Below are 55,112 nucleotides of genomic sequence, written 5' to 3' on the forward strand. Positions count from 1 at the left end.
AGGCGGTGTCGTCGGTGCACAGCAGATCGCCATGCATCAGCAAGGTCGGGTGTCCGTACAAATCGACCACGGTGGGGTCGGGCAGGATGCGGAAGCCCGCACGTTGTGCGTACGCCTCGCCAACCAGGAAATCGCGGTTGCCCGGCATGAAGAACACCGGCACGCCGCTATCGGCCACCGCATGTAGCGCCACGGCCACCGCATCGGCAGCGGTCGATGGCGTGTCATCGCCGATCCAGGCTTCGAACAGATCGCCAAGGATGTAGAGCGCGTCGCTACCGGGCACCTGCGTGCGCAGGAAGTCCAGAAACAGCTCGGTGATTGCCGGCCGGGCCGGATCCAGATGCAGGTCGGAAATGAACAAGGTCGTCATCGCGCCATTGTACGGCGGGAGCGCGGGACGGGAATCGGGAATCGGTCGGTGGAGCGTTGCATCGCGGAGCGAGTGCCGGGTGAACGGCCGGCTGCGACAACGAGAGGATCGCTGGCCTGGTCGGGCCAACGCGGCGATGACAGGGCTTGCTCCTTACCCCAACAACACCGGCAATCCCCACAGCGACAGGCTGGCCAGCAGCACGCCGATCGCGGTGGCAGCGAGTACATCGCTGGGATAGTGCAGGCCCAGCACCACGCGCGACAGCGCCACGCCGGCCGAGAACGGCACCAGCAGGGGCGCCAGCCACGGGTAGTAGGCCAGTGCCACGATGCTGAAGGACACCGCATGCAAGGTATGGCCGGACGGAAAACTGAACTCGTCCAGCGGCGCCACCCAGGCGCGGATGCGCACGTCGGCCGCGTACGGGCGTGGCCGACGCGTCCAGCGCTTGAGTGATTTGTACAAGGTCAGCGCGAGCACGCCGGTGGCGGCCATGTGCGCAGATGCGCGCACACCGTCCATGCCGTCGAGCAGCACCAGCAAGCCCATCAGGCTGTACCAGAACACCCCATCGCCGAGCCGGCTGATGGTGGCGAACGCGCGCCGCACCGGGTGGCGCCGACACCAGTGGTTGGCACGCCGGCACCAGCGCGCTTCGTGACCGCGCAGAAGTTCAAGCCGCGTTGCCGACATAACGCCCCCGTGCCGCAGTGATGCCCATCAGCAAGGCCTCGAAGTCGGAGACCACGTTGTCCGGATGCAGTTTCTTCATCGCCTGTGCGGCCGCCGCACCCAGGCGCTGGCGCAGCGCATCGTCGTCGGTGAGTGCGACGGCCGCCTGGATGAACGCCTCGTCGTTCTCCACTGCCGCACCGCTGTGCCCGCTGCGCAGATACTCGCGTGCGGCGCCGTAGTCGAAGGCCACGGTGGCCACGCCGCTGGCCATCGCCTCCAGGGTCACGTTGCCGAAGGTCTCGCTGCGGCTGGGGAACAGGAACAGATCGCCGCTGGCGAAGTGGCGCGCCAGCGCCTCGCCGCGCTGGATGCCGCAGAAGATGAAGTCCGGATTTTCGTGCGCGATCCTTTCGCGTGCCGGGCCATCGCCCACCCAGACGAAGCGCGCCTTCGGGCGGATCTGCTGCAGCTTGCGGAACGCGCGAATCGCCAACGGCAGGTTCTTTTCGTTGGCGATGCGTCCGACATAGATCGCGGCGAAGCCTTCGCCCTCGATGCCCCATTCGGCACGCAATGCCGGATCGCGCCGGGCCGGATCGAACTGCTGGCTGTCCACCGCGCGTGCCAGCAACTGCACGCGCTGGAAGCCGCCGTCGCGCAGGAACTGCTGCAGCTCGCGCGTGGGCACCAGGGTGGCCTCGGCCTGATTGTGGAAGCGGCGCATCCAGCGCAGCGCAGTGCCCTGCAGCCAGGCGGCACCGTAGTCGGGCAGGTACTCGTCAAAGCGGGTATGGAAGCCGGTGGCGACCGGAATGCCGAGCCGACGTGCCGCACGCATTGCCGACCAGCCCAGGGGGCCTTCCGTGGCCACATAGACCGCATCCGGTTGCGTGATTTGCCAATGACGAATGAGGCGTTGGGTTGCCGGCAACCCGAATTTCAGTCCCGGGTAGCGCGGCAGCGACGCGCCGCGCACCAGCAGGGCAGTGGCCGCATCGGTATCGCCGCTCTGCCGTGGACGCACCACGTCCACCTGGTGTCCGCGTGCGCGCAGGCCGGTTTCCAGCCCGTGCACGGTCAGTGCAACACCGTTGATTTCGGGGGGATAGGTTTCGGTAACGATCGCGTAGCGCATGCCCGTTCTCCGGTTTTCGCTAGCTTCCGGGAGGGCGATGGCATGGATGTTGCGCGCATAAGTCGCGGTGGTGACAGTGGAGCCGGGAATGGGGAATGGGGAATCGCAAAGGCAGCGTCCTGCACTTGTTCAGCGCAATCGCCACCAGTCAGAACTTCTCAGAGCTCCGTGGTTGACTATTCTCGAATCTCCATTCCCGATTCCCGCCTGAGGCCGCAGGCCTCAGGTCACAAACGGTTTGAACGCGATCCCCAGCCCGGCCATGCTCTCGACTTCGCCGATCAGGTCGGCGCGCAGCAGCGGGCGCGAGTCGATCCAGCTTTGCGACAGGATCAATGACAGGCGGGTGTCATCGGCGGTGAGTTCCAGGGTCGGAATCGGGTCCGATTCGTGTGCGCGATGCAGCAGTACCGCCAGCCGCAGCAGCGCGGCCTTGCGCCGGGTCGGCAGCAGCAGGCGGTCCGGCAGCGCATCAAACGCGGTCTTGGGCACGTTGCGGCGGTGCGTGCGCACCAGCGATGCCAGCACCTGCTGCTCCTGGCGCGAGAAACCGGCGATGTCCGAGTGCTCCAGGATATAGCTGCCGTGCACGTGATACTGGCTGTGCGCGATGATCAGGCCCAGCTCGTGCAGGCGCGCAGCGCGGCGCAACACCTGTGCGTCGTCGCCATCCAGCTGCCAGGATTCGCAGACCTGGTCGAACAGGCGGCAGGCAGTGGCTTCCACGCGCTGCGCCTGCACTTCGTCGATGCCGTAGCGCTGCACCAGCGAGGCCACCGAGCTGTCGCGCGGGTCGTTCTCGCCGCCGCGGCCGAGCATGTCGTAGAGGATGCCTTCGCGCATCGCCGCCTTGCTGACCATCAGCTTCTCCAGCCCCAGGGCCTGGAACGCCGCTTCCAGCACCAGGATGCCGCCAGCGATGATCGGCCGGCGTTCGGCGGCCAGGCCGGGCAGCTGGATGTCCTCGATGCGCTTGGCCTTGAGCAGTTCATCGCGCAGCGCCGGCAGCGCCTCGGCGGTGATTGCGCCCTTGGTGAGCTTCATCGCCGCACAGATCTCGCCGATGGCCTTGTGCGTGCCGGACGAGCCGATCGCCTCGTGCCAGCCCAGCGCCTTGTACTGATTGGCGAACTGCTGGAACTCGGCGCCGATCTCGGTCAGCGCATCCTTCCATTTCTTCTTCGACAGCTTGCCGCCGGGAAAGAAGCGGCGCGTGCTGGCGATGCAGCCAGCCTGCAGCGATTCGCGTTCCAGGGTCTGGAACCCGCGGCCGATGATGAACTCGGTCGAGCCGCCGCCGATGTCGATCACCAGCCGGCGTTGATCGGGCTTGGGCGGTTGCGCATGCGCAACCCCGAGATAGATCAGGCGCGCTTCCTCGCGTCCGCTGACCACTTCGATCGCATGCCCGAGCGCGGTTTCGGCCGGCATCAGGAACGCTTGCGGCGAGCGCAGCTGACGCACCGTGTTGGTGGCCAGCGCGCGTACGCGCAACGACGGCACTTCCCGGATGCGCTGGCCAAAGCGCGCCAGGCATTCGAGCGCACGCTGGCGCGCTTCGTTGGAGATGCCACCCTTGCCATCCAGGCCGTCGGCCATGCGCACGGTTTCGCGCAGGCGATCGACCACGCGCAGCTGACCCATCAGGTAGCGCGCAATGACCATGTGGAAGCTGTTGGATCCTAAGTCGATGGCGGCGAGGAAATCGCCATCGCGCAGGGGCGGGATCGTGGGGGAGGGCATTGGCATGGGCGCATGGTAGCCGATGGGCTGTTGGCCCCGTGAGGGGCCGCGCCCGCGCCGCCTTCAGATCCGCTCGAGCAAGGTCATCTGCGCCGAATGGGCAGGCTCGCCAGGGCCGGGTATGCGCTTGTGATAGACGCCGTCGGCATCCAGTTCCCAGGCGTTGACGTTGTCGTCCAGGTAGTTCTGCAGCACTTCGCGGTAGACGCGCTTGGCCAGATCCGGGTCCAGGATCGGGAAGCAGGTCTCCACGCGCCGCAGCAGGTTGCGCTCCAGCCAATCGGCGCTGGCGCAGTACAACTCTGCCGCGCCATCGTTGCCGAACCAGTACACGCGGCTATGTTCCAGAAAACGCCCCACGATCGAGCGCACGCGGATATTGTCCGACACGCCGGGCACGCCCGGGCGCAGCGTGCAGGCGCCGCGCACGATCAGGTCGATCTGCACGCCGGCTTGCGAGGCGGTATACAGCGCACGCACGACCTGCGGCTCGTTGAGGGCATTCATCTTGGCGATGATGCGGCCCGGGCGGCCATTGCGGGCCAGCCGCGTTTCGCGCTCGATCCGCTTCAACACGCCGGCGTGCAGGGTGAAGGGCGACTGCAGCAACTGCTCCAGCTTCATGCGCGGGGCCAGCCCGGACAACTGCTGGAACAGCATGTGCACGTCGTTGCCGATTTCCACATCCGCGGTGATCAGGCTGATGTCGGTATACAGGCGTGCGGTGCCGCTGTGGTAATTGCCGGTGCCCAGATGCACATAGCGTTTGAGCTTGCGTCCCTCGCGGCGCACGATCAGCAGCATCTTGGCGTGCGTCTTGAAGCCGACCACGCCGTACACCACCTGCACGCCGGCTTCCTGCAGCTTGTCGGCCAGGCCCAGGTTGGCCTCTTCGTCGAAGCGCGCGCGCAGCTCCACCACCACGGTGACGTCCTTGCCGTTGCGCGCGGCCAGGATCAACGCATCGACGATCAGCGAGTCCTTGCCGGTGCGGTACAGCGTCTGCTTGATCGCCAGTACGTTCGGGTCGACCGCAGCCTGACGGATCACGTCCAGCACCGCGGTGAACGCATCGAAGGGGTGATGCAGCAGCACATCGCCCTTGCTGACGATCTCGAAGATGCCGTCGTTGTCGCGCAGGGTGCGCGGATTGAACAACGGATACTTCAGTTCGGGGCGCTGCACCAGATCGTAGACCTGGGTGACGCGGCTCAGGTTGACCGGCCCGACGATGCGGTACACCGCGTTTTCGTTCAGGCCGAAGTTCTGCAGCAGGGTGCGCATGATCGGCGCCGGGCAGTCGTGTGCGATCTCCAGGCGCACCGCCGGGCGATAGCCGCGGGTGACCAGCTCGTCGCGCAAGGCCAGCGCCAGGTTCTCGACTTCTTCCTCGTCCACCACCAGCTCGGAGTTGCGGGTGACGCGGAACTGATACGAGCCCTTGACCTGCATGCCGGGGAACAGCTCGTCGACGAACTCGGACAGCACCGAGGACAGGAATACGAAGCTCTGCGTGCCCTCCGGCGACAGGCTCGCCGGCAGCTGGATGATGCGCGGCAACGAGCGCGGCGCACGCACGATGGCCAGATGACCGGCGCGCCCGAACGCGTCTTGGCCCTCCAGCACCACCACGATGTTCAAGGTCTTGTTGAGGATCTTCGGAAACGGATGCGCCGGGTCCAGCCCCAGCGGCGACAGCACCGGCATGATCTCGTTGCGGAAGTACGCACGCAGCCAGCGCTTCTGACGCGAGGTCCAGGCCGTGCGGCTGAGCACGGCCACGCCGGCATCTTCCATCGCCGGGCGCAGCACTTCATTCCACGCGTGGTACTGCTGTTCGACCAGCTTGGCGGCCCGGTCGTGCACTGCGTTGAGGATGGCGGTCGGGCTCAGGCCATCCGGCGCCGGCGGCAGGCCGAACTCCTGCGCATGCCGCACGGTGGCGGCGCGGATCTCGAAGAATTCATCCAGATTGGTGCAGGAAATGCACAGGAACCGCAGCCGTTCCAGCAACGGCACCTGCTCGTCCAACGCCTGTGCCAGCACCCGGAAATTGAAGTCCAGTTGCGACAGTTCCCGGTTGATGTACAGCGCCGGATCGCGCAACGGATCGGTGGCGATGTCCTCGGAAGGTGTGACGTCGTGCAGTTCTTTGGCGTGGCCCATTGGAATCGGTCATCAAGACGGAGATGGTGTGCGGCGTGACAGCGCGGCAGGTGCAGCGCAGGCAATGCAGCGCGTCGTGCGCGCGTGCATCGCACCGCGTTGCGGCGCGCACCCCTTACATATCACGCCGAACGTGACAGTGGCAGGGACTGATCGCGCTGCACGACGCGTGCAGCGACAAAATGGCATGAGAATTCGCTCCCGCGTCCGACTTCGCTTTCGATTTCCAGACGCGCCTGGTGCAGTCCCAGGATGTGCTTGACGATCGACAGCCCCAGCCCGGTGCCGCCGCTCTCGCGCGAGCGGCTGCTGGAGACGCGGTAGAAGCGCTCGGTGATGCGCGGCAGATGCGAGGCGGGAATGCCGTAGCCGGTGTCGCGCACCGCCAGGGCCGCGCCATCGCCTTCGCGCACGAAGCGGATCGTCACCGTGCCGCCGCCTGGCGTGTAGCGCACCGCATTGGTGACCAGGTTGGAGAAGGCGCTATGCAGTTCCTTGTTGGAGCCGAGCAGGTCCACGCCGGCCTCGTCGAACACTTCCACGGTGTGGCGGCCCTGGCTGTGCGCTTCGGCCTCGCGCCGCAGCGTCGACAGCATCGGCGCCATCGCCACGTGTTCCTCGCCGAGTTCTTCCTGCGATTCCAGCCGCGACAGCGTCAGCAGGTCTTCGACCAGTTGCGCCATGCGCTGCGACTGCTTGCGCATCTCGGCCAGCATCGGGCCCGAATCGGGAAAGTCTTCCGGGTCGAGCATGTCCAGATAGCCATGCACCACCGTCAATGGCGTACGCAGCTCGTGCGAGACGTTGGCCACGAAGTCGCGGCGCACCTGCTCCAGCCGCAGCAGTTTGCTGACATCGCGTGCCACCAGCAGCCAGTAATCGTCGGAGTAGGGGATCAGGCGCAGGTTCAGACGCAAATCCGGATCCACCGGCGAGGCGGCGTCGAGCATGGGCTCGGCGTTGCGGCCGGCGGCCAGCCAGTGCGCCAACGGCAACGGCTGCAACCGCTCCACCACCGACACGCCCATGTCGCCCGGATGATGCAGCCCCAGCAGTCCGCCCGCGGCGCGGTTGAACCACTGCACGCGCTGGCTGTTGCGATCCACCACCACCACCGCATCCGGCAGCGCCTGCGCGGCGGCGCGGTAGGTGCGCAGCATCTCGATGAGGCGGCGCTTGCGCCCGCGCATTTCGGCCTGGCTGCGATAGAGCAGGCGATCCAGCTCGTTCCAGGCGCCGATCCCGGCGGCGGGCTCGGCGCGCTGGCGCGCGGTCAGGCGCTGCAGCACCTGGCGCAACCGCCAGTAATGCCAGGCCAGCACCCCCAGCGCGGTCAGCGTCAACGCCATCCACACATGCTCGATCAGCACGCCGACCAGCACGGCAGCGCCCAGCAACAGCGCGAGAGTGCCGAGCGTCTTGAGCCAGGCGGAACGGATATGTTGAGGCATGGAAGGCGTTACCACGGAGCGTCAGGTGGGCGTGCGAGCCAGCCCAGCGGCAGGGCCGACCGGCTGTGCGGCAAGCACTAGGTTGCCGAAGAGAAACGGTAGCCCGAGCCACGCACGGTCTGCACCATGTTTTCCAGGCCGAACGGTTCCAGCGTCTTGCGCAGGCGGCGGATGTGCACGTCGATGGTGCGCTCTTCCACATACACGCTGCCGCCCCAGACATGATCCAGCAGCTGGGTACGGGTATACACGCGCTCGGGATGTGTCATGAAAAAGTGCAGCAGGCGGTATTCGGTCGGGCCGATCGGCACCGGCGCATCGCCGGCGAACACCCGGTGCGCGGCGCCGTCGATGCGCAGGCGGCCCACCGCCACGCTGCCGTCCTCGTCGTCCTCGCGGGTGCGGCGCATCACCGCGCGGATGCGCGCCAGCAACTCGCGCGCCGAGAACGGCTTGACCACGTAATCGTCGACCCCGGCTTCCAGGCCACCGACGCGGTCGTTCTCTTCGCCGCGTGCGGTCAGCATGATGATCGGAATCTCGCGGGTCAGCTGTTCCTTGCGCCAGCGCCGTGCCAGATCCAGCCCGCTGGTGCCTGGCAGCATCCAGTCCAGCAGGATCAGGTCCGGCACGCGGTCGGCGATGGCGGTCTGCGCCTCGCGGGCATCGCCGGCATGGATGGGTTCGAACTCGCCTTTGCGCAGCGCGAACGCCACCATGTCGCGAATCGCGGGTTCGTCATCGACGATCAGAATGCGTTTTTGCACGCGGGGCTTACCGTCTGGCTTTAGGTTGATCGCCAGTAGACTACGGTTTTGTGACTCTAATGTGACATGCCTGAGGGCTGCCGCCGTGGTCAAAGCGGCCTGTGCCACTGGCAGGCGCGGTGCTGAACCCGTCGACACACGCCCGAATGACCGCTGCGCCAACCGTCACATGCGCTAGCGCGTCGACAGATCCGGGTCGCGGATGCCTTGCCGGCGCAGCTCCAGCACGGTCGGCGTGATCGCCGCGATGCGTGCATCCACCCGCGCCCGTGTCACATAGTCGAGATCTTTCTTCTTCAGCGCTTCCAGCTGGATCAGCGCCTGCTCCGGGCGTCCGTTCAAGTACGCAGCTTCGGCATAGGCCTCGCTGGCGCGCAGATGGTCGCCGGACAGCTCGCAGGCGCGCGCGTAGGTCTGCTGCAACAGGGGATCTTCGCTGCTGCGATGCAGGAGCGGCTCCAGCACCTGGCGCGCGCGCTGGCCGGACTCCTTGCTGGCCTGCTCGTTGAGCGCGCCGGCATAGGTCAGCGCCACCGCGCGGTTGTTCGGCAGCTGTTTGAGCAGCGCGTCGAAACGCGCATTGGCCACCTCGCGCTGGCCCACCCGCGCCTGCGCCTCGCTCAGCCCGAGCGACAGCCACAGGTTGTCCGGGTGCGCTTCCAGCAGGCTGGTCAGTTCGGCCACCGGCTCACTGGGCCGGCCGCCGCTGTTGCGCAGGCGTGCCAGCGCCAGCCCATAGCGCTGCGCGTCGGTCAGGCCGTGCTTGGCACTGCGGCGCAGGGTCTCGTATTCGCGGATGGCCGCATCCGGCGTGGTGGCGCTGAGCACGCGCAGGCGTTCCTTGGCCCAGTCGAAGTTCTGCTGATCGCCGCTGCGGCTCAGCGCATCCACCGGCAGCCGCAGCGCATATGGCAGCAGCGCGTTGCCGTTGCGGCTCAACGGTTCGGACAGCGACGGGTCGGCCGGGTCTACCCGTTCCTGGCGCGTGCCGCCCGGCACCGAGGTGGTCAGCACCACGGTGTTCTTCTTCATCTGCTCGGCGCGCGCCTTGGCCTCGCTGATGCGGGTGACCGTGACCGGGTGGGTCTGCAGAAAGTCCGGTGCGCTGTAGCCACCCTCGTTGGCGCGCATCGCCACCGACATGCGCTCGAAGAAGCCGGCCATCGCATCCACGTCGTAGCCGCTGCGCACCAGCGTGCGGATGCCCAGCCGGTCGGCCTCGGATTCGTTGGAGCGGGTGTAGTCGATCTGGCGCTGCTGCATCAGCCCCATCGCACTGGTGATGCCGGCCATGGTGGCATCGCCTTTGGAATTGCCGCCGGCCTGTTGCGCGGCGACCACCGCCGCCAGCATGCCGAGCAGGATCGGGATCTGGTCGCGCTGCGCCCGTTCCACCCCGCGCAGCACATGCTGCTGGGTGACGTGGGCGATTTCGTGCGACAGCACCGCGGCCACCTCGTCCTCGCGCTCGGCGGTCAACACCAGCCCGGCATTGACCGCGATATAGCCGCCCAGCGTGGCGAAGGCGTTGATCTGGCGATCGCGCAGCATGAAAAACGTGAATGGCTGCTGCGGCTGGTCGCTGTTGGCGCCGAGCCGGGTGCCCATGGTCTGCAGCCAGTCGGTGATCAGCGGGTCGTCCAGCACGTAGTCGTAATTGCGCAACTCGGCCAGCATCATCTTGCCGTACTCGGCCTGGCGCGCCGGGGTCAGCAGCTCGCCGGCAGACGAGCCGATGTCGGGCAGGCGGTTTTCCTGCGCGGGTGCCACCCCCATGGCAACGGCCAGCGTGAGGGCGGTGGCGAGCGGTAGCAGGCGCAAGTGGAACTCCCAGGTGGTGCGCGGAGCATGCGGGCAGCACGGCGCGATGGCGTGAATCATCGGTTAATCCACAGTGTTGCGGTGACGACATGGAAATTCCAGTCGCCCGGTACCATTGTCAGACCTCAGACCAACCACGGAGTTTCCCGTGAGCCAAGATACCAACGTGCAGGATGCGGCCAGCGGCCCGCAGATCACCCTGTATTCCTCCGCGATCTGCCCGTACTGCGTGGCGGCCAAGAACTTCCTCAAGAGCAAGGGCCGGACCTGGACCGAGGTACGCATCGACCTGGACCCGGCCGAGCGCAACAAGATGGTTGCGCTGGCCAAGCGCACCAGCGTGCCGCAGATCTTTGTCGGCGACGTCCATGTGGGCGGCTACGACGACATGATGGCGATGCACCGGGCCGGCAAGCTCGAGCCCTTGCTGGCCGGCAACACAGGCGGCCAGGCATGAGCGAGACCGGCGGCGGCAGCGACGACCGGCTGCGCGAGTTCACCGAATTCCGCCAGCGCATGAACCAGCGCATCCTGGCCGAGCCGAACCAGGTGGTGCGCCGGTTCTTCGCGCTGGACACCCAGACCTACCAGGCGGGCGCGCTGGACGTGAAGACCAAGGAACTGCTCGGCCTGGTCGCCTCGATGGTGTTGCGCTGCGACGACTGCATCAGCTACCACGTCGCCCAGTGCAAGGAGGCTGGTGTGACCCGCGAGGAATTCTTCGAAACCTTCTCGGTCGGCCTGGTGGTCGGCGGCTCCATCGTCATCCCGCATCTGCGGCGCGCGGTGGACTTCCTGGACCAGCTCGAAGGCGGCGCCCCGGCACCGGAGCAGCACGCGCACGGGTGATTGAGGCGGGAGTGGGGGAGTGGTGATTCGGGATTCGTAACGGTGGGCGAGGGCGCGTGCCGCCTGTTCTCGGCGGCGTGGCCTTGGCGCGGTCCGATTTCGGCACCGGCCGCTGGCCAGGGGCGGGCGCTTTCTGGGCATTTGCACTGAAGTTGTGCATGCATGCGCTGGTACACGCGGCCGTTTCTGTCGCCGTTCGCTGTACCGAATGGCCGCCGCGCGCATCCGGGGGCTCTTAGACCAAGGTCGGTTTGGGCGCCTTCACCGGCATCGGGCATAATTGCCTGTGAAACCTCCTTGCGCCGCTCTGCCGGGTATTGCGGCTGGCGCTCCCCCCTTCAAGTTCGGAAACCCAACGTTATGACGCAGACAATCACGGTCATCCGCGGCGACGGTATCGGCCCGGAGATCATGGATGCCACGCTGTTCGTGCTCGACGCGCTGCAGGCTGGCCTGACCTACGAGTACGCCGACGCTGGCCTGGTCGCGCTGGAAAAGCACGGCGATCTGCTGCCCGAGTCCACCCTGGCCTCGATCACCAAGAACAAGGTGGCCCTGAAAAGCCCGCTGACCACCCCGGTCGGCGAGGGCTTCAGCTCGATCAACGTCGCCATGCGTCGCAAGTTCGACCTGTACGCCAACGTGCGTCCGGCCAAGTCGTTCCCCAACACCAAGTCGCGTTTCGCCGATGGCGTGGACCTGATCACGGTGCGTGAGAACACCGAAGGCGCCTACCTGAGCGAAGGCCAGACCGTGTCCGAGGACGGCGAGACCGCGTTCTCCGGCGCCCGCGTCACCCGCAAGGGCTCCGAGCGCATCGTGCGCTACGCCTTCGACCTGGCGCGCGCCACCGGCCGCAAGAAGGTCACCGCGGTGCACAAGGCCAACATCATCAAGTCGACCTCGGGCCTGTTCCTGAAGGTGGCGCGCGATGTGGCCACGCAGTACCCGGAAATCGAATTCCAGGAAATGATCGTCGACAACACCTGCATGCAGCTGGTGATGCGTCCTGAGCAGTTCGACATCATCGTGACCACCAACTTGTTCGGCGACATCATCTCCGACCTGTGCGCCGGTCTGGTCGGCGGCCTGGGCCTGGCCCCGGGCGCCAACATCGGTGTGGACGCGGCGATCTTCGAGGCCGTGCACGGCTCGGCGCCGGACATCGCAGGGCAGGGCAAGGCCAACCCGTGCGCGCTGCTGCTGGGTGCCGCGCAGATGCTGGACCACATCGGTCAGCCGCAGAACGCCGAGCGCCTGCGCGAAGCGATCGTGGCCACCCTGGAAGCCAAGGATTCGCTGACCCCCGACCTGGGCGGCACCGGCAACACCATGGGCTTCGCCAAGGCCATCGCCAGCCGCCTCTGAGCGACACGGCGACAGTAAAAAAAGAAAGGGCGCCTAGGCGCCCTTTCTTCTGCTCGAAATCCGGATGTTCGAGGGAGCCGCTCTTACGAATCCCCAATCCCGACGCTCGATTCCCCGCTCAATTCCGCGACTGCAACTTCGACAGCAAGCGCAGGAACTCGATGTACAGCCACACCAGCGTCACCATCAGGCCGAACGCGCCATACCACTCCATGTGCTTTGGGGCGCCCTGTTCGACACCGCTTTCGATGAAGTCGAAGTCCAGCACCAGGTTCAGTGCAGCCACCACCACCACGAACAGGCTGAAGCCGATGCCGATCAGGCCGGAGTCGTGGATGAAGGGGATGCGCACGCCGAACAGGCCCAGCACGATGGTCGCCAGATACACCAGCGCAATGCCGCCGGTGGCTGCCACCACGCCCAGCTTGAAGTTCTCGGTGGCCTTGATCATGCCGCTGCGATAGGCAAACAGCAGCGCGAACATGGTGCCGAAGGTCAGCAGGACCGCCTGGAACACGATGCCGTTGAAACGCGCCTCGTAAACTGCCGAGATCGAGCCCAGGAAGAAGCCTTCCACCAGTGCGTACAGCGGCGCAGTGACCGGGGCCCAGGTCGGCTTGAAGCTGGTCGCCAGCGCGAACACCAGCCCGCCGATCGCGCCGGCGATCATGTACAGCCGCGCGGCAGGCAACGGAGCGCCATCGGCCCCGATCGACTGCGACCAGGCGAAAGCGGCGGTGACCACCGCCATCAGCAACAGCAGGCCGGTCTTGTTGACGGTGCCGTTGAGCGTCATCGCCTGACCATCGCGGGTGACTACCGAGCCGGAACCGAGGTCGAGGAAGGTGGATTCCCGAAGGGCGGGATTGCCGCTACGCATGCGTGTTCTCCATGAAATGTAGATGCCTGCCGACTTGGCGAGCGATGCCGCGAGGATACCGGATCGTCCGATTTACACAGAGTGATTGACAGCAAGGCCAATCATTCCCAAAATAGCCGACCTTTCCAGCCTTCGGGATTGAAAGGTCCCGCCGGGGTATAGCGCAGTCTGGTAGCGCGCCTGCTTTGGGAGCAGGATGTCGGGGGTTCGAATCCCTCTACCCCGACCATTCCGAGCTCTTGACGGCGTGGGAATGCGAAGTTCGGTCCGGGCGCCCGTAGCTCAACCGGATAGAGCACCGGCCTTCTAAGCCGGCGGTTACAGGTTCGAGTCCTGTCGGGCGCGCCATCGGCGGTGCGGTAGGAAGTAGGTTTCAGTGGTGGCTGTAGCTCAGCTGGTTAGAGTACTGGATTGTGATTCCAGATGTCGGGGGTTCGAGTCCCCTCAGCCACCCCACTGATTGCAGGAAAAGTTGGACCCGATGCATCGCGGGGTGTTGCAACGAAGCAAAAACGCGCATACAATGTGCGACCAGTTTCAGGGCCGTTAGCTCAGTTGGTAGAGCAGTTGACTCTTAATCAATAGGTCCAAGGTTCGAATCCTTGACGGCCCACCAAACAAAAGCACTTAGGCATCCGCCTAGGTGCTTTTCTTTTTGTGCTGAGGAAAAGATGACGCAAGGAATCGGCTGCAGCTTTGCTGTTTTCTCGGTCGGCGGCCGCGGCGACGTAGTGTCGATCTCGGCCCGGCGCGATGTCTGGCCGGCGTCAGGTGCGCAATCGCCGTCGCCCGGATGAGCAGATGCCAATGAGGTCTGAGGTCTCCGGAGCATTGCGGCATTCGATCCTGGGCCAGGTTGGCGTCTTCGCGCTCGTCGGTCCTCCGCTCGGCGGGCTGCTGGGCCTGGCGCGATTGACCCGTTTCGACCTACAGACCGCGTTGTTGATCGTTGCCTGGTCGTACGGCCTGGTGTTGCCGGTGATTGCCTGCGCCGCGGCGGGATGGCTGTGCGCGCGCATCTGCGCCTGGTGGTATCGCGGGCGCCGGCCCAACCTGCTGGTCCACGTTGGCATCGGTGCGTTGAGCGGTCTGCTCTCGGCCGGGGTGATCGTGCTGCTGCTGGCGATCATCGGCGGCTGGTCGATGATGTCTGATCGCGCAGTGATGCTGACGCTGCTGCAATGTGGGCTGGCGGCAGGTGGCGCCTGCGCCGTGTTTGTCTGGCTGATGTGGTCGCGCCTGACAGTGTCGCCTCGCGCGAGGTGACGGGCCGCCAGGCAACGTCCATCAGCATGCGCAGCAAGAGGTGCTTTGCTGCACTGGATGGCGCTGACGACCTTGATGCGGTGCGCTACGCCTGATCGGCGACGGGCAACTGCAGCCGTGGTCGCTTACGGCGATGCGGCTGGCGCCGGCGCCGCGCTCTGCTGCATGCGTGGGAACGCCAGCGTAAAGCGCGCGCCCTGGCCGGGCGCCGATGTCACTTCCACAAAGCCACCTGCCTGACGGACTGCGCTGTACACCTGCGCCAGTCCCAGGCCCGCGCCTTTGTCGGCATCCTTGGTGGTGAAATACGCTTCGAACAGGTGCGCCTGCACGTGCGCATCCATGCCATGCCCGTTGTCGGCCACGGCGATGGTGACGTAGTGCCCGGCCGGCCTGGCCAGGTTGGCCTGTTCTTCAGCGACCACGGCGTCGCCGGTCTCCACGCGAATGACGCCGCCACCCTGGCAGGCATCGCGGGAGTTGATCACCAGGTTCAAGATGGCGCGTTCCACCGTGTGGCGGTCGACCATTGCGCAGCATCCACCTTCGGCGGTGCGCAGCTGCAATTGCAGATCCGCGCCGATCACCTGTTCGAGCAAGGGGCCGAGCTGTTCGGTCAAGGCAGCCAGGTCCACCGATTCCGGGCTGTACGGATACTGCCGCGAAAACCCGACCAGGCGCTGTGCCATGACCGAGCCATGTTGAAGCGCCGCATCGGCCACGCTCAACAGCTTGGTGTCGTGCGCATCGATCCTGGCGCGCTGTACCACCAGCTCGATGGCCGAGGTTGCCGCCTGCAGCACGTTGTTCAAATCGTGCACCACGCCGGCCAGCAGTTGTCCCACCGCCTCGCCCTTTTGCGCCTGCTCGGAAATCTTTTCGGCGGCGCTCTGCGCGGCGCGCGCAATGTCCAGATCGCCTTCGATGCGCTCTTGCAGGTCGCGCAGGCTGTGCAGTTCGCTCGACAGCGAATGTTCGCGCGCTTGCGCCAGTCGCAGCACACCACTGGAAAATGCGCGCTCTGCGGTCAGGGTTGAATCCAGTGTGCGAAAGGCGGTCTCCAGCGCCCGGCGGTCGGAGATGTTCCTGCTCACCGCCAGGATCGCTTCGACCTTGCCAAGTGCATCGAACAGCGGGCTGGTGACGACCTGCCAGATCTGGCGCACGCCGGCGAAGTTCACGCTGGCGGCCTCGAATTCCTGGATCGAACCGGCGCGAGAGCCGGCGATTGCCGCATCCACCAGCTCGGCCGCCTCCGGCGGCCACAGGTCGCGCCAGGGCCGCGCGATCAGCTGATCCTGGTGGCTGGCGCGCAGTTCGGTCAGGCCATTGATGTTGATGGCCGTAATCCGCCCGTCGAGGTCGATCTCCTTGATGCAGTCGCGGGACAGGGCCACGATCTGCCGATAGCGATCTCTCATCGCGATGACTGCCTCTCACTGGTGTTAACGGAATTTTAGCGAATGCCAGCTTTACCCAGCGCTAGCGGGCGGAAGCAAGGTACGCCAGTGCGCGCCGAGTTGCATGATGAATGTGTTTATCGTCAGCTCTTTGGACTCAGGGTCGGCCGCGCTCGCGCTGTCCGTCCAGGCGCGCAGGATGCAAGCCGTGGGCGACATTCAGCGGCGTCGTTGCTCCCGCGATGCTTTTTCTTTCCCGGCATCCCTGCAACAATGGCCGGGCAGGAGCAGCATCGCGAAAGTGGCGGAATTGGTAGACGCACCAGATTTAGGTTCTGACGCCGCAAGGCGTGGGGGTTCGAGTCCCCCCTTTCGCACCAATGCAGTGCGGCCGTGCGTGTTCCGGCCGCTTCCCGCCGCAGGCCTGGGGTCTTTCCATTGCGCGGCGCGGTGACGCGTATTCCGCTGGCAGCGGCCGCCGTTATCGGCGAAACTACAAGGCTCGGCGGCTTTCTCGCCATCCGTCAACCCGCATCTTCCATCTCGTGCCGACGCTTGTGCAGTCGGTGGCAGGAGTCAACATGCAAGCATCGATCGAATCCACCGGCAATCTGGAACGCCGCCTGACCTTCACCCTGCCGCAGGAGCGCCTGGAGACGCATGTCGGTGGCCGCCTGCGCGAACTTGCGCGGACCACGCGCATCAAGGGTTTCCGCCCGGGCAAGGTGCCCACCAAGGTCATCGAGCAGCGCTTCGGTCAGCAGGTGCGTGCCGAGGCGATGGAAGGCCTGCTGCGTGAGACCTTCGATTCGGCAGTGCGTGAGCATTCGCTGCGTCTGGCCGGCAACCCGCGTATCGACCAGGGCGAGAGCGATTTCGACTTCGTCGCCACCTTCGAAGTGGTGCCGGATTTCGGCGATATCGATGTGGCCAAGCTGTCGGTGGTGCGTCATACCGCCGACGTGACCGATGCCGACATCGATCAGATGATTGAGAACCTGCGTCTGCAGCGCCGCACCTGGAACCCGGTCGAGCGCGGCGCGCAGGTCGGTGACTTGGTGGCGCTGGAGACCTGGTCGCAGGCCGGCGACGAGCGTCTGCCCGCCGAAGGCGTGGAGACCGGCAGCAGCGTGCTGGGCTCGGGCGTGATGTTCGACCAGATCGAAAAGGGCCTGGAAGGCCTGGCCAAGGGTGAAGACAAGACCCTGACCATCGACTTCCCGGCCGAGTGGCGCGTGCCGCAGCTGGCCGGCAAGACCGTGCAGGTGCACGTCAAGGCGGTCGAGGTCTCCGAGCCGGTGCTGCCGGTGGTGGACAAGGAGTTCATCAAGAGCTTCGGCGTGAAGAGTGGCGATGCCGAGCAGTTCCGCGCCGACATCCGCACCAACCTGGAGCGCGAGCTCAAGGGCGCGCTGATGAACCGCCTGCGTCGCGAAGTGGGGGAGCAACTGATCGCCGCCTATGCGCACGTGGAAATGCCGCCGCGCCTGGTCGAGAACGAAGCCCGTTCGATGCTGGCGCAGCAGGTCGAGCAGGTCCGCCGTAGTGGCCGCAACCCGGGCGAGATCCCGGCCGATGCCCACCAGGGTTTCATGGACGCGGCTGCCAAGCGCGTGCTGGTCGGTCTGCTGGTGGGCGAGGTGGCCCGTTGCAACGAGCTGCGCCTGGAATCCAAGCGCGTCAGCGAAACGCTGCGTCTGATCGCCTCGACCTACGAAGAGCCGGAGCAGGTCATTGAGATGTACCGCAACGACCCCCAACTGATGAGTGGACTGCAGAGCCGTGTCATGGAAGAGCAGGTGATCGACTGGATCGCCGAGCGCGCCCAGCACACCGAGCAGTCGCTGTCGTTCCAGGACGCCATTCGGGTCTAAGGTAAGCGACCGCGTGACACCAACCCGCATCCCGATGGCTGGGATGCGGATGTCAAACCCGGGCATCGGCGCAAGCCGCTGCCACTACAGGAAGACTGATGAGCATTGTGACCAAAGCCCTGAACCTGGTGCCGATGGTGGTCGAACAGACCAGCCGCGGCGAGCGTGCGTATGACATCTACTCGCGTCTGCTGAAGGAGCGTCTGATCTTCCTGGTCGGTCCGATCGACGACCACATGGCCAACGTGATCGTGGCCCAGCTGCTGTTCCTGGAAGCGGACAACCCGGAAAAGGACATCAGCATCTACATCAATTCGCCGGGCGGCGTGGTCACCGCCGGCATGGCGATCTACGACACCATGCAGTACATCAAGCCGGACGTGAGCACCATCTGCGTCGGCCAGGCCGCCTCGATGGGCGCGCTGTTGCTGGCATCGGGTGCGGCCGGCAAGCGCTATGCGCTGCCGAACTCGCGCGTGATGATCCACCAGCCGCTGGGCGGCTTCCAGGGCCAGGCCACCGATATCGACATCCATGCGCGTGAGATCCTGACCCTGCGTTCGCGTCTGAACGAGATCCTGGCCAAGCACACCGGCCAATCCCTGGAGACGATTGCGCGCGATACCGAGCGCGACAACTTCAAGAGTGCGGTCGATGCGCAGGCCTATGGCCTGGTCGACCAGGTGCTGGAACGCCGTCCGGAAGAGTCGATCCAGCCCTCTTGATCGCCAGATTGCTGAAATTGCAGGAAAAACCGGCAGGGTCGGGCTGGGCGGATGTCCTCCCGACCCTGTGCTATTCTCGAAATCGAACCCCCGTGCATCGGGTGGGGTAACTGGGTAACAGAAGCATGAGCGAAGACCGCCAAGGTCGTTCCGGCGACAGCAACAAGATTCTCTACTGCTCGTTCTGCGGTAAGAGTCAGCATGAAGTCCGCAAGCTGATTGCCGGTCCCAGCGTATTCATCTGCGATGAGTGCGTTGAGCTGTGCAACGACATCATCCGCGAGGAACTCGAAGAGAAGGCGCAGTCGGCACGCTCCAGTCTGCCCAAGCCACGCGAGATTCTCGAGGTGCTGGATCAATACGTGATCGGGCAGTTGCGCGCCAAGCGCACGCTCGCCGTGGCGGTGTACAACCACTACAAGCGTATCGAGAGCCGCAGCAAGAACGATGACGTCGAGCTGGCGAAATCCAACATCCTGCTGGTCGGTCCGACCGGCTCGGGCAAGACGCTGCTGGCCGAAACGCTGGCGCGCCTGCTCAATGTGCCGTTCACGATCGCCGATGCCACCACGCTGACCGAAGCCGGCTATGTCGGCGAGGACGTGGAAAACATCATCCAGAAGCTGCTGCAGAAGTGCGACTACGACGTCGAGAAGGCCCAGCAGGGCATCGTCTACATCGACGAAATCGACAAGATCTCGCGCAAGAGCGAGAACCCGTCGATTACCCGCGACGTGTCCGGCGAAGGCGTGCAGCAGGCGCTGCTGAAGCTGATCGAAGGCACGGTGGCTTCGGTGCCGCCGCAGGGCGGTCGCAAGCATCCGCAGCAGGAATTCCTGCAGGTCGACACCAAGAACATCCTGTTCATCTGCGGCGGCGCGTTCGCCGGGCTGGACAAGGTGATCCAGCAGCGTTCCAACGACGCCGGCGGCATCGGCTTCGGTGCCAAGGTCAAGAGCAGTGAGCGCAAGCAGGAAGTCGGCAAGATCCTGGCCGAGGTCGAGCCGGAAGATCTGATCAAGTTTGGCCTGATCCCCGAGTTCGTCGGCCGCCTGCCGGTGGTTGCTACGCTCGAGGAACTGGACGAGCCGGCGCTGATCAAGATCCTGACCGAGCCCAAGAACGCCATCACCAAGCAGTTCAAGAAGCTGTTCGACATGGAAGGTGTGGAGCTGGAATTCCGCCCCGACGCGCTGTCGGCGATCGCCAAGAAGGCGCTCAAGCGCAAGACCGGCGCGCGTGGTCTGCGCACCATCGTCGAATCGGTGCTGCTGGACACGATGTACGAGCTGCCCTCGCAAGAAAATGTCAGCAAGGTGGTGGTGGACGAGTCGGTGATCGAGCACAAATCCGAGCCGTATCTGATCTACCAGGCGCAACCGGCGCCGGCCAAGGCTGCGTCCGGCGACTGAGGCCTGGATGCCGCTGCGCCCGGCCCCGGCCTCGCTCGCGGATAAAGGGTTTCCGAACGCTACTTGCAACACCTCGCCGATGGCCCCATAACGGGGCCATCGGCTTTTTTTACGCCCCAAAACCCCCATTCCTGCGGAGCGCCCCATGGCCCAGTCCCAACCAGAAGTTCTCGATCTGCCGGTGTTGCCGCTGCGCGACGTGGTGGTGTTTCCGCACATGGTGATTCCGCTGTTCGTCGGCCGTGACAAGTCGATGCGCGCGCTGGAAAAAGCCATGGAGGCGGACAAGCGCATCCTGCTGGTTGCGCAGAAGTCGGCCGAAACCGACGACCCGACCGCCAGCGACCTCTATACCGTCGGCACGCTCGCGCAGGTGCTGCAGCTGCTCAAGTTGCCCGACGGCACCATCAAGGTGCTGGTCGAAGGTCTGTCGCGGGTCACCGTCGACAAGGTCGTCGAGCTGGATGGCGCACTGCAGGGCCAGGGCATCGAGATCGAAGCCAGCGACGCGCGTGAGCCGCGCGAAGTGGAGGCCATCGCGCGTTCGCTGATGTCGCTGTTCGAGCAGTACGTCAAGACCAATCGCAAGCTGCCGCCGGAGCTGCTGCAGACCCTGGCCGGCATCGATGAGCCTGGCCGCCTAGCCGACACCATCGCCGCGCACATTGGCGTGCGCCTGGCCGACAAGCAGCGCCTGCTGGAAATCACCGAGATCGGCGAGCGGCTGGAGCTGCTGGTCGGTCTGGTGGACGGCGAGATCGATGTGCAGCAGCTGGAAAAGCGCATCCGCGGCCGCGTCAAGTCGCAGATGGAAAAGAGCCAGCGCGAGTACTACCTCAACGAGCAGATGAAGGCGATCCAGAAGGAGCTGGGCGATCTGGACGATGCGCCAGGCGAGCTGGAGGAGCTGGCGCGCAAGATCGCCGAGGCGGGCATGCCCAAGCCGGTCGAGACCAAGGCCAAGGCCGAGCTCAACAAGCTCAAGCAGATGTCGCCGATGTCCGCCGAGGCGGCCGTGGTGCGCAACTATCTGGACTGGCTGCTGGGCGTGCCGTGGAAGAAGCGCACTAAGGTCCGCAAGGACCTGAAGGTCGCAGAGGACACCCTGGACGCCGATCACTACGGCCTGGACAAGGTCAAGGAACGCATCCTCGAGTATCTGGCCGTGCAGTCGCGCGTGAAGCAGATGAAGGGGCCGATCCTGTGCCTGGTCGGGCCGCCGGGCGTGGGTAAGACCTCGCTCGGGCAGTCGATCGCCAAGGCGACCAACCGCAAGTTCGTGCGCATGAGCCTGGGCGGTATCCGCGACGAGGCCGAGATCCGTGGCCATCGCCGGACCTATGTCGGCTCGATGCCTGGCCGCCTGGTGCAGAACCTCAACAAGGTCGGCAGCAAGAACCCGCTGTTCCTGTTGGACGAGATCGACAAGATGTCGATGGACTTCCGCGGCGACCCGTCCTCGGCGCTGCTGGAGGTGCTCGACCCGGAGCAGAACAACTCCTTCAACGACCACTACCTGGAAGTGGACCTGGACCTGTCGGAGGTGATGTTCGTCGCCACCTCCAACTCGCTCAACATTCCCGGTCCGTTGCTGGATCGCATGGAAGTCATCCGCATCCCCGGCTACACCGAGGATGAGAAGCTCAACATCGCCATGCGTTACCTGGTGCCCAAGCAGATCAAGGCCAACGGCCTGAAGCCGGAAGAGATCGAGATCGGCAGCGATGCGATCCAGGACATCGTGCGCTACTACACGCGCGAATCGGGCGTGCGTAACCTCGAGCGCGAAGTGGCCAAGATCTGCCGCAAGGTGGTCAAGGAAATCGCGCTCGCCGGCCCGCAGCCCGATGCCAAGAAGGTGGTCGCCAAGAAGGGCAAGCCCAAGGCCCTGGTCACGGTCAACGCGAAGAACCTCGACAAGTATCTGGGCGTGCGTCGCTTCGATTTCGGCCGTGCCGAAGAAGAGAACGAAATCGGCCTGGTGACCGGCCTGGCCTGGACCGAAGTCGGCGGCGAGCTGCTGCAGGTCGAGTCCACGCTGGTGCCGGGCAAGGGCAACCTGATCCTGACCGGTCAGCTCGGCAACGTCATGAAGGAATCGGCGTCGGCCGCCTTGTCGGTGGTGCGTTCGCGCGCCGAGCGACTCGGCATCGATGTGGATTTCCTGCAGAAGCAGGACGTGCACGTGCATGTGCCCGACGGCGCGACACCGAAGGATGGCCCGAGCGCCGGTATCGCGATGGTGACCTCGCTGGTGTCGGTGTTGACCAAGGTGCCGATCCGCGCCGATGTGGCGATGACCGGCGAGATCACCTTGCGTGGTCGCGTCTCGGCGATCGGCGGCTTGAAGGAGAAGTTGCTGGCGGCGTTGCGCGGTGGCATCCGCACCGTGCTGATCCCCGACGAGAACCGCAAGGATCTTGCCGACATCCCGGCCAACGTCACGCGCGATCTGAAGATCGTGCCGGTCAAGTGGATCGACGAAGTGCTGGATCTCGCATTGGAGCGTCCGTTGGCACCGAAGAAGGCGGGTAAGGAAAAGGCCCGTAAGACGGCTTCGCGGGTTGCGGTCCGCGGCAAGTCGCGCACTACTCCCGGTACCCGCGTCAAGCACTAAAACCGCTTGTCTAAACCCAGGCAAAACAAGCCAAAACCCGCGTCGTTATTGGGTTTTGGCTTGCGTGCGGTTGGGGGCGCTGGTATAAATGCACGACTCGTGGGCGCGGCAAATTGTGATGCGTCACGCGATACCACTTGTGTCGGGTTCTTCGCTAACGTCAAGAGCGCCGATTGTCGATTCCGCGGCATCTGCCGCAAAGGGAGTTTCAAGAATGAATAAAACCGAATTGATCGATGGCGTTGCCGCTGCCGCTGACATCTCCAAGGCTGAGGCCGGCCGTGCTGTTGACGCGGTTGTGAGCGAAATCACCAAGGCGCTGAAGAAGGGCGACGCCGTCACCCTCGTTGGCTTTGGCACCTTCCAGGTCCGCGCGCGCGCTGAGCGTACCGGCCGCAATCCGAAGACCGGCGACAGCATCAAGATCGCTGCTTCGAAGAATCCTGCATTCAAGGCTGGCAAAGCCCTGAAGGATGCAGTAAACTAATCGACTCGCTAGGGTGCTTAGCTCAGCGGTAGAGCGTCTCCCTTACACGGAGAGGGTCGGGGGTTCGAAACCCTCAGCACCCACCATTAAGCACCAGGCAAATGTTTCAAGCGCGGAGCGGTAGTTCAGCTGGTTAGAATGCTGGCCTGTCACGCCGGAGGTCGCGGGTTCGAGTCCCGTCCGCTCCGCCAGTTATACCGAAGCCCCTGAGCGATTGGGGGCTTCGTTTTCTCCACCGCATTCGCATCGCGAAAATGGTGGGGAAGCAGCAGTCCAAGTTTAAAGCGGAGCGGTAGTTCAGCTGGTTAGAATGCTGGCCTGTCACGCCGGAGGTCGCGGGTTCGAGTCCCGTCCGCTCCGCCAGTTATACAAAGCCCTCGGCTCCGTGCCGGGGGCTTTTTTTTGGCCGCTTTGGCGGCAATTGCGCGCCGAAAGCCATGTCGGATCCGGTGCGGTGCGGGATTGGGCTGGGTGCCCGGCGTCAGGCGCGTTACACTGCGCGGCTCGCCCACAGGCCGTGATTTGCCAATGCTGCAGAAACTTCGCGACAAGACGTCAGGCTGGATCGCTACCGCCATCCTGGGGTTGCTGATGATTCCGTTCCTGTTCGTCATCGACAACAGCTACCTCGGCGGCATTGGCGCCAATAACGTGGCCAAGGTGCAGGCGCCACCGACGTGGTGGAAATCGGCACCGTCGTGGTGGCCAGTCTCGCTGCTGTGGCAGCACCATGAAATCAGTACCCAGGATTTCCGCGCCCGCTTCGAGCAGGCACGCATGCAGGAACGGCAGCGCCAGGGCGAGAATTTCGATCCGCGCACGTTCGAATCGCGCGAAAACAAGTTGCAGGTACTCGACCAGTTGGTCGACGAGCAAGTCGTGCGTCTGGGTGCCGAAGATGCCGGCATCGTGATCGGCGATGCGACGGTGCGCGATTACATCGCCGGCATTCAGGCGTTCCAGGTCGACGGCAAATTCAGCCCCGACCAGTACCGCGCTGCACTTGCGCAGGGCACGCCGCCGCGCACGCCGGCGCAGTTCGATGCGTTGGTGCGCGACAGCTTGCAGCAGTCGGTGATTCCGCAGGCGATCGCCGAGTCGGGCTTTGCGACCAAGGCCGAGTTCGAGCGCTTGCTCAAGCTGATGGGCGAAACGCGCGACGTGCAGCTGGCCATGCTGCCGCCACCGGCTGCCGATACCGCGCCGGTCAGCGATGCACAGATCAAGCAGTGGTACGACGGGCATCCCCAGGACTTCCGTCAGCCGGAGACGGTGACGATCGAGTATGTCGAACTCGATGCCGCCAAGTTGCCGCCGGCAACCGCCGCTGACGAGGCGACGCTGCGCAAGCGCTATGACGAAGAGAAGGCGCGTTTTGTCGAGCCGGATCAGCGTCTGGCATCGCACATCCTGATTACCGCCGGTAGCGATCCTGCCGCGCAGAAAGCCGCCGAGGAGAAAGCGGCCAAGCTGGCTGCGGAAGCCAAGCAGCCGGGCGCCGATTTCGCCGCATTGGCCAAGGCCAATTCGCAGGACCCCGGTTCCAAGGGCGCCGGTGGCGATCTTGGCTGGGTCGAGAAGGGCACGATGGTCAAGCCGTTTGAAGATGCCCTGTTCTCGATGAAGGCTGGCGAGGTGGTCGGCCCGATCAAGAGCGAGTTCGGTTACCACGTGATCCAGCTGCGCGAGGTCAAGGGCGGCCAGGGCAAGTCGTTCGAGCAGGTGCGCGATCAGCTCGCCGCCGAGCAGCTCAAGGCCGATGCCGACAAGGCATTTACGGATGTGAGCGGCAAGCTGGTGGATCAGGTCTACAAGAATCCCACCGCGCTGGAGCCGGCAGCCAAGCAGGTCGGTCTGCCAGTGCAGACGCTGGGTCCGTTCTCGCGCGCCGATGCCAGCGGTATCGCGGCCAATCCGGCGGTGCTGCGTTCGGCATTCTCCGAAACGCTGGTGCAGGACGGCACGGTGAGCGATCCGATCACCATCGGACCGAACCACAGCGTGGTGTTGCGTGTGACCAACCACACCGCCGAGGCGGCCCTGCCGTTGGACAAGGTGCGCGAGAAGGTAATCGCCGCCGTCCGCGCGGACCGTACCGAGAAGGCCGCCGCGGCGGCTGCCGATGCATTGCTGGCACGTGTGCAGAAAGGCGAGACCCTGCAGGCGCTGGCCGCCAGCGAGAAGTTGCAGGTGCAGCCGATCCCAGGCTTGCCGCGCACCGCGCCGATTCCGACCCCGGCGGCAAACCGCGCCATCTTCAGCGCGCCGCGTCCGACCGAAGGCAAGCCGTCGGTGGGCAAGGTGGAGCTGGATGGCGGGCGCTTTGCGGTGTTCGTCATCAGCAAGGCGACCCCGGGCGACCTGAAGCAGATGCCGGCCGAGCAGCAGACCATGCTGCGCGAGCAGCTGAGCCAGATCGACGGCAACAATGCGGCACAGGCGTACGTCAAGGAAATGCGCAAGCGCTACAAGATCCAGATCGAAGAGGCGCAGCTGTAACCGCTGCTGTTCGACTGGTGGAGAAAGAGCCCGGGGAACCGGGCTTTTTCTTTGGCCGATACCGTGGGCAGGTGCCAGCGTTCGTGTGGAGTATCCCGCCGCTGGCGCTGCGGCGAGTCTGTGGTCGCGTGGACCAGGCACTGGATGCCCGCAGCAACTGGCTAAGTCACTGCGATGGCCCGCCGCAACTGATCTGACGTCGTGCGCATTGCCATCCGTTCGGGATAGGTCTGCCGGCGTTGCGGATTTCGCGCGTCAGGATTGCAGGCATGCGTGTGCGAAGACGTGCGTCATTCAAACGTGCTGATCTGCCGGGCCAATCTGCCAGGCCAGAAAAGCCAGCGTCGGTTGCACGTTCGTGCGCCTACGGGTGGGTCCATGTCGGTTGGCGGCAGACGCTGCAGGCGCTCAATCAACTGCGATGTCAATTGGCTTGCAGCGATAGCGGGGCGATCGGCCGCGAGCGTGCCGGTTCCGGATTCCACCCGGTTTCCGATTCCATATGGCGTCGTTGCAGCAGCGCAGGCAAGACAAGTGTCAGGCGCTCTCTTCGCAGCCGACCTACGCCTGCGCAGCGCGGTGCTCAACTTCCCCGTGCAAGGTCGACGAAAAGCGTGCCGCTGTGGTGTCAGCGGCGCCGGAACGGCGCCGGAGGCAGGCGGCTTAGGTCAGGGTGTGTCTTCGAACGACAACACCATGCCGGGCTTCAGCACGGCACGCTTGTCCAGGCCATTGCTGGTCAGCAGTGTCGTGACGGTCACGCCGTAGCGGCGTGCGATAGCCCAGGCGGATTCGCCGTTGCGGACCGTATGCGTGGTGCGCGCCTGTGGCCTGGAGGCGTCCGTCGTCGCGGCGGCAACGACTGTGGGAGCGGCAGCGCTGTTGTCGACAAGGCTGCCCGTGTCGGCAGATGCGACCGAGGCGCCTGTCGCACCTGGCTGCGCAGATGCGATCGGGGCGAGCACATGCACGCCCCGCGGTGCGGCGCGCGCGCTGGCCAGCGCCGGATTCAGCCGGGCCAGCAGCTGCGGCTCGATGTCGCGTTGTCCGGCAAAGGCGTTGAGGCTGGTGCCGGCCGGCAATGCATGTTCGGTGAGTACCGGTACCGGGCGGTCGAGCGAGGTCAGCAGATTGCCCTGCTGCTGCGCATGGTCCAGCACACAGGCGAGCGCGTGCAGCTTTTCCACGTACTCGTAGGTGACCTTGGACATGCCGGGCAGTTCGGACGGGCGAGCGTTCTGCGCGTTCATCCCGGCCGTGCGCATGGCCTGCAGCACGCGATACTCGCCCGCGTTGTAGGCCATCAGCGCCAGGCGCCAATCGCCGCCGAACATGCCATACAGCGTCTTGAGATAACGCACCGCCGCCGTGGTGGAGTCCACTGCCGAGAGGCGGCCGTCGTATTGAGCGCCAACCGGCACGTGGTGGTTGCGCGCAGTGGTGGCGATGAACTGCCAGAGGCCGGCGGGACCGCTGCCGTTGCGAGCGCCCGGGCGATAACCGCTCTCGACGAACGGAATCAGCGCAAATTCGGTCGGCATGTCGGCTTCGCGTAGTTCATCGACCACGTAGCCGAACAACGGCAACACGTCCTGTGCGTCGTCCGCCAGGCGTGCCGGCGCGCGCGAAAAATGTTGTTCCCAGCGCGTATCGCTATGTTCGCTGTCGCAGCCAGGATCGGCCCGACCATCCAGGAACGACGAAAAAATCTCCCGGCCGTTGCGCACCTCGGGAGTGGCGGTCTGGGTGATCGAGTTCTCTGCGGGTTTGGGGCGGCTTGCGTCGTTGGACGATGCGGCTGCGGGTGCGATGACCGCCAATGCGGTCAGCACTGCCAGAAGCAGGCGCCTCATGCGCGAAATTCGTCTTTCCAGCGCCGAAGTTCGGCGAAAACGTCAACTTCAGAGGAAATTGCCCCGCCTGCGCGAGATGCCACCGCAGCGCGGATTTCGGGACTGCTGGTGCGTAAGAACGGATTGGTGGCCAGTTCACTCTTGAGCGAAATCGGCAGGGTAGGACGGGCTGCATGACGCATGGCCTGGGCTTCCTGTTGACGGCGCTGCAAGGCAGCGTTGGTGGGATCGACGTGCAGCGCAAAGGCCGCGTTGGCCAAGGTGTATTCATGGCCGCAACACACAAGCGTTTCGCCAGGCAGGGAGGCCAGGCGCTGCAACGCGTCGAACATCTGAGGAGCGGTACCTTCGAACATCCGCCCACAGCCTAGGCTGAACAGGGTATCACCGCTGAACAGATGGCGGTCAGTGACGAAGGCGATATGGCTGCGGGTATGGCCGGGCACTTCCAGCACATCGAAGCGGCTGCCGAGCAGGCTCAAGCGGTCGCCCTGGCCCACGCGGTGGGCGTCTGCAGGGATGCGTTCGTCGGCCGGACCGTATAGCGCAAGGTCCGGCCAACGCTGCTGCAGCGCTGCCACGCCGCCAATGTGGTCGGTATGGTGGTGGGTCAGCAGGACGGCGCTGGGGCAGAAGCCTTCGCGCTCTGCGGCGGCGAACACCGGCTCGGCCTGGCCCGGATCGACGATGACTGCGCGGCCATCGCTGGCGACCAGCGCCCAGATGTAGTTGTCGTCGAATGCGGGCAGGGCGGTCAGTCGCATAGAATTGGGACCATGCCTGCCACGCCATTCTCCCGTCAAGCTGGCGTCTCATCCTGGTTTGAAACAGGTGCAGGGCGCAGCCTGCTCCTGCTGGAGCGCAAATTGGCGCTTGCGGCGTTGCAGACGCGTCCGTCGCAGCCCTGGCTGTGGCTGACGCCGACGCCCGAGTTGCCGCCGCGCGAGCTGCTGCAGGGGCGCGGGCTGCGGCTGTCTCGCAGCGCTGGCCGCTTTGCGGGCGACGCGCGTTGCGCCATGCCGTTTCCGTTGCCGACCGAAAGCCTGCAGGCCATCGTGGTGCAGCATGCGGTGGTGGGCGGCGCGGCGGAATTCCTGGCCGAATGCGAGCGGTTGCTGATGCCGGGCGGGCGGCTATGGCTGTTCACGCTCAATCCGCTGAGCCCGTACCGCTTTCGCTGGGCGCGGCGTGGTCCGGTGGCGCTGCGGCCGGATCGCTGGCGGCTGCTGGCGCAGCGTGCGGGGCTGCAATGCGTGGAGACCGAGCGCTACCTGGGGCCGATCTGGCGCACCGGGCGTGGCGTTACCGGCACCGATCGCGCACCCTGGCGCGCGGTGTATCTGCTCGAAGTGGAAAAGCGCGCCGCCGCTTCGATCGGGCCGACCCCGATCGCGATGCCCTCGCGCTGGCCGCAGCCTGTAGCCACGATCTGACGACTGACCACTTTCCAAACACCAGAAGCTGATGAAATCCATTGAAGTGCATACCGACGGCTCCTGCCTCGGCAATCCCGGGCCGGGCGGTTGGGCGGCCCTGTTGCGTTACAACGGCCGCGAGAAGGAATTGTCCGGCGGCGAAGCCACATCCACCAACAACCGCATGGAGTTGATGGCGGCGATCATGGCGCTGGAAACACTCACCGAGCCATGCCAGATCGTGCTGCATACCGACTCGCAATACGTGCGCCAGGGTATTACCGAGTGGATGTCCGGCTGGGTACGCCGCGGTTGGAAAACCGCCGGCGGCGACCCGGTCAAGAACCGTGAACTGTGGGAGCGGCTGCATGCGGCCACGCAACGCCACAGCATCGATTGGCGTTGGGTGAAGGGCCACAATGGTGACCCGGACAACGAGCGCGTCGACGTGCTCGCCCGCAATCAGGCCATCGCCCAGCGCGGTGGCAGCGCAACCGCGTAAGCAATCAGCAAGAGGATTCATGCGTCAGATCATTCTCGATACCGAAACCACCGGCCTGGAATGGCGCAAGGGCAACCGCGTCGTCGAAATCGGTGCGGTGGAGCTGCTGGAGCGGCGCCCGAGCGGCAACAATTTCCATCGCTACCTGAAGCCCGATTGCGATTTCGAACCCGGTGCGCAGGAAGTGACCGGATTGACCCTGGAGTTCCTGGCCGACAAGCCGCTGTTTGCCGATGTGGTCGAGGAGTTCCTGGCCTACATCGACGGCGCGGAGCTGATCATCCACAACGCCGCGTTCGATCTGGGCTTCCTGGACAACGAGCTGTCGCTGCTGGGCGACAACTACGGCCGTATCGTCGAGCGCGCCACCGTGGTGGATACCTTGATGATGGCGCGCGAGCGCTATCCGGGGCAGCGCAACTCGCTGGATGCCTTGTGCAAGCGCCTGGGCGTGGACAACTCGCATCGCCAGTTGCATGGCGCCTTGCTCGATGCGCAGATCCTGGCCGATGTGTACATCGCGCTGACCTCGGGCCAGGAAGAGATCGGCTTTGCCAGCGCCGATACCGGCCAGCGCAGCGAGCATGGCGAGGGCATGATCACCTTCGATCCGGCGTTGCTGTTGCCGCGCGCACGGGTGGTGGTAACCGCGTCGGAGTCGCAGGCGCACGAGGCGCGCCTGGCGCACCTGCGCAAGAAGGCCGGGCGCGCGTTGTGGGATGCGCCGGTTGAAGAGGTGGCTGCTGCCGGGTAGTGCGGCTTTCGGCAACGGGTGTCCGGTTGTCGCGCGGCGTGGCGATGTGGTGGGGCGCAGTGCGCCGCTGAAGCCTGGCGGTTCTGGGCGCGAGTAGTGCGCACATGATGGCTGCCGTGCGGGTTCAATGCCCGTGCTTGGCTCTGCCAACAAAGCGATGTCTCTCTGGTCTAGTGCGGAGCGGGATGATGTTGCTTTTCGCTGCAGGCCGGTGATCTGCGGCCTGGCTGCAGGGCCCTTGCCCGCCCACCATCGCAGGACACGCCGCAAGTACGTCCGTGTAGGCTCTTACGCGGCATCCATGCCGCGTAAGGTCCCGCGACGGTGGGCGGGCAAGGACCAAGCGAGATGGTCGGTGTGCATGGTGTTCAAGCAGGTAGCCGACTCACGCTCTGGTGCACTGCTCTCGACGGTTCCGGGATCCTTGGCGGCCTGGATGCTGCCAGCGAGTCCTTAGGGCTAGATTTATGGCGTGACCCGCAGGCAGTGAGGACATCGCGCCCTCGACCGACCAAGCGGTTGTTTGCATCCAACCATATGCGGCCAACGAAATTCTGCGCTGACCGCCAGCGGGCGTTCGCTAGGTCTTGTCGGCGGCTTTTAGTAGCTGCGCACCAATATCGCGGTGATGTTGTCCGAGCCGCCGCCATCGAGTGCGGCGGCGACCAGGCATTCGACACATTCCTGTGCGCTGCAATCGGCTTGCGACAGGGTCGCGGCGATCGCGGCATCGTCGACTTCTTCGGTGAGGCCGTCGCTGCACAGCAGCAGCTGCATGCCGGATTTGAGCTCGCCCTGCATGGTGGCGACATTGAGGTGGACCGGATCGGTGACGCCCAGCGCCTGGGTCACCACGTTGCGATGCGGATGCGCGCGCGCCTGCTCGCTGGTTAGCGTGCCCTGGGCGATCAGTTCCTGCACATAGCTATGGTCCTGGCTCAGCTGCGCCAGCCGGCCGTCGCGCCAAAGATATGCGCGGCTGTCGCCGACCCAGGCCACTTCGAAGCGCTGGCCCAGTACGCGCGCAGCGACGACGGTGGTGCCCATCGGCAAGGTGTCGTTGCAGCGGCGCGAGGTCTTGATGATCTCTTCGTCGGCGATGCGTACCGCCTGGGCCAGCGGGGTGCCGGCGCGCACCTCGCGCACGATGGTTTCGCGCGCCAGGGCGCTGGCCACTTCGCCGCAGGCATGCCCGCCCATGCCATCGGCCACCAGCCACAGCCCCAGCTCGCTGTCGCCGTAGTACGTGTCCTCGTTGAGGTCACGGCGCAGGCCGACATGGGTAAGGTGTCCGAATTCGAGCATGGGGGCGGGTCGCCAATGGAGGAGGTGCGTGACCATCATCGCGGCGCGGCCGGCCCGCAGCAACACGCCTATCGCCGGTGCCGCAGGGCGGGTTCACGCCCGGACCTTCGATCGTGCCGGCGATGCCGGCCCGGGCCGCTTGTGGCTGGGCGCCGGTGCCCGTATGATGCACGGCCCCGGGACACTGGGGACCATCTGGAGAGGTGGCAGAGCGGTTGAATGTACCTGACTCGAAATCAGGCAGGCGTTTATAGCGCCTCGGGGGTTCGAATCCCCCCCTCTCCGCCAGATTGAGGCGAGTAGTTGGGCCAGTGCCGCGTGAGTTTCGCCGGCGGCATTGGGGGGTGAGAAGCCCCGGGTTCGACAGACAGCAGCGCTGTCTGCACGGCGAAGCCGCCCGCAGGGCGAAGGCACGGAGTGCCGAGTGAATCCCCCCCTCTCCGCCAGATTCGCATCAGCCCCCGCAAGGGGGCTTTTGTTTGTGTGTCGCCGCCGCGCGCTGCTGCGCTGGCTACAATCCGCCCGATATCCGTTGGAGGCCTGTCATGTCCGAGATCCTGGTGCCCGTGTCCTTTGGTGAACTGCTCGACAAGATCGCGATCCTGCAGATCAAGTCCGAGCGCATGAGCGACCCCGTCAAGCTGGCCAACGTGCGCAGCGAGCTGTCCGCGCTGGAGACCAGCTGGATGGCGCATCCGGCCGCCGGCCACGACATCGTGCGTCTGCGTGCCGCGCTCAAGGCCGTCAACGAGCGGCTATGGGTGATCGAGGACGACATCCGGCTCAAGGAACAGGCGCAGACCTTTGACGACGGCTTCGTGCAGCTGGCGCGCAGCGTCTATATCGAAAACGACGAACGCGCGCGCATCAAGAAAGAGATCAACCTGGCGCTGGGTTCGTCGTACGTGGAAGAGAAATCGTATCAGGACTACCGCGCTACCGGTGTCTGAGAGCCGCTGACTGCAGGTCTGCGTAACCGATACACGTGGCGGTCGGTGGGTGGGCGGCGCTTTCTGGTGCGCCGCCACACTTCGAGTCGGCCGGCACCGCGGTGATTGGCTGCCGCGCGCGTAAGTCGGCAGTGTTTGGCTCTTGTTTCCTGGCTGTTGTGGGCGTCTGCACCGCGGCGCAGCGCGCAGCTGCGCCGCGATTGAACGCCTGTTCGAGCGACGATCCGACGCCGATTCTCAGCGCGGATGATCGCTGCGATAACGCTCGAATGCGGCGATCGCATCGTCCACGGTGATCAGCGCCATCACCTGGTCGAACTCGATCTTGGTGCCCCATTTCAGCTGGTCGGCCGGCTTGCCCAGGTATTTGCGGGCGGCTGCGTCATAACGATCCACGCAGTAGCGCACATCCGAATACGGGCCGCTGCGCAGCGGATTGCTGGCCGCATGCAGGCCGAGCACCTTGGTGCCCATCGCATTGGCGATGTGCATCGGTCCGGAATCGGGGGTGACCACCAGATCGGCGCGGGCGAGCAGGGCGGGAAGTTGTTTGAGCGTGTCCTTGCCGACTAGGTCCAGCACCGGCGTGCGCGCGGCCGCGACGATGGCATCGGCGGTGCTGCGTTCCAGCTCGCTGCGGCCACCGCACAGCACGACCCGCCAGCCTTGCGCTGCGGCATGGTCGGCCAGCGCGGCATGGCGGTCGGGATACCAGTTGCGGCGTGCGTGGCTGGAGCACGGCGAAATCATCAGCACCGGGCGACCATCGTCGTCCCATTGTGCGCGTGCCCAGCGATGCGCCTCGTCGGGGACCGGCAAGTCCCAGCGCACCTGGGTCTGGGTCAGGCCGAGTGGCTGCGCGAAGCTGCCGATGGCGTCGAGTACGTGGATGCCGGGGCGGTCGGCGATGCGCTCGTTGACGAACAGGCCGTGCAGATCCTTGGAACGGCTGCGGTCATAGCCGATCCGCCGCCGCGCCGGTACGAAGGCCGACAGCACGTTGGCGCGCAAGGCCACCTGCATCTGCAGCAGCGCATCGAAGCGACCCAATGGCGCCAGCGAGCGGCGTAGCGCGCGCATGCCGGCCACGCCGGTGCGCTTGTCGTAGGCATGGAACTGCACGCCAGGCAGGCCGTCGAGCAATTTCAGCCCGGCCTTGTCGATGATCCAATGCAGCTGGCTTGCCGGAAATCCCGCCTGCAGGGTGCGCACCAGCGGCACCACATGGGTGACGTCACCCAGGGCGGACAGGCGCAGCAGGCATAACGAGGCGGGCGTAGAAGCCATGGTGTTGTTAGACTCGATAGATGGTTTCTTTCGACGCCACTGAAGCGCTGGCGCCGTACCGCGAAGGCCGCGGCTATGGCGCCATTCTGTTCGACCGCGAACGGCTGCGGCAAGCCGATGCCGGGCTGTTTTCGCCGCAACGCTGGGGCGACAGGGCACGGCCGGTCGATGAAGGCGGGCGGGGTGGGGCGTGGTTCGTGGATGCGCCGTTCGGTCACAGCGTGTTGCGGCAGTACCTGCGCGGCGGCATGGCCGCGCGCGTGAGCCGCGATCACTATCTGTGGAAAGGCGCCGGGCGCACGCGCAGCTTTGCCGAGTTCCGGCTGATGCGCGAACTGCTCAGGCGCAAGTTGCCGGTGCCGCGCCCGTTGGCGGCCTGTTATCTGCGCGAGGGGCTGAGCTATCGCGCTGCATTGTTGATGGAGCGCCTGGAGAACGTGCGCTCGCTCGCCGATCATGCGCAGGTCGCCGGGCGCGGTGCGCCGTGGGAAGAAACCGGGCGGCTGATCGCGCGCTTTCATCGCGCCGGCCTGGATCATGCCGATCTCAACGCGCACAACATCCTGTTCGATGCCGGCGGGCATGGCTGGCTGATCGATTTCGACCGCGGCGTGTTGCGCATTCCGGCCACGCGCTGGCGCGAACGCAATCTCAAGCGCCTGCATCGCTCGCTGCTGAAGTTGCGCGGCAACCGCAGCCGCGAAGAGGTCGACAAGGATTACGAACGCCTGCATCGCGCGTACGAACTGGCCTGGGGCCGGGGTTACTGATGAATTGGGCGTTGCGGGTGCAAGGGGTCGGCAATGCGTCGGCGGTGGCGCTCGGTTCGCCGATGGCCACCATCGAGCGCGCCGGCGCGCCGTGGCTGACCATCGATTGCGGCAGCGAAGGGCTGACTGCCTACCAGGCCCAGTATGGTCATCTGCCGCAGGCGGTCTTCATTACCCATGTGCACCTGGACCACGTCGGCGGGCTGGAACGGCTGTTCGTGGACAGCTATTTCTCCCAACGCCGCGGCCGCACGCGCCTGTACGTGCCGGCGCCGGTGGTGCCGTTGCTGCAGCGGCGGATTGCCGACTACCCCAACGTGCTGGCCGAGGGCGGCGCGAACTTCTGGGATGCCTTCCAGCTGGTGCCGGTCGGCGATGCGTTCTGGCACGACGGGGTGCGGCTGGAGGTGTTCCCGGCGCGCCACCACTGGCCGGAGACCGCCTACGGGCTGCGGCTGAAGGGGGCGCTGGTCTGGAGCGGCGACACCCGGCCGATCCCGGAAATGCTGGCCCGTTATGCCGATGACAGCGAGCTCATCGCGCATGACTGCGGCGTTCACGGCAACCCGTCGCATACTGGGGTGGACGATTTGGAGCGGGAATACCCGCAGGACCTGTTGAGCCGCATGCTGCTGTACCACTACGCCAGCGACGCCGACGGCGACGTGCTCCGCGCACGCGGCCATCGCGTGGCCGTGCCTGGTCAACATCTGCCGCTGGCGGAGCCGACTGCCGCCATGGTGCCCTGATGGGCGCCCTGCTGTTGCCGAACCTGGCCGCCGCGCCGATGCAGGACCGCTATGGCCGGCCGCTGCGCGACCTGCGCCTGTCGGTCATCGAGGCCTGCAATTTCCGCTGCGGTTACTGCATGCCGGCCGATCGCGTGCCCGACGACTACGGATTCGATGCGCAGCAGCGCCTGAGTTTCGATCAGCTGGAAACGCTGGTGCGTGCCTTCGTCTCGGTCGGCGTCACCAAGGTACGCCTGACCGGTGGCGAGCCGCTGTTGCGTCGCGATCTGCCCAGCCTGATTGCGCGCCTGACCACGATCGAGGGCATCGAGGATCTGGCGCTGACCACCAACGGCACCTTGCTCGCCCGTCAGGCGGTGGCGCTGCGCCAGGCCGGGCTGCGCCGGATCACGGTGAGCATGGACGCGCTGGATCCGGAGCTGTTCAGGCGCATGAGCGGCAACCGCGGCGAGATCGCGCAGGTGCTGGCCGGTATCGCCGCTGCCGAGCAGGCCGGCTTCCAGCGCCTGAAGATCAACTGCGTGGTGCAGCGTGGCGTCAACGAAGATCAGGTGCTGCCCCTGGTGGAGCACTTCCGTGGCAGCGGCCACGTGCTGCGCTTTATCGAGTTCATGGATGTGGGCAGCTGCAACGGCTGGACCGCCGATGCAGTGGTGACCTCCGCGCAACTGCACGCGCGCATCCACGCGCGCTGGCCATTACTGCCGCTGGATGCCAGTTACACCGGCGAAGTGGCGCAGCGGCATGCATTTGCCGATGGCGCCGGCGAGGTGGGTTTTGTCAGTTCGGTCAGCGTGCCGTTCTGCGGCGATTGCCAGCGCGCACGCGTGTCGGCCGACGGGCAGTTGTACACCTGCCTGTTTGCCAGCCAGGGCCATGACCTCAAGCCGGCCCTGGCCGAGGGCGAGCATGGATTGTCCGAGCATCTGCGTGCGCGCTGGAGCATACGTGGCGACCGCTACAGCGAGGTGCGCGCATCGACACCGCGCCGTGGCAAGCCGGTGGAGATGTTCCTGATCGGCGGGTAAGGCACTGCTGTTCCATCCAGGCGCCCCGTTCACCGAGAATGTCGCATCCTGAGCGCCTGTCATCGTGTCGTTTCCCATGCCTGCAAAATCCCGTTCCGCACGCCTGACCCATCTGGACGATTCCGGACTGCCCACGATGGTGGATGTCTCGGACAAGGCGGTCACCGCGCGCAGCGCTACCGCGCAAAGCCGGGTGCGTTTCCCGGCCGCCGTTGCTGCACAGTTGCGCGCCAACGGCTTGCGCAGCGCCAAGGGCGGCATCGTGGAGACCGCGGTGATCGCCGGCACCATGGCGGTCAAACGCACGCACGAGTTGATTCCGTTCTGCCATCCGTTGCCGATCGATGCCTGCCGGTTCGAGATCGACTGGGCGGGCGGGCAGGTGCTGGACATCCATTGCACGGTGCGCTGCGTGCATCGCACCGGTGTGGAAATGGAAGCGCTCACCGGCGCCAGCGTGGCGGCTTTGACGGTCTACGACATGTGCAAGGCGTTGTCGCACAGCATGAGCATCGGCCCGACCAGGCTGGTGTCCAAACGTGGTGGCAAGCGCGATATCGGAGCAAACCAATGAGCACGACAGTGACGGTGCTGTATTTCGCCAGCCTGCGTGAGGCAGCGGGCATTGCCAGCGAGCAGGTGCAATCGCAGGCGCAGGACCTGCGCGCGCTATATGCCGAACTCGATACGCGCCATGGCCTGCGCTGGACGCCGGCGCAGCTGCGCGTGGCGGTGGATGGCGCGTTCGCGCGCTGGGAGGACGGCGTGCGCGATGGCAGTGAAATCGTGTTTATTCCGCCGGTATCGGGAGGTTGAGCATGAGCGAGCAGACTTCCGCCCTCTTTGCGCTTTCCGACGTGCCTTTGCCGATCGACAGCTTGCGCGCTTCGCTGGAGCACCCGCATGCCGGCGCATTCGCCAGTTTCGAAGGCTGGGTACGCAATCACAATGAGGGCCGCAGCGTGGCTGGGCTGCGATATGAGGCCTACGCCGCACTGGCGCAGGCCGAAGGCCAGCGCGTGCTCGACGAGGCAATGGGTCGGTTTGCCATCGTCAATGCCTACTGCGTGCACCGCGTGGGCGAGCTGCGTATCGGCGACATGGCGGTATGGGTCGGCGTCATTGCGGCGCATCGTGGTGCCGCATTCGATGCTTGCCGCTTCATCATCGACGAGGTCAAGGCGCGCGTGCCGATCTGGAAACACGAGCATTACCTGGAAGGCGATGCGGGCTGGCTGCATCCGGAGTCGCAGACGCAGTAACGCGCTCGGGGGTCATGTGCTGCGGGAACATCAAGAGATCAGTTGGTGTCCCGCCGGTTGACCGCGCTGGAAAGCGCCCGACGCTGCGCGTATTTCCGAGCCATCGCCGCGGCCGGTGCAAATCACTGGCCAGCTTTGAGCATGGCCGCAAAGTGCCGAGTCGCAGTGGCGGCTGCACACCGTCTGCATTACGCGCCGAGTGCGTGCGGCATCTGTCGATGCGCCATCAGTCTGGGTTGGGGTGGTGTCCCCGCCGGTTGACCTCGGCGCCCGCATCAATCGATACCGTTGCTGCCTTCCGGCCCTGGCGGGATTTTCGATCTAGCGTCGCGAGGGACCGACGGGGCCACCATAAGACGTGGGTCACTGGTGTGACCCTGGATCCATGCAATCGCATTACAGGATCATGAAACTGGCGGAGAGAGGGGGATTCGAACCCCCGAAGCGCGGTTTAGACGCTTACACACTTTCCAGGCGTGCTCCTTCAACCACTCGGACACCTCTCCGTACCTGCCGTGCGACCGGGTCGTCGGCAGGAGCGGGATTCTAGCCGCCGCGGGCGCCATTAACAAGGTAAAGGATCTGCCGGTCCGGCATGACGGCGCCAGCGCAGGTGTCTAGCCGGCCACCGACGCTGTTTGTCAGTCCTCCGGTGGGTGGCAACGCCGTGGGCACCACGGCCGCTGAACGAACCACTTGACGCGCCATGGCACAATATCGGTTCAGAGGAAGCTGGTTGCCCGATGTCTTATCTTGTTCTCGCCCGCAAGTGGCGCCCGAAGCGTTTTGCCGAACTCGTAGGCCAGGAACACGTGGTCCGCGCGCTCAGTAACGCGCTCGACAGTGGGCGTGTGCACCACGCATTCCTGTTCACCGGCACCCGCGGCGTGGGTAAGACCACGATTGCGCGCATTTTCGCCAAATCGCTGAACTGCGAGACCGGCACCAGTGCCGATCCGTGCGGCCAGTGCCCGGCCTGCCTGGATATCGACGCAGGCCGCTATATCGACCTGCTGGAAATCGACGCCGCGTCCAACACCGGCGTGGACGATGTGCGCGAGGTGATCGAGAACGCCCAGTACATGCCCTCGCGCGGCAAGTTCAAGGTCTATCTGATCGACGAAGTGCACATGCTCTCCAAGGCCGCGTTCAATGCGCTGCTGAAGACGCTGGAAGAGCCGCCCGAGCATGTGAAGTTCCTGCTGGCCACCACCGACCCGCAGAAGCTGCCGGTGACCGTGCTGTCGCGCTGCCTGCAGTTCAACCTCAAGCGGCTGGACGAGGACCAGATCCAGGGCCAGATGACCCGGATCCTGGCCGCCGAGCAGATCGAATCGGATCCATCGGCGATCGTGCAGCTGTCCAAGGCCGCCGACGGCTCGCTGCGCGACGGCCTGTCGCTGCTCGACCAGGCCATTGCCTATGCCGGCGGCGCGCTGCGCGAGGACGTGGTGCGCACCATGCTCGGCACGGTCGACCGCACCCAGGTCGGCGCGATGCTGCAGTCGCTGGCCGACGGCGATGGCGCGCGCCTGATGCAGGTGGTCGCCGCGCTGGCCGAGTTCTCGCCCGACTGGAGCGGCGTGCTGGAGGCGCTGGCCGAGGCCTTGCACCGCATCCAAGTGCAGCAGTTGGTGCCGTCGGTGGCATTCGTCGGCGATGGCATCGACCCGACCGCCTATGCCGCGCAGCTGCGGCCGGAAGTGGTGCAGCTGTGGTACCAGATGGCGCTCAACGGCCGTCGCGATCTGTATCTGGCGCCGAGTCCGCGCGCCGGTTTCGAGATGGCGGTGCTGCGCATGCTGGCCTTCCGCCCAGCGGCGGCAGTGCCGGCTGGTGGCAGTGATGATGGACGTGGTGCCAGTGCCGGCGGCCATGCGTGTTCTGCGGCAACTGGCATGCAGGCCGCCGCACCGGTGGCAGCCGCGCCTGCACCCGCACCCGCGGCGGTGGCGAAACCGGCCGACCTGGAGGCTGCGCCTGCTGCCGTGGCTGCGGTCGCCTCACCGGCGCCGGTCGCTGCTGCGCCCGCGCCTGTCGTGGTGCTGCCCGCTGCGCAAGCATCGACCGATAGCCGCCCATTGACAGCTCCCGCGCGCAGCGACGACACGCCGCCCTGGGCGATGGACGATGCACCGGTGCGCGCCAACGCTGCCCCCGTCGCTGCGCCGACGCCCGTGCTGGCGCCTGAAGCGGCAATGGCGCCACCCGCAGCAGTCGATGCGGCGTTGCCGGCTGCGGCCGCGCCCGAAGCGGCGGTGGCAGTTGCCGTGGCGGCTGAGGTAGCTGCGCCTGCAGCGGCGGTGATGTCGATGCCATCGGTTGCCGCACCCTCCATATTGGCACCAGCACCGGCACCGGCAACCGATCCGTCGCCCCTGCTCGACAACGGCCATATCGCCGACGCCGAGCAGTGGCTGGATCTGGTCACCCGCAGCGGCTTGAACGGTCCCTCGCGTCAGCTCGCCGCCAATGCCGCCTTCATCGGCCATCGCGACGGCGTGCTGCGCCTGGCGCTGGCACCGGGCTTCGAATACCTCAATTCCGAGCGTTCCATCGCCAACCTTGCGCAGGCACTCGCGCCCGAGTTGGGAAATACGCCGCGCATCGTCATCGAGACCGGCAACGCCGATGTCGAGACCCTGCACGAGCGGGCCAGTCGCCAGAAAGGCGAGCGCCAGAGCGCGGCCGAAACAGCGTTCATGAACGACCCGAACGTGCAGCAGCTGATTCAGCAGCAAGGCGCGCGGGTCGTCCCCGATTCCATCCGCCCTTACGACGAGTAACGACACATGCGTGGGAACATTGCCCAATTGATGCAGCAGGCGCAGAAAATGCAGGAAAACCTGCAGCGCGCCCAGGAAGAACTGGCCAAGCTGGAAGTCACCGGCACTGCCGGCGGCGGCATGGTCAGCGTGACGCTGACCGGCGCCAAGGAGTGCCGCAAGGTCCGCATCGACCCGAGCATCCTCTCCGACCAGGAAATGGCCGAGGACTTGATCGCCGCCGCCTTCAACGACGCCTCCAACAAGATCGACGCCGAATCCAAGGACCGCATGGGCTCGGCCACCGCCGGCATGCAGCTGCCGCCGGGCATGAAGTTGCCGTTCTGAGAGGCGGGGAATCGGGAGTGGGGAATCGGGAATCGTAAGAGCGAGGTTGTCCTTGGCTTCTGCGATTCCCCAATCCCGATTCCCGATTCCCGACCCAATGTCCTCTCTTCTCGAACAACTGATCGAGGCCTTCCGGGTATTGCCGGGTGTGGGCCAGAAATCGGCCCAGCGCATGGCCTACCACCTGCTCGAACGCGAGCGCGAGGGGGGGCGCCGCCTGGCTGCGGCGCTGGCCAATGCGGTGGAAAAGGTTGGCCATTGCGTGCAATGCCGCGACTTCACCGAGGCGGAGATCTGCGCGATCTGTGCCAGCAGCAGCCGCGACCGGCAGCAGCTGTGCGTGGTGGAATCGCCGGCCGATCGCCTGGCGATCGAACATGCCACCGGCTACCGCGGGCTGTACTTCATCCTGCAGGGCCGGCTGTCGCCGCTGGACGGCATCGGCCCGCGCGAGCTGGGCCTGGATCGGCTCGGCGAGCGTCTGGCCACCGGTGAGGTCACCGAAATGATCATCGCCACCAATGCCACCGTGGAAGGCGAGGCGACCGCGCATTACCTGGCGCAGCTTGCCCGCCAGCATGCGGTGCGCCCGAGCCGTTTGGCGCAGGGCATGCCGTTGGGCGGCGAGCTGGAATACGTCGATCGCGGCACCTTGTCGCATGCCTTTGGCACCCGGGGTGAGGTGCTTTGAGGGCGGGGAATCGGGATTGGGGAATCGGCAATCGGAGAAGCGAAAAGCAGTGGCGCGCGCGGTAAGCTCTTGCGATTCCCCACTCCCGACTCCCGATTCCCCACCCATGACCGACACCATCTTCGGCAAGATCATTCGTCGCGAAATCCCGGCCAACATCGTCTATGAAGACGACGAGGTGCTGGGCTTTCAGGACATCGCACCGCAGGCGCCGGTGCATGTGCTGTTCATTCCCAAGCAGCACGCGATTCCCACGCTGGACGACGTGCCGCCGGAGCAGGCGCTGTTGGTGGGCAAGCTCGCACTCGCTGCAGCGTCGTATGCACGCGAGCAGGGGCTGGCGCAGGACGGCTATCGCATCGTGATGAACTGCCGCGAGCATGCCGGCCAGACGGTGTTCCATATCCATCTGCATCTGCTGGCCGGCGCGCCGTTGGGACGGTTCGGCACGCCCTGACCTGGTTGCTTGATCGAGCGCATCAGCGCCTGTTCCAGCAGCCGTATCGCATAAACAAAAACGCCGCTCCCTGCGAGCGGCGTTTTTGCGTGTCACTGACTCAGCGGTCGATTACCACCAGCCGCGGCCCCAGCCCCAGCCACCGCCCCAGCGCGGGCCCCACGGGTCGCCCCACGGGCCGTACGGGTAGGCCGGCACCACATCCACCTCGCGCACGACCGGCCACAGGTAGACCACGTCGGCATTCACCTTGGGCAGCTTGTAGTCGTACTCGCCAATCTTGGTGGTTTCGTAGCCTTCGATCTTGCCGATGAAGGTCACTTCGCGGCCGGGCTCGAACACGGCCGGGTCGTAGAAGCCCGAGCGGCAGGCCAGGAAGCGGCCATCGCTGGCGTCCACGGCGTTGCGGTCCGGACGGCCGCTGGCATTGAGCGGACGCGAGATCAGCTCGAAGCAGGTCTGGCCCTGCCCGGGCTTGGTCTGGATGATCTTGCCGCCCCAGCGCACCGACGTGCCGACCTGGGCGCTGGCAGTGGAATCGCTCGGACTGACCGTAGGGAACTGACCCTGCAGCGGCTTGGGCGCGGTGGCACAGGCGGCGAGCCCGAGCGCGGCGACGATGGGAAGAAGAAAGCGGGTACTCATGAGGAAGCTCCGGTTCGCGGGCGATGCTGCTGCAGATCTTTGAGGAGTGAGGCGCTGTCCGAATCAGCGCCAGCGTAGCGCGCGGCAGCGAAACGTTGGCTGAGTGCCAACAATGCCGGATTCGGGTGTGAACGGGCGACACGTTGCGCCCAGGCGATGGCCGGTTCGTGTGGTTCGCGGGCCAGGCCGAGCTTGTCGTAGCGGCGGCCCAGGCGATGCCAGGCGCGCAGCAGCGGGTCGCGCTCACGCTCGCCGCGCGCCAGCAGCCAACCCATCCACGCCAGCGCGCTGACCGCAAACACGCCGAAGATGGCGGCCAGTTGCGAGCTGTCCAGGCGATCGATGCCGAAGGGTTGCAGCAGCCGCTGCTGGCGGTCGGCATCGAAGGACAGCACCAGATCGTTCCAGCCGCGGCGCAGCAGGTCGCTGACCTGGCCCAGGCTGGCCAACATGCCGAGCTGGGCAAAATTGTTGCCCGCGCCGCCCTGCACGCGGTCTTCCAGCGTGTCGTAGATGCGTTCCGGCGCCACCGCCGCGGTGGGATCCACCCGCACCCAGCCGCGCCCGGCCAGCCAGACTTCGGTCCAGGCATGCGCATCCATGCGCCGCACCACCCAGTAATTGCCGAAGCCGTTGTAGGTGCCGCCGGCATACCCGGTGACCACGCGCGCCGGGATGCCGGCCGCGCGCATCAGCACCACGAACGAAGAGCTGAAGTGCTCGCAGAACCCGGCCTTCTGCTGGAACAGGAATTCGTCGACGCTGTTGCGGCCAAGCAGGGGGGTATCCAGGGTGTAGGCGAAGTCGCGGGTGATCCACTGCAGCGCGCGCTGCACCACGGCATCGTCGTTGCTGCCGGCTTCCGCGCGCCATTGCCGTGCCAGCGCGAGCGTACGTGGATTGAAGCCCGGCGGCAGGGCGAGGGCGCGCTTGCGCAACTGGTCCGGCAGGTCGGTGTCGAAGCGTGCCGGTGGCGCCGATTGCAGCTCCCAGCGGGTCAACGCACTCAATGGCCGCTGCGCGAACAGTTCGTAGTCGGGCGACAGCTCGGCATTGGCCACCGCCTGCGTGGGCAGGTCCAGCGACACCAGCTGGCGACGATCGGTGGGCTCGTAGTCCAGGCGATAGCGATAGCGCTGCGGCCCGGCGGTGACCGAGGCGGGTTGGCCGCGGCCGGTCCAGCGCGCGCGCTGCCAGGTCCGGCCATCGAAGTCCCACATCACCGGCCCGCGCCAGTAGCGTTGCTGCGGCGGCGGCGCCTTGCCGGTGAACTGCACGCGCAGCGCCGGGCTGTCGTCGGCCATCAGGTCGATCCATTCGCCCGGCGACATGTTGTCCGACAGGCCCGGCCGCGACAGCGCGCGCTCGGGCACGCCCCACAGCGGCGAGCTCAGGCGCGGCAGCAGCCAGAACGTGGCCAGGGCCAGCGGCACGCCGATGGCGACCAGCTTGCCGATGCCGCGCAACTGCATCCGCAGCGTAGGCGTGGCGGTGCGGTGTTCCTCGTCGGCCAGCCGCTGCATGCTCAGTAGCGCGCTCACTACCGCCAGCAGCGCCAGCCCCATCGTCGCCGGCCCCTGGTCGAGCAGAAACGCCGCAAACGGGGCGAACAACGCAAAGCCGAGCAGGCTGCGCGCATCGCGCAAGGTGCGCAGCTCGGAGGCCTTGATCGCCAGCATCGCGGCCAGCACCGCGCAGCCGGTGTCGCGGCCGAAGCGCATGCCGATCTGCCAGTACACCGCGCCCAGCATCGCCACCACCAGCAACAACCGCACCGGTGCCATCAAGGTGCCGCGCCAGCTCAGCACCCCGACCAGCACGGCGGCCACGGCAATGGTGCCGGCGAGCAGGCCGGGCAGCTGCAACAGCAACGGCGCCAGTGCCAGCCAACTGGTGACCAGCACCCAGGCGCGGCTGGCCTGGGTGATCGGGACGGACGGCTCAGTCATGGGGAAGCAGGGCCAGGGCGCGCAGACACAGGTGATGGTGGGCCGGACCTTGTGCAGGCCCCAGCGGCGGTTGGCCCGGCAACAACAAGCGGTAGCGCCGCCCGTCGCGCTCGGCCAGGTTGACCCAGCGGGCAAGCCGCGCGATGCGGCGCTCGTACGGCAGCGCATTGAGCGTGCGCCAGTCCAGCGTGACTTCGATGCCCAGCGGCTGCTCGTATTCGCGCACCAGCAGGCTGTCGCGGCGTGCCGAATGCTTCCAGGAAATCGTGCGTGGCGCATCGCCGGCGCGATACGGGCGCAGTTGGTGCAGCTCCTCGCCTTGCGGGTGCAGGCGGGTCTGGTTGGGCGAACCGGCGCCCTCGGGCAATGCCGGCCCCTGTTCCTCGGGCCTGGGATAGGCCAGCAGCGGTGTCTCCGGCCAGACCCACGACCAGGCGCGCACCAGCCCCAGCGGCTGGGTGCTGGACAGGCGGATGCGTTCGATGTCCTGCCAGCCGCGCCGCTCGGTGGGCACCGGCAGGTCCACCTCGGCCATGTCGTGCTCGAGCAACGCACAGAAGCCGCTGCTGTTCAGATGATCCAGGCGCAGCCCACGCCGTGCGCGGCTGTCGCGACGTGCCAGCGACACCCGCATGCGCAACGGTTCGCCGGCGACCACCGGTTCGGCCGACACCGCCTCGATGCGCAGCGCCGACAACTGCAGGTGCGCCATGATGCTGCTGGCAATCCCGGCGGTGGCCAGCAGCAGCGCCAGCAGCAGCGCCGGGTTGTTGTTGTAGTTCAATGCGCCCAGCAGCATCGCCAGCAGCAAGGCGGTGACGAACAACCCGAAGCGCGTCGGCAGCACGTAGATGCGACGCCGATCCAGCACGATCGGCAAGGCCTCCGCGCCCCGCGGGCGCGCCAGCAGGCTGAGTCGGCGGCCAATGCCGCGCACGTGCGCACGCACCTGGATCAGTCCACCGGCACGCTGTGCAGCAGCGCCTTGGCCAGCGCCGGCCCGGACGAGGATTCGGCCTCCGGCACCAGCCGGTGCCCGGCCACCGCCACGAACAAGGCCTGCACGTCTTCCGGCAGCACGTGCTCGCGGCCGAGCAGCAGCGCGTAGGCCTTGGCCGCGCGCAGCAGCGCGATGCCGGCACGCGGCGACAGCCCCACGCGCACCCCGGCGTGCTGGCGGCTGCGCAGCAGCAAGGCCTGCACATAGCCGATCAGCGCATCGCTGGTATGGATCTGGCCCACCACCGTACGCAATGCCACCACGTCGGCGTCGCTGAGCTGCGGTGCGGCCTGGGCGATCAGCTCGCGCCGATCCACGCCCGACAGCAACGCGCGCTCGGCGTCGGCGCTCGGGTAGCCCAGGCTGAGCCGCAGCAGGAAGCGATCCAGTTGCGAATCCGGCAGCGGGAAGGTGCCGGACAGATCGACCGGGTTCTGCGTGGCGATCACGAAGAACGGCTCCGGCAACGCATGGGTGACGCCGTCGAGCGTGACCTGCTGTTCGGCCATGGCCTCCAGCAGCGAGCTTTGCGTACGCGGCGGGGCGCGATTGATTTCGTCGGCCAGCAGCACGTTGGTGAACACCGGGCCGGGATGGAACTGGAACTGGCGCGAGGCGGCGTCGTAGACCGACACGCCCAGCACGTCTGCCGGCAGCAGGTCGGAGGTGAACTGCACGCGCTGGAAGCCCAGCCCCAGGCTGGAGGCCATCGCGTGGGCGAGGGTGGTCTTGCCCAGGCCGGGCAGGTCTTCGATCAACAGATGTCCGCCGGACAGCAGTGCCACGAACGCCAGGCGCACTTCCTGCGCCTTGCCCAGCAGCAGCGAATTGACCTGGTCTTGTGCGCGCCGCAGCGATTGGCGCAGCGCATCGGTTAGCATTTCCGTGGAACGCAGCGGTGTCGACATCACAATTCCGTAGGTGGAAGAAGAGTGCACAGGGCAATGCAAGGGGACCAACGCGCACATCGCACCTTCGTGATCCTGTGGACACTGGCGACGGCCGTCAAGCTGTTGATTGCCGCGCGGCTGCCGCTGTTCGTCGACGAGGCGTTCTATTGGCAGGAAGGCCAGCATCTGGCCGCCGCGTATTCGGATCTGCCGGGCATGACCGCCTGGCTGGCGCGGCTGGGCGTGGAACTGGGCGGGCATCATCTGCTGGCCCTGCGCCTGCCGTTTCTGGCCATTGCCGCGCTGATTCCCTGGTTGATCGCGCATATCGCCACGCGCTGGTTCGGCTCCACGCTGGGCTGGCAGGCCGGCAGCCTGACCCTGCTGATGCCACTGTCGGCAACGCTCGGCATCCTGGCGGTGCCGGATGTGCCGATGGCGCTGGCGGCGGTGCTGTGCATGGATGCCGGCGCGCGGTTGCTGCGCGAGGTCGATGCCACCAGTGCGCTCGAGCTCGCCATCGGCCTGGTGATCGGCGCGCTCAGTCATTACCGCTTTGCCGGGGTGATCGGGGTGGGCTGCATCGCGCTGCTGTGCATTCCGCAGGGGCGCGCGGTCATGCGCGACCCGCGCATCTGGATGGCGCTGACGGTGGGCGCGGTGAGCTGGCTGCCGCTGCTGTTCTGGAACACCGAGCACGACGAGGCCGGGCTGCGCTTCCAACTGGTCGACCGGCATCCATGGCGCTTTCAGATCACCGGGCTGTGGTTCTTGCTGATACAGGCGGTGCTGGTGACCCCGCTGCTGGCCTGGGCGATGCTCAAGGTCGGCCTGGCCGGCACGCGTACCGGTGGCGGTTCGCGTGCGCAATGGCGCTATTTCGGCCTGCTGGGCGGGATTTCGACCGTGGCGATCTTCGTGCTCGGCTTCTTCAGCGATGCCGAGCGGATCAGCTTCCACTGGCCGCTGCCGGGCTACCTGGCCCTGCTGGTGGCGGTGCCAGTGATCCTGATGCGTTGGCCGCATACGCTGCGTCGCGCGGCCTGGGCGATTGCGCTGCTCGGTACCCTGGGTGCGTACGGCTATTACCTGGCCGTGTCGGTGCCGTCGATTCGCGCACATGCGGCCGGCGAAAAATACTATCCGCGCAACTTCGCCGGGTGGAAGGACCTGGCGCGCGCGGTCAAGCTCCGGCTCGCGCAGATGCCGCCGGGCACGCGCGTGCTGGCAGAAAACTTCAAGGTCGGTGCCGAGTTGGGCTTTCAACTGCACGATGCCAACGTGGAGGTGCTGCGTGCGGAGTTGAACGACAAGCACGGACGCAGCGCGCAGCTGCAGCAGTGGGGGCTGCTCAGCGATGGCACGCGCGCCGGGCCGCGGCTGCTGGTGCTCTCGCCCAGCGATCAGCGTTATCGCGACCTGTTGAAGCGCTATCACGACATCTGCGAGATGGTCGGGCCGCTGCCGCCGCCCACGGTTGTGTCCACCGATCACGGCTACCAGCGCTTCCTGCTGTTCGCGCTGCCGGCGCAACGCCAGCCCGGGCCGTGCATCGCTCCGGCGATGGCCTGGATCGATACGCCGCTGCCGGACGTGCGCGTGGCCGGGCGGGTGCAGGTGCGCGGCTGGGCATTCAAGGACGGCGTCGGGCTGTCGCAGGTGGAGCTGCTGATGGACGGGCGCCCGGTCGCGCAGGCCGAGTACGGCACGCCGCTGGATGTGCGCCCGTATTGGAAGATCTCCACCGACCCGCAGCACCCCAACGTCGGTTTCAACGCCACCTTCGACACGCATGCGCTGCCGCCGGGCACGCATTGGCTGGGACTGCGCCTGCATGGCCACGACGGCAGCGTCGAGGACTGGTGGGAACAGCCCATCACCGTTTCCGCACCTTAGATCACGCAATGACCGACGCCATGACTGTTGTCTCTCCCGTGCCTGTGCCCGGGATCCGAATCGCCGTGCTGGTGCCCTGCCATAACGAGGCGGCGACGGTCGCCTCGGTGGTCGCTGCGTTTGCCGCTGCCTTGCCGGGCGCGGCGATCCATGTGCTGGACAACAATTCCAGCGACGCCACCGCGACGATCGCCGCAGCGGCCGGCGCGCAGGTGTGCCGCGTGGCGCTGCAGGGCAAGGGCAATGTGGTGCGGCGTGGATTTGCCGATGTGGAAGCGGACATCTATGTGCTGGTCGATGGCGATGCGACTTACGACGCGGCCGCCGCACCGGCGCTGGTGCGCAAGCTGATCGACGAGCGCCTGGACATGGTGGTCGGCGCGCGCCGCGATCAGCAGCAGGCCGCGTATCGGCCCGGTCATCGCATCGGCAACGTATTGCTGACGCGGTGCGCGGGGCTGCTGTTCGGCCGTAGTTTCGACGACATGCTGTCCGGCTATCGGGTGTTCTCGCGGCGCTACGTGAAATCCTTCGCTGCGCATGCGCAGGGATTCGAAACCGAAACCGAACTGGCCGTGCACGCATTGCAGTTGCGCATGCCGGTGGCCGAGGTCGAAACCGCCTACGGCGTGCGCCCGGAGGGCTCGCAAAGCAAGTTGAATACCTGGCGCGATGGTTGGCGCATCCTCACCACCATCGCCAAGTTGTTCAAGGCCGAGCGGCCGTTGTTGTTCTTCTCCATCGGCTTTGTGCTTAGCGCCACGTTGTCGATCGTGCTGGCGATTCCGTTGTTCGAAACCTATTTCCAGACCGGGCTGGTACCGCGGTTCCCCACGGCGATCCTGTGCGTGGCGTTGATGCTGCTGGGTTTCCTGCTGCTGGCGTGCGGGCTGATCCTGGACACGGTCACGCGTGGGCGCGTTGAGGCCAAGCATCTGGCGTATCTGGCCGAGCCGGGCGTCGCTACTGTTGTCGCTGCACGTGCACCTGGAGCCGCCCGCTGATGGCAGCTATCGCGACATCGACGCCGGTGGGCCGGCGGCAGCGGCTGTTGGGTTGGGCCGATCGCCATTTCGGCTTTCATTCGCCACGCCAGATCGCCGCGGCGGTGACGGCGGTCGTGCTGCTGGGCGCGCTGCTCTCGCTTGGGCTGGGCCAGGACGCCAACTGGGACCTGCGCAACTACCACCTCTACATCGGCGACGCTTGGGCACACGACCGGCTGGGCGTGGATCTGGCGCCGGCGCAGATGCAGAGTTACTTCAGCCCATTGCTCGATGTGCTGCATGCCTGGCTGATGCTGCAGCTTCCCGGGCCGGTGGCCGGGCTGCTACTGGGCGCCTTGCATGCACTGGTGTTCGTTCCGGTGGCGGCAGTGGCATGGCGCGTATTGGCCGGGCAAACGCGGCGCGCGCAATGGGCGCCGCTGCTTGCAGTGGCCGGCATGTGCAGCGCGGTGTTTCTGTCCGGGCTTGGCGGCACCATGGGCGACACCGCCAGCGCGATCCCGGTGCTGGCGGCGCTGGCGCTGGTGTTGTCGGCGCAGGCGCAGGCGCGGCAGGGCACGCATGCGGTGCATCGATGGGCCATTGCCGGCGCACTGATCGGCCTGGCCGTCTCGCTCAAGCTCACCAATGCGCTCTACGCGTTGGCGCTGGTGCCGGCGGTCCTGTGCGATGGCGGGCGGCTGCGTTCGCGCGTGCTGGGCCTTGGCGTGCTTTCCGGCGTTGCGGCGCTGGTGGTGGTGCTGGTGGCCGGGCCCTGGTATTGGCAGGTCTGGCAACACCTGGGCAATCCGCTGTTTCCGCAGTTCAACGGAGTCTTCAAATCGCCGCTGGCGCAGCCGGTGTCGATCGCCGATGTGCGGTGGCTGCCGCGCAATTTCGGCGAGCAGCTGATCTGGCCGCTGCTGTTTACCTTCAAGCCGCAGCGCATCGGCGATCTCGGTCTGGTGCAGGCCGGTTGGGCGGTGCTGTATGCGGTGACGCTGGTCGCTGCAGGGCGCGGGTTGCTGCGCCGGCCCGTGCGGCAGGTCGGGCTGGATCGCTCGGCCGTGGTCCTGCTGGTGTTCTTCGGCGTCGCCTACGCGCTGTGGCAGGCCATTTTCAGCATTCATCGCTATCTGGTGGTGCTGGAGCTGCTTGCACCGTTGCTGCTCTGGATCATGTGCCGGCACGCATTCGCCACACACGCCGATCGCAAGGCGGCCTGGTTGATCGGGCTATGCGCCCTGGTCGCGTTGGTCGGTTGGAAGGATTGGGGGCATGAAGCCTGGGCACGCGACAGCTTCCAGGTGCAGCAACCAATGATGGGCGAACCTGCCGCCTCCACGGTGTTGCTGGTCGGCGACGAGCCGCAATCCTGGCGGGTGCCGCTGCTTCCGCGGCAGGTGCGTTACATCGGTGTGGCGACGAATATCGCCGAGACCGACCAGTACCGGCAGCGCGTGCGCACGCTGATTGCCGAGCGGCCGCAGCTCTACGCCATGCTGGGCGCGGCGCGCGACAAGCAGCAGCTGCGGATCGACCGGATGAATCGCTGGGCGCAGCAGCTGGGGTGGAGCGTGCAACCGCAATGCACACGCCTGCGCTGGTTGATCGCGCGCGGCCTGCGCGCCGAACTGGATGCATCGCAGCCGGGCCGCTGCGTACTCCACGTTGCCAAGGGCAGGGCGCTGGACATCGCCGCCGCCGACCGTGCCGTGCGCGAGGCCGCGCAGCAGCGCCTGGCCGCGTACGGGCTGACGCTGGACCCTGCGCGTTGCCGCACGCTGTCCTCGCGCGTGGGGCAGGCCGATTATCCGTATCAGTTCTGTGAGCTGACTCGGCCCGATTAGGGCTGCGTGCGTGGGTGCAGGGATTGGGGATTGGGGAGTTTTGCTCGTGCCCGATTTTTTCCATGCGTGCGCGGCCTTCACTCCTGGTCGCACGGCAATTCTTACGGGATTTCGAACCCCGCCTGGCGCAACAGCCGTGCCAGCGCGATCAGCGGCAGACCGACCAGGGCGGTGGGGTCCTGCGAGCGAATGGCGTCGAACAGGCTGATCCCGAAGCCCTCGCACTTGAAGCTGCCGGCGCAATCTAGTGCTGGCTCGGCGGCCAGGTAGCGGTCGATCCCGGCGGGCGTCAGCGGGCGCAGCTGCACTTCGGTCAGGTCCAGCGCGTGCGCGGTGTGGCCAGGGCCGACCAGGCTCACTGCCGTATGGAAGCGCACCACGCGGCCGGACATCGCGGTCAGCTGCGCATGCGCCCGCTCCAGCGTGCCTGGTTTGCCCAGGGCCTGGCCATCCAGGTCGGCGACTTGGTCCGAACCGATCACCCAGGCGTCGGGCGCCTGCGCAGCCACCGCTGCTGCCTTTTCGGCAGCCAGTCGGCTGGCCAGCGCGTCCGGGCGCTCCCCGGGCTGCGCCTGTTCGTCGACCTCCGGCCGGGCGGTGGTGAAGTCCAGGCGCAGCCGGCCGAGCAACTCGCGCCGATAGACAGAGGTGGAGGCAAGAATCAGGCGTGGCATCATGGGGCGCTGGGCAGGACGGGCAGGGGAGTCTGCCAGCCTTGGCGCCTTGCGAGGCGCGTGAATAGGGGTATTTGACAGGGCGTCGGCGGATCTTTAACATTCTGCGGCTTATGTCCGCGAACGTACCCGAAATGCTGGATGCTTGGCGGATGGTCGCAGCGCGCAGGCGCTTCGATGGCCGCATCCCGCTCTCTGCGATGACCCGCCTGCAAGGGAGCTTGGTCGATACCGAGGGCGAGTGTGTCTATTCGCTCCAGTTCGATCATGACGACCTGCTGAAGGTCGCCTATGTCGAACTCAGTGTCGATGTCGAGCTTCCGCTGGCCTGCCAGCGCAGCCTGCAGCGTTTTCTGTATCCGGTGCAAATCAGACAGCGTCTTGGTTTGATCCGTGACGAAGCCGACGAAGCTGCGTTACCGGCCGAGTACGAGGCCTTGCTGGTGCCGGAAGATGGCATGCTGCGGGCCGCGGATCTGGTCGAGGACGAGCTGGTCCTGTCGATACCGGTGGTGCCGATGGCGCCGGGCAGCGAGGCCGTCGAGGCCGAGTGGGTTCCGACCCAGGAAGAGCAAGACAAGGCCAGTCCGTTCGCGGCGCTGGCAGCGTTCAAAAAACAGTAACCGCCGCTGTGAAGGGCGGAAAGACAGGTCGGCGCGGGCGTGAAGCGTCCTGTTCGACTCGACAGACAAGTTATCGAACTTAAGTTGGAGCAATCCCATGGCTGTGCAGAAATCCCGAGTTACCCCGTCGCGTCGCGGCCAGCGTCGTTCGCACGATGCCCTGACCGCCAAGCAGCTGTCGACCGATCCGACCAGCGGCGAGATCCATCTGCGCCACCACATCACCGCTGACGGTTACTACCGCGGCAAGAAGGTGATTGCGACCAAGTCGTCGGCCGTCCAAGAAGATTGATTCGTGGCACCCGGCGCGTTCGACGCCGCTGGGTGACCCTCGCTTCTTCCGGAGCCGCCGATCACCGCGGCTCTTGCAACAGGGAACAGTATGAGCAAGCGGATCTATTCCAGAATCGCGGGCACGGGTAGCTATTTGCCCGAAAAGGTGTTGACCAACGACGATATGTCCAAGATCGTCGACACCAGCGATGAATGGATCTTCTCGCGCACTGGTATCCGTGAGCGTCACATCGTCGCCGACGACCAGACCACCAGCGACCTGGCGTATTTCGCCTCGCTGAAGGCGATGGAAGCGGCCGGCGTCACCGCCGACGAGCTCGATCTGATCGTCGTCGGCACCACCACTCCGGACCTGATCTTCCCGTCCACTGCCTGCCTGTTGCAGGCGCGGTTGGGCAATGTCGGGTGTGGCGCGATGGACGTCAACGCCGCCTGCTCGGGCTTTGTCTACGCGCTCAGCGTGGCCGACAAGTTCGTGCGCAGCGGCGACGCCAAGACCGTGTTGGTGGTGGGCGCAGAAACCCTGACCCGCATCGTCGACTGGACCGACCGCACCACCTGCGTGCTGTTCGGCGATGGCGCTGGCGCGGTCGTGCTCAAGGCTGACGAAGACACCGGCATCCTCAGCACCCATCTGCATGCCGATGGCAGCAAGAAAGAGCTGCTGTGGGATCCGGTCGGCGTGTCGGTGGGCTTCGGTGAAGGCAAGAACGGCGGCGGCGCGTTGCTGATGAAGGGCAACGACGTGTTCAAGTACGCGGTCAAGGCGCTGGATTCGGTGGTCGACGAGACCCTGGCCGCCAATGGCTACGACAAGCACGACCTGGACTGGCTGATCCCGCACCAGGCCAACCTGCGCATCATCGAAGCCACCGCCAAGCGGCTGGATCTGCCGATGGAGCAGGTGGTCGTCACCGTGGATCGCCACGGCAATACCTCCTCGGCCTCGGTGCCGCTGGCGTTGGACGAAGCGGTGCGCTCCGGCCGCGTGCAGCGGGGTCAATTGCTGCTGCTGGAAGCGTTCGGTGGTGGATTTACCTGGGGCTCGGCGCTGCTGCGCTACTGAGTTCCGCAGGCAGCGCCGCGTCCGCCGGCGATGCCTGACAGCGTCAGGGACGGACCCGTTATGGCAGAACCCATCGTCATCGCCGGACAGCGCGTCTGGCTGAAGCAGTACCGCCGCGACAGCCGGGCGGTCTCGCTCGGAGCACTCAACTTCGTCGCCCGCCGCTGGGGCCTGGACGCCTTGCGTCCACCGCCGCACCGTGGCGGCGATGCCGCGCGCGATCTGGAAGCGCGCCGGCTCGGCGAACTGCAGGCGCAAGCGGTGAATGTGCCGCGCGTGGTCGGTTGCGGGCAGGCGGCCCTGGTGCTCAGCGACAACGGCCGTTCCTTTGCCAGCTGCCTGCGCGAGGCCGACGCGCCCGAGCGCGACCGCCTGATCGCGCTGGCGGTGGCGGCCATTGCCGCTGCCCATCGCGATGGCGCGTATTTCGGCCAGCCGCTTCCGCGCAACATGACCTTCGACGGGCAGGCGGTCGGCTTCATCGATTTCGAAGAAGACCCGCTGGAGGTGATGGACCTGGCGCAGGCCCAGGCGCGCGACTGGCTGGTGTTCGGCTACGGCGTGGCCAAGTACTACCGTGGCCGCCGCAAGGTGCTGCAGCGGTTGATGACGGGCGCCTTCGATGCGGCCGGCCCGGCGGTGGCGGCGCATGCGCATGTGGTGACCGGGCGCCTGCAGCGGTTTGCGCAGCTCACCGGTCGCCTGGGGCGCTCGGCCGGAGCGCTGGCGCGTGCCATTTTGGCCATCCATGCGGCGACCTCCCTGGCCGTGGTGCTGGTGCTGGTGATGTGCGTGGACTGGCTCGCCGATGGCGAAATGGACCTGCTCAACGCCTTGCTGTAAGTGCGCCGGCGGTCGCGCCGGACGGGCCTTGCATACGCGGCAGTACAGACGCCGGGGCGATTTCGCACGTATCATCCCGGCTCGATTTTTGTAGGCAGCAACGCGTGACCGAATCCACTCTTGCCTTCGTGTTCCCCGGCCAGGGCTCGCAGTCCCTGGGCATGCTGGCCGAACTGTCCGAGCTGCATCCGCAGATCCGCGAAACCTTCGCCGAAGCCTCCGAAGGCGCTGGCGTCGACTTGTGGGCGCTGTCCCAGGGCGGCCCGGAAGAGATGCTCAACCGCACCGAATACACCCAGCCGGCCTTGCTGGCCGCCGGCGTGGCCGTGTGGCGGCTGTGGAATGCGCAGCGCGGGCAGCGCCCGGCGGTCCTGGCCGGGCACAGCCTGGGCGAATACACCGCGCTGGTCGCTGCCGGCGCCCTGTCGCTGCACGACGGCGCGCACCTGGTGCGGCTGCGCGGCCAGTTCATGCAGGCCGCCGCGCCGGCCGGTGTCGGTGCGATGGCGGCGGTGCTGGGCGCCGAGGATGCGCTGGTGCTGGAGGTCTGTGCCGAGGCGGCAGGCAGCCAGGTGGTGGTGCCGGCCAATTTCAACTCGCCCGGTCAGATCGTGATCGGCGGCGATGCGGCGGCGGTGGATCGCGCGCTGGCCCTGCTGGCCGAGCGCGGCGTGCGCAAGGCGGTCAAGCTGGCGGTGAGCGTGCCCTCGCATACCCCGTTGATGCGCGATGCCGCCAACCAGCTC

Annotated in this window: 51 protein-coding genes, 10 tRNA genes and 1 other RNA gene (2 of these 62 only partly in view); 41 read left to right on the forward strand and 21 right to left on the reverse strand. The window is 66.1% G+C overall.

The features are described 5' to 3' along the window. The 8 genes from lpxH to ABQY64_RS05460 all read right to left on the reverse strand — a co-directional run. A protein-coding gene (gene lpxH / locus ABQY64_RS05425) for a UDP-2,3-diacylglucosamine diphosphatase (protein WP_016902232.1) crosses the window boundary here: on the reverse strand, positions 1 to 373 show its 5' portion. 371 nt of this gene lie to the left of the window's left edge; the window shows 373 of its 744 coding nt (coding positions 1-373); its start codon is at positions 371 to 373; its stop codon lies beyond the left edge, outside the window. Between the two features lie 153 nt (positions 374 to 526). Further along, on the reverse strand, positions 527 to 1,069 hold the full coding sequence (locus ABQY64_RS05430) for a phosphatase PAP2 family protein (protein ID WP_024938413.1): 543 nt from the start codon (positions 1,067 to 1,069) through the stop codon (positions 527 to 529). Continuing rightward, entirely contained in the window at positions 1,050 to 2,186 is a 1,137-nt protein-coding gene (locus ABQY64_RS05435; protein WP_349779244.1) for a glycosyltransferase family 1 protein, read from the reverse strand. Before ABQY64_RS05435 ends, ABQY64_RS05430 begins: the two co-directional genes overlap by 20 nt. 222 nt (positions 2,187 to 2,408) lie before the next feature. Continuing rightward, the gene (gene ppx / locus ABQY64_RS05440) at positions 2,409 to 3,929 is read right to left on the reverse strand and encodes an exopolyphosphatase (protein WP_026064255.1); all 1,521 of its coding nucleotides are present in this window, start codon (positions 3,927 to 3,929) and stop codon (positions 2,409 to 2,411) included. Positions 3,930 to 3,992: 63 nt separating this feature from the next. Next, positions 3,993 to 6,095, reverse strand: coding sequence for a polyphosphate kinase 1 (ppk1, locus tag ABQY64_RS05445; RefSeq protein WP_039510626.1), 2,103 nt, complete (start codon positions 6,093 to 6,095; stop codon positions 3,993 to 3,995). A gap of 122 nt (positions 6,096 to 6,217) precedes the next feature. Beyond that, on the reverse strand, positions 6,218 to 7,546 hold the full coding sequence (gene phoR, locus ABQY64_RS05450) for a phosphate regulon sensor histidine kinase PhoR (protein WP_016902237.1): 1,329 nt from the start codon (positions 7,544 to 7,546) through the stop codon (positions 6,218 to 6,220). 77 nt (positions 7,547 to 7,623) lie between these two features. After that, positions 7,624 to 8,313, reverse strand: coding sequence for a phosphate regulon transcriptional regulator PhoB (gene phoB / locus ABQY64_RS05455; protein WP_002806631.1), 690 nt, complete (start codon positions 8,311 to 8,313; stop codon positions 7,624 to 7,626). A gap of 174 nt (positions 8,314 to 8,487) precedes the next feature. Further along, on the reverse strand, positions 8,488 to 10,194 hold the full coding sequence (locus tag ABQY64_RS05460; protein WP_080639634.1) for a M48 family metalloprotease: 1,707 nt from the start codon (positions 10,192 to 10,194) through the stop codon (positions 8,488 to 8,490). Positions 10,195 to 10,282: 88 nt separating this feature from the next. Here ABQY64_RS05460 and grxC point away from each other — a divergent pair, with 88 nt between their 5' ends. The 3 genes from grxC (at position 10,283) to ABQY64_RS05475 (ending at position 12,351) form a co-directional block, all read left to right on the forward strand. After that, positions 10,283 to 10,591, forward strand: coding sequence for a glutaredoxin 3 (gene grxC, locus ABQY64_RS05465; protein ID WP_016902239.1), 309 nt, complete (start codon positions 10,283 to 10,285; stop codon positions 10,589 to 10,591). Further along, positions 10,588 to 10,983 (forward strand): carboxymuconolactone decarboxylase family protein, encoded by a 396-nt coding sequence (locus ABQY64_RS05470; protein ID WP_039523858.1) that lies wholly within the window; start codon positions 10,588 to 10,590, stop codon positions 10,981 to 10,983. Before grxC ends, ABQY64_RS05470 begins: the two co-directional genes overlap by 4 nt. A 360-nt stretch (positions 10,984 to 11,343) precedes the next feature. Then, complete coding sequence (locus ABQY64_RS05475; RefSeq protein WP_005998180.1) at positions 11,344 to 12,351, forward strand: isocitrate dehydrogenase; 1,008 nt, start codon at positions 11,344 to 11,346, stop codon at positions 12,349 to 12,351. Positions 12,352 to 12,469: 118 nt separating this feature from the next. Here the strand turns inward: ABQY64_RS05475 and ABQY64_RS05480 are convergent, their stop codons facing one another. Beyond that, positions 12,470 to 13,231, reverse strand: a complete 762-nt coding sequence (locus ABQY64_RS05480; RefSeq protein WP_039523860.1) for a Bax inhibitor-1/YccA family protein — start codon at positions 13,229 to 13,231, stop codon at positions 12,470 to 12,472. 152 nt (positions 13,232 to 13,383) lie between these two features. On the opposite strand from ABQY64_RS05480, the gene ABQY64_RS05485 reads away from it, so the two are divergent. The 5 genes from ABQY64_RS05485 (at position 13,384) to ABQY64_RS05505 (ending at position 14,497) form a co-directional block, all read left to right on the forward strand. Continuing rightward, positions 13,384 to 13,460: transfer RNA gene (locus tag ABQY64_RS05485), tRNA-Pro, on the forward strand. A 42-nt stretch (positions 13,461 to 13,502) separates the two neighbouring features. Beyond that, positions 13,503 to 13,579, forward strand: a tRNA-Arg gene (locus ABQY64_RS05490). A 31-nt stretch (positions 13,580 to 13,610) separates the two neighbouring features. Further along, positions 13,611 to 13,687 (forward strand) — tRNA-His (locus tag ABQY64_RS05495). A gap of 84 nt (positions 13,688 to 13,771) precedes the next feature. Next, positions 13,772 to 13,847, forward strand: a tRNA-Lys gene (locus tag ABQY64_RS05500). A 191-nt stretch (positions 13,848 to 14,038) separates the two neighbouring features. Beyond that, positions 14,039 to 14,497 (forward strand): hypothetical protein, encoded by a 459-nt coding sequence (locus ABQY64_RS05505; protein ID WP_241235822.1) that lies wholly within the window; start codon positions 14,039 to 14,041, stop codon positions 14,495 to 14,497. 125 nt (positions 14,498 to 14,622) lie between these two features. Here ABQY64_RS05505 and ABQY64_RS05510 read toward each other — a convergent pair whose 3' ends face one another. Beyond that, the gene (locus tag ABQY64_RS05510; protein ID WP_047125886.1) at positions 14,623 to 15,918 is read right to left on the reverse strand and encodes a PAS domain-containing sensor histidine kinase; all 1,296 of its coding nucleotides are present in this window, start codon (positions 15,916 to 15,918) and stop codon (positions 14,623 to 14,625) included. A gap of 274 nt (positions 15,919 to 16,192) precedes the next feature. On the opposite strand from ABQY64_RS05510, the gene ABQY64_RS05515 reads away from it, so the two are divergent. The 10 genes from ABQY64_RS05515 (at position 16,193) to ABQY64_RS05560 (ending at position 25,511) form a co-directional block, all read left to right on the forward strand. Then, positions 16,193 to 16,277: transfer RNA gene (locus tag ABQY64_RS05515), tRNA-Leu, on the forward strand. 201 nt (positions 16,278 to 16,478) lie between these two features. Further along, positions 16,479 to 17,771 carry a trigger factor gene (gene tig / locus ABQY64_RS05520; RefSeq protein WP_349779243.1) on the forward strand — a complete coding sequence of 431 codons (1,293 nt, stop codon included), beginning with the start codon at positions 16,479 to 16,481 and terminating at the stop codon, positions 17,769 to 17,771. Positions 17,772 to 17,869: 98 nt separating this feature from the next. Continuing rightward, the gene (gene clpP / locus ABQY64_RS05525) at positions 17,870 to 18,496 is read left to right on the forward strand and encodes an ATP-dependent Clp endopeptidase proteolytic subunit ClpP (RefSeq protein ID WP_002806026.1); all 627 of its coding nucleotides are present in this window, start codon (positions 17,870 to 17,872) and stop codon (positions 18,494 to 18,496) included. Positions 18,497 to 18,621: 125 nt separating this feature from the next. Next, on the forward strand, positions 18,622 to 19,908 hold the full coding sequence (clpX, locus tag ABQY64_RS05530) for an ATP-dependent Clp protease ATP-binding subunit ClpX (RefSeq protein WP_003483788.1): 1,287 nt from the start codon (positions 18,622 to 18,624) through the stop codon (positions 19,906 to 19,908). A gap of 145 nt (positions 19,909 to 20,053) precedes the next feature. Continuing rightward, complete coding sequence (gene lon / locus ABQY64_RS05535; protein ID WP_016904733.1) at positions 20,054 to 22,525, forward strand: endopeptidase La; 2,472 nt, start codon at positions 20,054 to 20,056, stop codon at positions 22,523 to 22,525. Between the two features lie 214 nt (positions 22,526 to 22,739). After that, on the forward strand, positions 22,740 to 23,012 hold the full coding sequence (locus ABQY64_RS05540) for an HU family DNA-binding protein (protein WP_024938423.1): 273 nt from the start codon (positions 22,740 to 22,742) through the stop codon (positions 23,010 to 23,012). Between the two features lie 11 nt (positions 23,013 to 23,023). Further along, a tRNA-Val gene (locus tag ABQY64_RS05545) sits at positions 23,024 to 23,098 on the forward strand. A gap of 28 nt (positions 23,099 to 23,126) precedes the next feature. Next, positions 23,127 to 23,203, forward strand: a tRNA-Asp gene (locus ABQY64_RS05550). A gap of 95 nt (positions 23,204 to 23,298) precedes the next feature. Continuing rightward, a tRNA-Asp gene (locus ABQY64_RS05555) sits at positions 23,299 to 23,375 on the forward strand. Between the two features lie 165 nt (positions 23,376 to 23,540). Further along, positions 23,541 to 25,511: a peptidyl-prolyl cis-trans isomerase gene (locus tag ABQY64_RS05560; RefSeq protein WP_349779242.1), complete on the forward strand. Its 1,971-nt coding sequence runs from the start codon at positions 23,541 to 23,543 to the stop codon at positions 25,509 to 25,511. 668 nt (positions 25,512 to 26,179) lie between these two features. Here ABQY64_RS05560 and ABQY64_RS05565 read toward each other — a convergent pair. Continuing rightward, on the reverse strand, positions 26,180 to 27,364 hold the full coding sequence (locus ABQY64_RS05565; protein ID WP_349779241.1) for a transglycosylase SLT domain-containing protein: 1,185 nt from the start codon (positions 27,362 to 27,364) through the stop codon (positions 26,180 to 26,182). Next, positions 27,361 to 28,128, reverse strand: a complete 768-nt coding sequence (gloB, locus tag ABQY64_RS05570; protein WP_126968519.1) for a hydroxyacylglutathione hydrolase — start codon at positions 28,126 to 28,128, stop codon at positions 27,361 to 27,363. Before gloB ends, ABQY64_RS05565 begins: the two co-directional genes overlap by 4 nt. A 12-nt stretch (positions 28,129 to 28,140) precedes the next feature. On the opposite strand from gloB, the gene ABQY64_RS05575 reads away from it, so the two are divergent. From ABQY64_RS05575 to dnaQ, 3 genes are read left to right on the forward strand one after another with little or no spacing between them, the layout of a single operon-like run. Then, positions 28,141 to 28,797: a hypothetical protein gene (locus ABQY64_RS05575; RefSeq protein ID WP_065047613.1), complete on the forward strand. Its 657-nt coding sequence runs from the start codon at positions 28,141 to 28,143 to the stop codon at positions 28,795 to 28,797. 31 nt (positions 28,798 to 28,828) lie between these two features. Further along, positions 28,829 to 29,281, forward strand: coding sequence for a ribonuclease HI (gene rnhA / locus ABQY64_RS05580; RefSeq protein ID WP_024938428.1), 453 nt, complete (start codon positions 28,829 to 28,831; stop codon positions 29,279 to 29,281). Positions 29,282 to 29,300: 19 nt separating this feature from the next. After that, positions 29,301 to 30,035, forward strand: a complete 735-nt coding sequence (dnaQ, locus tag ABQY64_RS05585) for a DNA polymerase III subunit epsilon (protein WP_039523879.1) — start codon at positions 29,301 to 29,303, stop codon at positions 30,033 to 30,035. A 600-nt stretch (positions 30,036 to 30,635) separates the two neighbouring features. Here the strand turns inward: dnaQ and ABQY64_RS05590 are convergent. After that, positions 30,636 to 31,340, reverse strand: a complete 705-nt coding sequence (locus ABQY64_RS05590; protein ID WP_024938430.1) for a PP2C family serine/threonine-protein phosphatase — start codon at positions 31,338 to 31,340, stop codon at positions 30,636 to 30,638. 197 nt (positions 31,341 to 31,537) lie between these two features. Between ABQY64_RS05590 and ABQY64_RS05595 the strand changes: the two genes are divergently transcribed. Both ABQY64_RS05595 and ABQY64_RS05600 read left to right on the forward strand, forming a co-directional pair. Beyond that, positions 31,538 to 31,628, forward strand: a tRNA-Ser gene (locus ABQY64_RS05595). Positions 31,629 to 31,885: 257 nt separating this feature from the next. Continuing rightward, the gene (locus ABQY64_RS05600; RefSeq protein ID WP_104600945.1) at positions 31,886 to 32,290 is read left to right on the forward strand and encodes a DUF6165 family protein; all 405 of its coding nucleotides are present in this window, start codon (positions 31,886 to 31,888) and stop codon (positions 32,288 to 32,290) included. Positions 32,291 to 32,527: 237 nt separating this feature from the next. Here the strand turns inward: ABQY64_RS05600 and ABQY64_RS05605 are convergent, their stop codons facing one another. Continuing rightward, entirely contained in the window at positions 32,528 to 33,577 is a 1,050-nt protein-coding gene (locus ABQY64_RS05605) for a glycosyltransferase family 9 protein (RefSeq protein WP_065047609.1), read from the reverse strand. 20 nt (positions 33,578 to 33,597) lie between these two features. On the opposite strand from ABQY64_RS05605, the gene ABQY64_RS05610 reads away from it, so the two are divergent. From ABQY64_RS05610 to ABQY64_RS05635, 6 genes are all read left to right on the forward strand, one after another. Then, positions 33,598 to 34,347, forward strand: coding sequence for a 3-deoxy-D-manno-octulosonic acid kinase (locus ABQY64_RS05610; RefSeq protein ID WP_053054149.1), 750 nt, complete (start codon positions 33,598 to 33,600; stop codon positions 34,345 to 34,347). Further along, positions 34,347 to 35,096, forward strand: coding sequence for an MBL fold metallo-hydrolase (locus ABQY64_RS05615; protein ID WP_016902535.1), 750 nt, complete (start codon positions 34,347 to 34,349; stop codon positions 35,094 to 35,096). Before ABQY64_RS05610 ends, ABQY64_RS05615 begins: the two co-directional genes overlap by 1 nt. After that, on the forward strand, positions 35,096 to 36,127 hold the full coding sequence (gene moaA, locus ABQY64_RS05620; protein ID WP_349779240.1) for a GTP 3',8-cyclase MoaA: 1,032 nt from the start codon (positions 35,096 to 35,098) through the stop codon (positions 36,125 to 36,127). The genes ABQY64_RS05615 and moaA overlap by 1 nt, the downstream gene beginning before the upstream one ends. A 76-nt stretch (positions 36,128 to 36,203) precedes the next feature. Continuing rightward, the gene (gene moaC, locus ABQY64_RS05625) at positions 36,204 to 36,701 is read left to right on the forward strand and encodes a cyclic pyranopterin monophosphate synthase MoaC (protein ID WP_349779239.1); all 498 of its coding nucleotides are present in this window, start codon (positions 36,204 to 36,206) and stop codon (positions 36,699 to 36,701) included. Next, complete coding sequence (locus tag ABQY64_RS05630; protein ID WP_024938437.1) at positions 36,698 to 36,943, forward strand: MoaD/ThiS family protein; 246 nt, start codon at positions 36,698 to 36,700, stop codon at positions 36,941 to 36,943. The genes moaC and ABQY64_RS05630 overlap by 4 nt, the downstream gene beginning before the upstream one ends. Then, the gene (locus ABQY64_RS05635) at positions 36,940 to 37,389 is read left to right on the forward strand and encodes a molybdenum cofactor biosynthesis protein MoaE (protein ID WP_349779238.1); all 450 of its coding nucleotides are present in this window, start codon (positions 36,940 to 36,942) and stop codon (positions 37,387 to 37,389) included. Before ABQY64_RS05630 ends, ABQY64_RS05635 begins: the two co-directional genes overlap by 4 nt. 247 nt (positions 37,390 to 37,636) lie before the next feature. On the opposite strand, the gene ffs is transcribed toward ABQY64_RS05635, so the two are convergent. Further along, positions 37,637 to 37,733, reverse strand: an RNA gene (gene ffs / locus ABQY64_RS05640) — signal recognition particle sRNA small type. A 69-nt stretch (positions 37,734 to 37,802) separates the two neighbouring features. Beyond that, a tRNA-Ser gene (locus tag ABQY64_RS05645) sits at positions 37,803 to 37,895 on the reverse strand. Between the two features lie 237 nt (positions 37,896 to 38,132). On the opposite strand from ABQY64_RS05645, the gene dnaX reads away from it, so the two are divergent. The 4 genes from dnaX (at position 38,133) to ABQY64_RS05665 (ending at position 41,650) form a co-directional block, all read left to right on the forward strand. Continuing rightward, positions 38,133 to 40,175, forward strand: coding sequence for a DNA polymerase III subunit gamma/tau (gene dnaX / locus ABQY64_RS05650; RefSeq protein ID WP_349779237.1), 2,043 nt, complete (start codon positions 38,133 to 38,135; stop codon positions 40,173 to 40,175). A 6-nt stretch (positions 40,176 to 40,181) separates the two neighbouring features. After that, positions 40,182 to 40,502, forward strand: a complete 321-nt coding sequence (locus tag ABQY64_RS05655; RefSeq protein WP_005913896.1) for a YbaB/EbfC family nucleoid-associated protein — start codon at positions 40,182 to 40,184, stop codon at positions 40,500 to 40,502. 97 nt (positions 40,503 to 40,599) lie between these two features. After that, positions 40,600 to 41,193, forward strand: coding sequence for a recombination mediator RecR (gene recR, locus ABQY64_RS05660; RefSeq protein ID WP_115510458.1), 594 nt, complete (start codon positions 40,600 to 40,602; stop codon positions 41,191 to 41,193). Positions 41,194 to 41,299: 106 nt separating this feature from the next. Continuing rightward, positions 41,300 to 41,650 (forward strand): histidine triad nucleotide-binding protein, encoded by a 351-nt coding sequence (locus ABQY64_RS05665; RefSeq protein ID WP_006448425.1) that lies wholly within the window; start codon positions 41,300 to 41,302, stop codon positions 41,648 to 41,650. A gap of 111 nt (positions 41,651 to 41,761) precedes the next feature. On the opposite strand, the gene ABQY64_RS05670 is transcribed toward ABQY64_RS05665, so the two are convergent. The 4 genes from ABQY64_RS05670 to ABQY64_RS05685 are packed head-to-tail and all read right to left on the reverse strand — an operon-like array spanning position 41,762 to position 46,152. Next, positions 41,762 to 42,295, reverse strand: coding sequence for a Slp family lipoprotein (locus ABQY64_RS05670; RefSeq protein WP_016902527.1), 534 nt, complete (start codon positions 42,293 to 42,295; stop codon positions 41,762 to 41,764). Continuing rightward, entirely contained in the window at positions 42,292 to 44,244 is a 1,953-nt protein-coding gene (locus ABQY64_RS05675; RefSeq protein WP_126968516.1) for a DUF3488 and transglutaminase-like domain-containing protein, read from the reverse strand. The genes ABQY64_RS05670 and ABQY64_RS05675 overlap by 4 nt, the downstream gene beginning before the upstream one ends. Beyond that, a complete protein-coding gene (locus tag ABQY64_RS05680) occupies positions 44,237 to 45,193 on the reverse strand; it encodes a DUF58 domain-containing protein (protein ID WP_104576234.1) in 957 nt (318 codons plus the stop codon). Before ABQY64_RS05680 ends, ABQY64_RS05675 begins: the two co-directional genes overlap by 8 nt. Positions 45,194 to 45,198: 5 nt before the next feature. Continuing rightward, a complete protein-coding gene (locus ABQY64_RS05685; RefSeq protein WP_016902524.1) occupies positions 45,199 to 46,152 on the reverse strand; it encodes a MoxR family ATPase in 954 nt (317 codons plus the stop codon). A gap of 36 nt (positions 46,153 to 46,188) precedes the next feature. Between ABQY64_RS05685 and ABQY64_RS05690 the strand changes: the two genes are divergently transcribed. Genes ABQY64_RS05690 through ABQY64_RS05700 form a run of 3 tightly spaced genes read left to right on the forward strand, consistent with a single transcriptional unit; the run spans position 46,189 to position 50,866 of the window. After that, positions 46,189 to 48,030 (forward strand): glycosyltransferase family 39 protein, encoded by a 1,842-nt coding sequence (locus tag ABQY64_RS05690; RefSeq protein WP_349779236.1) that lies wholly within the window; start codon positions 46,189 to 46,191, stop codon positions 48,028 to 48,030. An 8-nt stretch (positions 48,031 to 48,038) separates the two neighbouring features. Next, on the forward strand, positions 48,039 to 49,034 hold the full coding sequence (locus ABQY64_RS05695; RefSeq protein ID WP_349779235.1) for a glycosyltransferase: 996 nt from the start codon (positions 48,039 to 48,041) through the stop codon (positions 49,032 to 49,034). Beyond that, positions 49,034 to 50,866: a hypothetical protein gene (locus ABQY64_RS05700; RefSeq protein ID WP_349779234.1), complete on the forward strand. Its 1,833-nt coding sequence runs from the start codon at positions 49,034 to 49,036 to the stop codon at positions 50,864 to 50,866. The genes ABQY64_RS05695 and ABQY64_RS05700 overlap by 1 nt, the downstream gene beginning before the upstream one ends. Before the next feature lie 101 nt (positions 50,867 to 50,967). On the opposite strand, the gene ABQY64_RS05705 is transcribed toward ABQY64_RS05700, so the two are convergent. Next, positions 50,968 to 51,543, reverse strand: coding sequence for a nucleoside triphosphate pyrophosphatase (locus tag ABQY64_RS05705; protein WP_104570294.1), 576 nt, complete (start codon positions 51,541 to 51,543; stop codon positions 50,968 to 50,970). A 110-nt stretch (positions 51,544 to 51,653) separates the two neighbouring features. Here ABQY64_RS05705 and ABQY64_RS05710 point away from each other — a divergent pair, with 110 nt between their 5' ends. From ABQY64_RS05710 to fabD, 5 genes are all read left to right on the forward strand, one after another. After that, a complete protein-coding gene (locus ABQY64_RS05710) occupies positions 51,654 to 52,163 on the forward strand; it encodes a YceD family protein (RefSeq protein ID WP_024938451.1) in 510 nt (169 codons plus the stop codon). 97 nt (positions 52,164 to 52,260) lie between these two features. Beyond that, positions 52,261 to 52,455 (forward strand): 50S ribosomal protein L32, encoded by a 195-nt coding sequence (rpmF, locus tag ABQY64_RS05715; protein WP_003483870.1) that lies wholly within the window; start codon positions 52,261 to 52,263, stop codon positions 52,453 to 52,455. A gap of 90 nt (positions 52,456 to 52,545) precedes the next feature. Then, entirely contained in the window at positions 52,546 to 53,523 is a 978-nt protein-coding gene (locus ABQY64_RS05720) for a beta-ketoacyl-ACP synthase III (RefSeq protein ID WP_024938452.1), read from the forward strand. Positions 53,524 to 53,583: 60 nt separating this feature from the next. Continuing rightward, a complete protein-coding gene (locus ABQY64_RS05725; RefSeq protein WP_349779233.1) occupies positions 53,584 to 54,366 on the forward strand; it encodes a serine/threonine protein phosphatase in 783 nt (260 codons plus the stop codon). A gap of 104 nt (positions 54,367 to 54,470) precedes the next feature. Next, positions 54,471 to 55,112: the 5' portion of an ACP S-malonyltransferase gene (gene fabD / locus ABQY64_RS05730; protein ID WP_024938453.1), read on the forward strand. It continues 303 nt past the right edge of the window; only the first 642 of its 945 coding nucleotides appear in the window; the start codon lies at positions 54,471 to 54,473; its stop codon lies off the right edge, out of view.

Source organism: Xanthomonas sp. WHRI 7065 (genome assembly GCF_040203115.2).
In the GTDB taxonomy this organism is placed as follows: domain Bacteria; phylum Pseudomonadota; class Gammaproteobacteria; order Xanthomonadales; family Xanthomonadaceae; genus Xanthomonas; species Xanthomonas arboricola.

Coding starts and splice junctions, on each gene's coding strand:
- ABQY64_RS05430 (WP_024938413.1), bottom strand. CDS start 1,069: ATGTCGGCAACGCGGCTTGAACTTCTGCGCGGTCACGAAGCGCGCTGG.
- ABQY64_RS05435 (WP_349779244.1), bottom strand. CDS start 2,186: ATGCGCTACGCGATCGTTACCGAAACCTATCCCCCCGAAATCAACGGT.
- ppx (WP_026064255.1), bottom strand. CDS start 3,929: ATGCCCTCCCCCACGATCCCGCCCCTGCGCGATGGCGATTTCCTCGCC.
- ppk1 (WP_039510626.1), bottom strand. CDS start 6,095: ATGGGCCACGCCAAAGAACTGCACGACGTCACACCTTCCGAGGACATC.
- phoR (WP_016902237.1), bottom strand. CDS start 7,546: ATGCCTCAACATATCCGTTCCGCCTGGCTCAAGACGCTCGGCACTCTC.
- ABQY64_RS05460 (WP_080639634.1), bottom strand. CDS start 10,194: ATGATTCACGCCATCGCGCCGTGCTGCCCGCATGCTCCGCGCACCACC.
- ABQY64_RS05470 (WP_039523858.1), top strand. CDS start 10,588: ATGAGCGAGACCGGCGGCGGCAGCGACGACCGGCTGCGCGAGTTCACC.
- ABQY64_RS05475 (WP_005998180.1), top strand. CDS start 11,344: ATGACGCAGACAATCACGGTCATCCGCGGCGACGGTATCGGCCCGGAG.
- ABQY64_RS05480 (WP_039523860.1), bottom strand. CDS start 13,231: ATGCGTAGCGGCAATCCCGCCCTTCGGGAATCCACCTTCCTCGACCTC.
- ABQY64_RS05505 (WP_241235822.1), top strand. CDS start 14,039: ATGAGGTCTGAGGTCTCCGGAGCATTGCGGCATTCGATCCTGGGCCAG.
- ABQY64_RS05510 (WP_047125886.1), bottom strand. CDS start 15,918: ATGAGAGATCGCTATCGGCAGATCGTGGCCCTGTCCCGCGACTGCATC.
- tig (WP_349779243.1), top strand. CDS start 16,479: ATGCAAGCATCGATCGAATCCACCGGCAATCTGGAACGCCGCCTGACC.
- clpP (WP_002806026.1), top strand. CDS start 17,870: ATGAGCATTGTGACCAAAGCCCTGAACCTGGTGCCGATGGTGGTCGAA.
- clpX (WP_003483788.1), top strand. CDS start 18,622: ATGAGCGAAGACCGCCAAGGTCGTTCCGGCGACAGCAACAAGATTCTC.
- lon (WP_016904733.1), top strand. CDS start 20,054: ATGGCCCAGTCCCAACCAGAAGTTCTCGATCTGCCGGTGTTGCCGCTG.
- ABQY64_RS05540 (WP_024938423.1), top strand. CDS start 22,740: ATGAATAAAACCGAATTGATCGATGGCGTTGCCGCTGCCGCTGACATC.
- ABQY64_RS05560 (WP_349779242.1), top strand. CDS start 23,541: ATGCTGCAGAAACTTCGCGACAAGACGTCAGGCTGGATCGCTACCGCC.
- ABQY64_RS05565 (WP_349779241.1), bottom strand. CDS start 27,364: ATGAGGCGCCTGCTTCTGGCAGTGCTGACCGCATTGGCGGTCATCGCA.
- gloB (WP_126968519.1), bottom strand. CDS start 28,128: ATGCGACTGACCGCCCTGCCCGCATTCGACGACAACTACATCTGGGCG.
- ABQY64_RS05575 (WP_065047613.1), top strand. CDS start 28,141: ATGCCTGCCACGCCATTCTCCCGTCAAGCTGGCGTCTCATCCTGGTTT.
- rnhA (WP_024938428.1), top strand. CDS start 28,829: ATGAAATCCATTGAAGTGCATACCGACGGCTCCTGCCTCGGCAATCCC.
- dnaQ (WP_039523879.1), top strand. CDS start 29,301: ATGCGTCAGATCATTCTCGATACCGAAACCACCGGCCTGGAATGGCGC.
- ABQY64_RS05590 (WP_024938430.1), bottom strand. CDS start 31,340: ATGCTCGAATTCGGACACCTTACCCATGTCGGCCTGCGCCGTGACCTC.
- ABQY64_RS05600 (WP_104600945.1), top strand. CDS start 31,886: ATGTCCGAGATCCTGGTGCCCGTGTCCTTTGGTGAACTGCTCGACAAG.
- ABQY64_RS05605 (WP_065047609.1), bottom strand. CDS start 33,577: ATGGCTTCTACGCCCGCCTCGTTATGCCTGCTGCGCCTGTCCGCCCTG.
- ABQY64_RS05610 (WP_053054149.1), top strand. CDS start 33,598: ATGGTTTCTTTCGACGCCACTGAAGCGCTGGCGCCGTACCGCGAAGGC.
- ABQY64_RS05615 (WP_016902535.1), top strand. CDS start 34,347: ATGAATTGGGCGTTGCGGGTGCAAGGGGTCGGCAATGCGTCGGCGGTG.
- moaA (WP_349779240.1), top strand. CDS start 35,096: ATGGGCGCCCTGCTGTTGCCGAACCTGGCCGCCGCGCCGATGCAGGAC.
- moaC (WP_349779239.1), top strand. CDS start 36,204: ATGCCTGCAAAATCCCGTTCCGCACGCCTGACCCATCTGGACGATTCC.
- ABQY64_RS05630 (WP_024938437.1), top strand. CDS start 36,698: ATGAGCACGACAGTGACGGTGCTGTATTTCGCCAGCCTGCGTGAGGCA.
- dnaX (WP_349779237.1), top strand. CDS start 38,133: ATGTCTTATCTTGTTCTCGCCCGCAAGTGGCGCCCGAAGCGTTTTGCC.
- ABQY64_RS05655 (WP_005913896.1), top strand. CDS start 40,182: ATGCGTGGGAACATTGCCCAATTGATGCAGCAGGCGCAGAAAATGCAG.
- recR (WP_115510458.1), top strand. CDS start 40,600: ATGTCCTCTCTTCTCGAACAACTGATCGAGGCCTTCCGGGTATTGCCG.
- ABQY64_RS05665 (WP_006448425.1), top strand. CDS start 41,300: ATGACCGACACCATCTTCGGCAAGATCATTCGTCGCGAAATCCCGGCC.
- ABQY64_RS05670 (WP_016902527.1), bottom strand. CDS start 42,295: ATGAGTACCCGCTTTCTTCTTCCCATCGTCGCCGCGCTCGGGCTCGCC.
- ABQY64_RS05675 (WP_126968516.1), bottom strand. CDS start 44,244: ATGACTGAGCCGTCCGTCCCGATCACCCAGGCCAGCCGCGCCTGGGTG.
- ABQY64_RS05685 (WP_016902524.1), bottom strand. CDS start 46,152: ATGTCGACACCGCTGCGTTCCACGGAAATGCTAACCGATGCGCTGCGC.
- ABQY64_RS05690 (WP_349779236.1), top strand. CDS start 46,189: ATGCAAGGGGACCAACGCGCACATCGCACCTTCGTGATCCTGTGGACA.
- ABQY64_RS05695 (WP_349779235.1), top strand. CDS start 48,039: ATGACCGACGCCATGACTGTTGTCTCTCCCGTGCCTGTGCCCGGGATC.
- ABQY64_RS05700 (WP_349779234.1), top strand. CDS start 49,034: ATGGCAGCTATCGCGACATCGACGCCGGTGGGCCGGCGGCAGCGGCTG.
- ABQY64_RS05705 (WP_104570294.1), bottom strand. CDS start 51,543: ATGATGCCACGCCTGATTCTTGCCTCCACCTCTGTCTATCGGCGCGAG.
- ABQY64_RS05710 (WP_024938451.1), top strand. CDS start 51,654: ATGTCCGCGAACGTACCCGAAATGCTGGATGCTTGGCGGATGGTCGCA.
- rpmF (WP_003483870.1), top strand. CDS start 52,261: ATGGCTGTGCAGAAATCCCGAGTTACCCCGTCGCGTCGCGGCCAGCGT.
- ABQY64_RS05720 (WP_024938452.1), top strand. CDS start 52,546: ATGAGCAAGCGGATCTATTCCAGAATCGCGGGCACGGGTAGCTATTTG.
- ABQY64_RS05725 (WP_349779233.1), top strand. CDS start 53,584: ATGGCAGAACCCATCGTCATCGCCGGACAGCGCGTCTGGCTGAAGCAG.